This window comes from Hoylesella oralis ATCC 33269 (genome assembly GCF_000185145.2).
GTDB classification, from domain to species: Bacteria; Bacteroidota; Bacteroidia; order Bacteroidales; family Bacteroidaceae; genus Prevotella; species Prevotella phocaeensis.
The window spans coordinates 173,015-230,685 of the sequence record NZ_GL833118.1; the positions used below are offsets into that span (position 1 = coordinate 173,015).

General features: G+C 47.7%; 36 protein-coding genes, 1 tRNA gene and 1 pseudogene (2 of these 38 running past the window's edge). 20 read left to right on the forward strand and 18 right to left on the reverse strand.

The features are described from left to right. The 5 genes from HMPREF0663_RS02350 to HMPREF0663_RS02370 form a co-directional block, all read left to right on the forward strand. Positions 1 to 97 carry the end of a TonB-dependent receptor gene (locus HMPREF0663_RS02350; RefSeq protein ID WP_004368508.1) on the forward strand. It extends 2,186 nt beyond the left edge of the window, so the window shows 97 of its 2,283 coding nt (coding positions 2,187–2,283); its start codon lies beyond the left edge, outside the window; its stop codon occupies positions 95 to 97. 6 nt (positions 98 to 103) lie between these two features. Beyond that, the gene (gene pnuC, locus HMPREF0663_RS02355) at positions 104 to 706 is read left to right on the forward strand and encodes a nicotinamide riboside transporter PnuC (protein WP_004368509.1); all 603 of its coding nucleotides are present in this window, start codon (positions 104 to 106) and stop codon (positions 704 to 706) included. Continuing rightward, positions 707 to 1,357, forward strand: a complete 651-nt coding sequence (locus tag HMPREF0663_RS02360; protein ID WP_004368510.1) for a thiamine diphosphokinase — start codon at positions 707 to 709, stop codon at positions 1,355 to 1,357. It abuts the gene before it with no gap. A gap of 170 nt (positions 1,358 to 1,527) precedes the next feature. Then, positions 1,528 to 2,433: a DMT family transporter gene (locus tag HMPREF0663_RS02365; RefSeq protein WP_231375181.1), complete on the forward strand. Its 906-nt coding sequence runs from the start codon at positions 1,528 to 1,530 to the stop codon at positions 2,431 to 2,433. Then, positions 2,434 to 3,417 carry an acyltransferase family protein gene (locus tag HMPREF0663_RS02370; protein ID WP_004368513.1) on the forward strand — a complete coding sequence of 328 codons (984 nt, stop codon included), beginning with the start codon at positions 2,434 to 2,436 and terminating at the stop codon, positions 3,415 to 3,417. 101 nt (positions 3,418 to 3,518) lie between these two features. Here the strand turns inward: HMPREF0663_RS02370 and HMPREF0663_RS02375 are convergent, their stop codons facing one another. The 7 genes from HMPREF0663_RS02375 to HMPREF0663_RS02405 form a co-directional block, all read right to left on the reverse strand. Next, positions 3,519 to 4,172, reverse strand: coding sequence for a carbohydrate-binding family 9-like protein (locus HMPREF0663_RS02375; RefSeq protein ID WP_004368515.1), 654 nt, complete (start codon positions 4,170 to 4,172; stop codon positions 3,519 to 3,521). 6 nt (positions 4,173 to 4,178) lie between these two features. Beyond that, the gene (locus HMPREF0663_RS02380) at positions 4,179 to 5,267 is read right to left on the reverse strand and encodes a phosphotransferase enzyme family protein (protein ID WP_004368517.1); all 1,089 of its coding nucleotides are present in this window, start codon (positions 5,265 to 5,267) and stop codon (positions 4,179 to 4,181) included. Positions 5,268 to 5,270: 3 nt separating this feature from the next. After that, positions 5,271 to 7,262 (reverse strand): glucosamine-6-phosphate deaminase, encoded by a 1,992-nt coding sequence (locus HMPREF0663_RS02385; RefSeq protein WP_004368518.1) that lies wholly within the window; start codon positions 7,260 to 7,262, stop codon positions 5,271 to 5,273. Positions 7,263 to 7,305: 43 nt separating this feature from the next. Then, positions 7,306 to 8,304 carry a glycoside hydrolase family 130 protein gene (locus HMPREF0663_RS02390; RefSeq protein WP_004368520.1) on the reverse strand — a complete coding sequence of 333 codons (999 nt, stop codon included), beginning with the start codon at positions 8,302 to 8,304 and terminating at the stop codon, positions 7,306 to 7,308. A gap of 11 nt (positions 8,305 to 8,315) precedes the next feature. Beyond that, a complete protein-coding gene (locus HMPREF0663_RS02395; RefSeq protein WP_004368522.1) occupies positions 8,316 to 9,593 on the reverse strand; it encodes an MFS transporter in 1,278 nt (425 codons plus the stop codon). A 96-nt stretch (positions 9,594 to 9,689) separates the two neighbouring features. Then, entirely contained in the window at positions 9,690 to 10,481 is a 792-nt protein-coding gene (nagB, locus tag HMPREF0663_RS02400; protein ID WP_016665539.1) for a glucosamine-6-phosphate deaminase, read from the reverse strand. Between the two features lie 34 nt (positions 10,482 to 10,515). Continuing rightward, positions 10,516 to 12,144 carry a beta-N-acetylhexosaminidase gene (locus tag HMPREF0663_RS02405; RefSeq protein WP_004368526.1) on the reverse strand — a complete coding sequence of 543 codons (1,629 nt, stop codon included), beginning with the start codon at positions 12,142 to 12,144 and terminating at the stop codon, positions 10,516 to 10,518. Positions 12,145 to 12,594: 450 nt separating this feature from the next. Here HMPREF0663_RS02405 and hflX point away from each other — a divergent pair, with 450 nt between their 5' ends. From hflX to HMPREF0663_RS02425, 4 genes are read left to right on the forward strand one after another with little or no spacing between them, the layout of a single operon-like run. Continuing rightward, positions 12,595 to 13,839, forward strand: a complete 1,245-nt coding sequence (gene hflX / locus HMPREF0663_RS02410; RefSeq protein WP_004368527.1) for a GTPase HflX — start codon at positions 12,595 to 12,597, stop codon at positions 13,837 to 13,839. 29 nt (positions 13,840 to 13,868) lie between these two features. Continuing rightward, positions 13,869 to 15,722 (forward strand): DUF4954 family protein, encoded by a 1,854-nt coding sequence (locus tag HMPREF0663_RS02415; RefSeq protein ID WP_004368528.1) that lies wholly within the window; start codon positions 13,869 to 13,871, stop codon positions 15,720 to 15,722. A gap of 11 nt (positions 15,723 to 15,733) precedes the next feature. Beyond that, the gene (locus tag HMPREF0663_RS02420) at positions 15,734 to 18,637 is read left to right on the forward strand and encodes a M16 family metallopeptidase (protein WP_016665540.1); all 2,904 of its coding nucleotides are present in this window, start codon (positions 15,734 to 15,736) and stop codon (positions 18,635 to 18,637) included. Positions 18,638 to 18,681: 44 nt separating this feature from the next. Further along, positions 18,682 to 20,334, forward strand: a complete 1,653-nt coding sequence (locus HMPREF0663_RS02425; RefSeq protein WP_004368530.1) for a fumarate hydratase — start codon at positions 18,682 to 18,684, stop codon at positions 20,332 to 20,334. Positions 20,335 to 20,433: 99 nt separating this feature from the next. On the opposite strand, the gene HMPREF0663_RS02430 is transcribed toward HMPREF0663_RS02425, so the two are convergent. Further along, positions 20,434 to 21,747, reverse strand: a complete 1,314-nt coding sequence (locus HMPREF0663_RS02430) for an XAC2610-related protein (protein WP_004368531.1) — start codon at positions 21,745 to 21,747, stop codon at positions 20,434 to 20,436. A 605-nt stretch (positions 21,748 to 22,352) separates the two neighbouring features. On the opposite strand from HMPREF0663_RS02430, the gene HMPREF0663_RS02435 reads away from it, so the two are divergent. From HMPREF0663_RS02435 to HMPREF0663_RS02450, 4 genes are all read left to right on the forward strand, one after another. Further along, on the forward strand, positions 22,353 to 23,075 hold the full coding sequence (locus HMPREF0663_RS02435; protein ID WP_016665541.1) for a porin family protein: 723 nt from the start codon (positions 22,353 to 22,355) through the stop codon (positions 23,073 to 23,075). Between the two features lie 358 nt (positions 23,076 to 23,433). Beyond that, entirely contained in the window at positions 23,434 to 26,133 is a 2,700-nt protein-coding gene (locus HMPREF0663_RS02440) for a 3'-5' exonuclease (protein ID WP_004368534.1), read from the forward strand. A 117-nt stretch (positions 26,134 to 26,250) separates the two neighbouring features. Then, positions 26,251 to 28,239: an OPT family oligopeptide transporter gene (locus HMPREF0663_RS02445; protein ID WP_004368535.1), complete on the forward strand. Its 1,989-nt coding sequence runs from the start codon at positions 26,251 to 26,253 to the stop codon at positions 28,237 to 28,239. Between the two features lie 102 nt (positions 28,240 to 28,341). After that, positions 28,342 to 30,531, forward strand: a complete 2,190-nt coding sequence (locus HMPREF0663_RS02450) for a M6 family metalloprotease domain-containing protein (RefSeq protein WP_004368536.1) — start codon at positions 28,342 to 28,344, stop codon at positions 30,529 to 30,531. 100 nt (positions 30,532 to 30,631) lie between these two features. Here HMPREF0663_RS02450 and clpB read toward each other — a convergent pair whose 3' ends face one another. Further along, a complete protein-coding gene (gene clpB / locus HMPREF0663_RS02455) occupies positions 30,632 to 33,223 on the reverse strand; it encodes an ATP-dependent chaperone ClpB (protein WP_004368537.1) in 2,592 nt (863 codons plus the stop codon). A 268-nt stretch (positions 33,224 to 33,491) separates the two neighbouring features. On the opposite strand from clpB, the gene HMPREF0663_RS02460 reads away from it, so the two are divergent. Next, positions 33,492 to 34,997, forward strand: coding sequence for a glutamine synthetase family protein (locus tag HMPREF0663_RS02460; RefSeq protein ID WP_004368539.1), 1,506 nt, complete (start codon positions 33,492 to 33,494; stop codon positions 34,995 to 34,997). A 55-nt stretch (positions 34,998 to 35,052) separates the two neighbouring features. Here HMPREF0663_RS02460 and HMPREF0663_RS02465 read toward each other — a convergent pair whose 3' ends face one another. Both HMPREF0663_RS02465 and HMPREF0663_RS02470 read right to left on the reverse strand, forming a co-directional pair. Further along, entirely contained in the window at positions 35,053 to 37,116 is a 2,064-nt protein-coding gene (locus tag HMPREF0663_RS02465) for an acetate--CoA ligase family protein (protein ID WP_004368540.1), read from the reverse strand. A 381-nt stretch (positions 37,117 to 37,497) separates the two neighbouring features. Beyond that, positions 37,498 to 38,682 carry a nitroreductase family protein gene (locus HMPREF0663_RS02470; protein WP_004368542.1) on the reverse strand — a complete coding sequence of 395 codons (1,185 nt, stop codon included), beginning with the start codon at positions 38,680 to 38,682 and terminating at the stop codon, positions 37,498 to 37,500. Between the two features lie 281 nt (positions 38,683 to 38,963). Here HMPREF0663_RS02470 and HMPREF0663_RS02475 point away from each other — a divergent pair, with 281 nt between their 5' ends. The 4 genes and pseudogenes from HMPREF0663_RS02475 to msrA all read left to right on the forward strand — a co-directional run. Continuing rightward, complete coding sequence (locus tag HMPREF0663_RS02475; protein WP_004368544.1) at positions 38,964 to 44,441, forward strand: alpha-2-macroglobulin family protein; 5,478 nt, start codon at positions 38,964 to 38,966, stop codon at positions 44,439 to 44,441. A 33-nt stretch (positions 44,442 to 44,474) separates the two neighbouring features. Further along, positions 44,475 to 45,539, forward strand: coding sequence for a DUF1573 domain-containing protein (locus HMPREF0663_RS02480; RefSeq protein ID WP_004368545.1), 1,065 nt, complete (start codon positions 44,475 to 44,477; stop codon positions 45,537 to 45,539). Next, a complete protein-coding gene (locus HMPREF0663_RS02485) occupies positions 45,536 to 46,456 on the forward strand; it encodes a 4-hydroxy-3-methylbut-2-enyl diphosphate reductase (protein WP_004368546.1) in 921 nt (306 codons plus the stop codon). Before HMPREF0663_RS02480 ends, HMPREF0663_RS02485 begins: the two co-directional genes overlap by 4 nt. Before the next feature lie 931 nt (positions 46,457 to 47,387). Further along, a pseudogene (msrA, locus tag HMPREF0663_RS02490) lies at positions 47,388 to 47,933 on the forward strand (peptide-methionine (S)-S-oxide reductase MsrA); the annotation flags it as partial. A 14-nt stretch (positions 47,934 to 47,947) separates the two neighbouring features. Here the strand turns inward: msrA and porE are convergent. From porE to HMPREF0663_RS02505, 3 genes are all read right to left on the reverse strand, one after another. Next, positions 47,948 to 50,014: a PorE family type IX secretion system protein gene (porE, locus tag HMPREF0663_RS02495; RefSeq protein ID WP_004368550.1), complete on the reverse strand. Its 2,067-nt coding sequence runs from the start codon at positions 50,012 to 50,014 to the stop codon at positions 47,948 to 47,950. Positions 50,015 to 50,132: 118 nt separating this feature from the next. Next, a complete protein-coding gene (locus HMPREF0663_RS02500) occupies positions 50,133 to 51,206 on the reverse strand; it encodes an acyltransferase (RefSeq protein ID WP_004368551.1) in 1,074 nt (357 codons plus the stop codon). Between the two features lie 27 nt (positions 51,207 to 51,233). Further along, positions 51,234 to 53,279 carry a DNA topoisomerase 3 gene (locus HMPREF0663_RS02505; RefSeq protein ID WP_004368552.1) on the reverse strand — a complete coding sequence of 682 codons (2,046 nt, stop codon included), beginning with the start codon at positions 53,277 to 53,279 and terminating at the stop codon, positions 51,234 to 51,236. Positions 53,280 to 53,505: 226 nt separating this feature from the next. On the opposite strand from HMPREF0663_RS02505, the gene mutY reads away from it, so the two are divergent. Together mutY and HMPREF0663_RS02515 are read left to right on the forward strand one after the other, a co-directional pair. Continuing rightward, positions 53,506 to 54,549 (forward strand): A/G-specific adenine glycosylase, encoded by a 1,044-nt coding sequence (gene mutY / locus HMPREF0663_RS02510; RefSeq protein ID WP_004368553.1) that lies wholly within the window; start codon positions 53,506 to 53,508, stop codon positions 54,547 to 54,549. A gap of 32 nt (positions 54,550 to 54,581) precedes the next feature. Continuing rightward, a complete protein-coding gene (locus HMPREF0663_RS02515; protein ID WP_004368554.1) occupies positions 54,582 to 54,839 on the forward strand; it encodes a hypothetical protein in 258 nt (85 codons plus the stop codon). 433 nt (positions 54,840 to 55,272) lie between these two features. On the opposite strand, the gene HMPREF0663_RS02520 is transcribed toward HMPREF0663_RS02515, so the two are convergent. From HMPREF0663_RS02520 to HMPREF0663_RS02535, 4 genes are all read right to left on the reverse strand, one after another. Further along, a tRNA-Ser gene (locus tag HMPREF0663_RS02520) sits at positions 55,273 to 55,360 on the reverse strand. A 116-nt stretch (positions 55,361 to 55,476) separates the two neighbouring features. After that, positions 55,477 to 56,334 carry a TatD family hydrolase gene (locus tag HMPREF0663_RS02525; protein ID WP_004368555.1) on the reverse strand — a complete coding sequence of 286 codons (858 nt, stop codon included), beginning with the start codon at positions 56,332 to 56,334 and terminating at the stop codon, positions 55,477 to 55,479. Beyond that, positions 56,315 to 57,013, reverse strand: coding sequence for a hypothetical protein (locus HMPREF0663_RS02530; protein WP_004368556.1), 699 nt, complete (start codon positions 57,011 to 57,013; stop codon positions 56,315 to 56,317). The genes HMPREF0663_RS02525 and HMPREF0663_RS02530 overlap by 20 nt, the downstream gene beginning before the upstream one ends. A gap of 90 nt (positions 57,014 to 57,103) precedes the next feature. Then, positions 57,104 to 57,671 carry the 3' portion of a polyprenyl synthetase family protein gene (locus tag HMPREF0663_RS02535; protein WP_187115902.1) on the reverse strand. It continues 407 nt past the right edge of the window, so the window shows 568 of its 975 coding nt (coding positions 408–975); the start codon falls outside the window, past its right edge; it ends in the stop codon at positions 57,104 to 57,106.

The window sequence follows — 57,671 nt, forward strand, 5'->3', positions numbered from 1 at the left end:
CAATAAGATAGTTGCATATAACGCAGGTTGGGCATGGACCACCTATTCGGCACAGGCCCCGACGCATCTGATGGCGCACCTGTCGATTAACTTCTGATCGCCTATGGCCGATATACAGACATTTCTTGCCGAGCATTGGCTCGATATGTTGAGTACAGTGCTCGGCATTATCTATATTATCCTCGAGTACAAAGCCCACATAGCCTTATGGCTTGTGGGTATCGTTATGCCTGCCATCGACATTTATCTGTTCTGGTCGGTGGGGCTCTATGCCGACTTCGGCATGGCCATTTACTATACCTTTGCCGCCCTTTACGGCTATGCAGTCTGGAAATTCGGGCGGAAGAAGAACCAAAAAGCCAACGAACAACTGCCCATAACACACTTTAAACAAAGTCTTATCTTGCCCTCTGTTCTCGTTTTCTTGGCTGCTTGGTTGGGTATTTACGAAATTCTGATCCACTTCACCAACTCTGATGTCCCCGTTACAGATAGCTTTATCAACGCGTTGAGCTTCATCGGACTGTGGGCACTTGCACGGAAATACCTCGAACAATGGGCTGTCTGGATCGTGGTGGATGCCGTAAGTGCAGCGTTATATGCCTATAAGGGCATCCCTTTCAAGGCCGGTCTTTACGCTCTTTACGTAGTAATAGCGGTGATGGGGTACTGCAAATGGCGAAAAATGATGACGGAGAACCGCTGAATGAACTATCCTCTGCTTACGCCCGATGCGTCGTTCGACACCGTTATCCTCGGCAACGGCTACTTTCCGAAACATGCTCTTGCCCTGCAATTGCTGGCACATACGCCGTATATCTGCTGCTGCGACGGCGCCGCCACGCATGCCATAGAACAGGGATATATGCCCCATGCCATCGTTGGCGACGGCGACTCGCTGCCACAGGAGCTTAAAATAAAATACCGAGATATACTTCATATCGTCAGCGAACAGAGCGACAACGACCTTACCAAGGCCACGCGCCACTGCAGTGCCTTGGGTATGCGCCGCATACTCTACCTTGGCGTTACGGGTAAGCGCGAGGATCACACGCTGGCCAACGTCTCTCTGATGGTGCATTATCATCGCGACATGGGCATTGTGCCCCTGCTCTTGACCGATTACGGTTACTTTGTAACGGCAGAAGGCAGCCATACGTTCGGCTCGTTCTGCCGACAACAGGTAAGTATCTTTAACTTCGGATGCACACAGATGGCAGGTTCGGGCCTGAAATGGGCACCTGTTACGCCCGAAAGTTGGTGGGAAGGAACACTCAACGAGGCCGTCGGAGACAGTTTCACCCTCCGAGGAAACGGCCTGTATATGGTGTTCCGCACCCTCGAACCCAAGAAGTAAGAAAGCCGTTCGTTAGGTGTTTCTTGGCAATATATATTGTCTATCGCCGATAGGCAGTACAGGTATGTTCGTTAACAAATACATCTGTTTGAAATATACAATAAACCTACGACGTTTGCAAGTATTGCAATAAAGTGCTATCTTTGCAGGCGGTTTTTCATTTCTATATCATGCACAATCATAAGATACAGGCCCATGCGGCCATACTCTCGGCAAACATCATCTTCGGACTGGGCGTACCGGTTACCAAGATGCTGCTCGATCAGTGGGTATCGCCCATGGCTTACATGGCTACACGCTGCATCGGGGCGGCATTGATATTCTGGCTGATAGGGCTGTTTCTCCCTCGAGAGAGGGTAGAGCGTAAAGATTTACTCGTTATCATGGCTGGCGGACTGTGCGGTTTCGTAGTTTCTCAAACGCTTACGGCATGGGCTTTAACCTATACCACGCCCGTTTACTTTTCGCTCATTGCCACACTAACGCCGGTAGCCACCATGCTCATGGCGGTTGTATTCTTGAATGAAGGTATCAGCCGTATGAAGACAATCGGCGTGTTTGTGGGCGTTGCGGGCGCTATAATCATGGTTATTGCGAGCTGGCAGGGCGGTGCGGGGCGGAATGATGTGCTGGGTATTGCGCTCACCTTGCTCAGTTTGCTCACGTGGGTGGTATATCTTATCATCACGCGCAAGGTATCGCAGAAGTATAGCGCCGTAACGCAGATGAAATGGGTGTTCCTCGTATCGACCGTGGCTGTGCTTCCTTTCGCGTGGAAAGAGTTGCCCTTGCAGCCTCTCTACATGGGTAATTACGGGGCAGAAGGCCTTTCGGGCGTGTTGGGCATGGCTTTTATCGTGGTATTTGCTACGGTGTTGGGCTATTTCACCATTCCTTTTGCCATGAAATATCTGCGTGCCACAACCGTGAGCGTATATACCAATCTGCAGCCGGTAGTGGCTTCGGTGGTGGCTTTTGCCGTAGGTCAGGATGCTCTTACGTGGGACAAACCCGTGGCAGCGGTGCTTGTATTGCTGAGTGCCTATATGGTTACCAAGTCTGCCGATGGCGGATAAATGTTTTTATTGTCTGGAACGATGGTAGTGCAAGAGGCAGAAAAGACCGGAAGAGTGGCCGAAATAGACTTCGTGAAGTGTGTGCTGATCGTATTGATGATAGCCTTTCACTTGGTTTTCATCGGCGACAGCTATCCTTATGCCAAGCAAGTGGTTTACACGTTTCATATGCCCGGCTTTCTTGTTATATCGGGGTATCTGCTCAATGTGGGCAAACCGTGGCGCAAGTTTCTGCGCACTATGCTGTGGATATTTGTTCCCTATGCCGTGATGGAGAGCGGTTATACGGCGATGGCAGCGGTGTTGCCCATTCGTGAACATATCGATTCGCTCACCTTTTCTTTATATATAAATAAAGTATTGCTTCATCCTTTGGGGCCGTATTGGTATTTGCATACGCTTTTGTTGTGCAGCACGGTCTATTATGGTGTAGCGCGTTGCGGGCATATCGGGCCGCTCGGGCGCCTTGTGGCGGTGGCTCTGTTGTATGGTCTGTTATGGTATATCGGAATTGTCTCGTTGCCCTGTGCGCTGTATTTCCTCGGCGGAGCGGCGGTAAGGTTGCGGGGTGTGCGGTTTACGCGTTTCTTCCGACCGTCGTTGTGGGCGCTTTTGCCCATGGCGATACTGGCATTTTTCCCCGTTAATATGGATAAAGGTTCAATCGGTGGCGTACTTTTTGTTTACCTGTCTGTGTGCTTTATCCTCGGTATTTACCGTGTTTTGCAGCAATGGGGCGCACGACTGTTGCCGACAATGCTCTTTGTCGGACGGAACACCCTGCTGTTGCTGCTCTTTTCGCCCGTGTTTACAGCCTTGGCAAAGCTATGGCAACCTATGCTTGTTGGTATCGACCGTTCTGGCATGGTGTTTCTTGTAGTGTCGGTAACTGTAGCTGTTGCGGGCAGCATAGCGATAGGGTGGGTGCTGGACAAACTGCATCTGTCGCGTTTCATCTTTGGGAAAAGACGGGTTGTGGGCTGATGCTGTAGCCTGTAAACAACAATGCCGATGCCCCGAAACATATTATCAGGGAGCATCGGCATCATGGTGTTACCGGAACAAGCGGAATTTCTTCGTCTGTTTTATTCGAAGTCCAGTTCGCCGAAGAAGTCGGGGCGGTGGAAATCGGGCTTGGGTATGTTGATGGCATTCCATGAAAGGAAGTGCGGTGTTTGCAGCTTGTCGCCGCATTTGTAGAAGTTTCCGCGCATGCTATGTCCGCTAAACGTGGACAGCCGATGGCGGAAGAAGGCCGAAAGGGGTACTATCAATGCCAGTTGCCAAGCATGTCTGCCCGTTTTTTCCTCGAAAGGCGTGCGTCCTAAAGAAGCCCAGCGATCTACCTGCGAAAGCACTTCGGCGGGTGCCAAAGTCCGTCCTTCGCGCGTAGGGCCGCAGCCTATGAGCAACGTTCCCGCACAGTTGCACTCGATGTTGTAATAGATATCGTCGCCGGCCGGCCGAGAAAAGAACTCGCAACATGCGTCTTCCCATACATGACCGTTATCATGAGGTGCCACGGCACGCACACTGTTTTCCTTAACACTGTATTCTATGAGGATCGTGTCGCCCGTATGAGCTATGCGGAAGTTTGCTTCGGGTGCGTAAGGATAGGCTTCCGCCCAGTTCACTTGGTCGATGGCATGGCGCTCGATGCCTGCTTTATCGAACAAAGCAGGGATATCTGCCGCCGATGCAGGGTGCTCCTGCAGGCGTTTTACACAAAGTTTTTTCATTATTCTTTATAGTTTTCGGATGATTGAGTGCATCTCCTCGGTGTGGCGCAGTACATCGTTGAAGAGGCAAAGTTGGTTCTTCGCCCGCACGAGGTTGTGCTCCTTATACTTGATTTTATAGTACACATCGCCGTTCAGGTAGTCGGTCAGGAAGCGCACGCACTGCATATACGGGAATAAGGCCGCCGCATAAGGCAGGTTATCGCGTTCGACCGACGTAAGAAAACTGTGCGAACCTTCGACATAGCCACGCGTGAAAGCGGTGAAAATCTGCATGTCGAACGATACTTTCTGCAAGTCCTGTTCGTCTTCGGCAGCCGTGTTGGCGCCCGTACGCAGGAAGTCTCCGTAGTCTGAAAACACGAAAGAGGGCATCACGGTGTCCAAATCGATTACGCAAAGCACACGACCTTCCTTGTCGAACATCATATTGTTGACCTTCGTGTCGCAATGACAAATGCGCTTGGGCAGTATGCCTTCGCGGTACATTCGCTCGGCCTTGCACATTTCGTAGGCATGTTTCTGCAGCTCGTCTATCATGCTTTGTACCTCTTTCACGCGCCCTGCGGCATCGGTATCGATGGCATCTTGGAACTGCAGGTTACGCAACTCCATGTTGTGGAAGTCGGGTATGGTCTCGCCGATTGTGTCGGGTATGTCGACAAGCAGTGCCTCGAAATTGGCGAAAGACTTGCCTGCATGGTAAGAATACTCCGGGGTTACGGCCTCATAGGTAACCGCATCGGGGATGAAGACGGCTATTCTCCAATAGTTATCGGCCTCGTCTTTCCAATACGTTTTGCCGTTTTCAGCAGGGATAAAACGCAGCACTTTGCGTTCTATATCGGTCTCTTTGCGCTCTTCCAACTTGTGTCTGATGTGGTTTGTCACTGCCTCTATGTTGTGTTGAAGCAGGTCTACGTCGCAGAACACCTTATTGTTGATGCGCTGAAGCACATAGTCCGGACTACCTGTTTCCTTCGTTTTAATTTTGAAGGTATCGTTGATAAGTCCGTTACCAAGTGCGGAAATGGTGTCTGCACTTCCCTTTATCGAGAAGTGAGACACCACCTTGCGCAGTTGTTCCGTATTCATATGTTAGAGAGGCTTATATTCTTTGAATGCTTCCATAGCCTCGTAGCAGGCCAATCCTAAGCGGTCGTAAAGCGCAGCCGTTGCATGATTGCGGTCTTCGGCACGTTGCCAGAACAGACGTTCGTCGCTTCCGAGGAAGGGAGCACTCTCCATTTGTGACTGATGTTTGAGGATACTGTTGCGCTTAGCACGCAGTTCTTCCGGACTCATCGGTACGCACATTTCGATATTTTCGATCTCCCATTCGGCCCAAGCCCCGCGGTACATCCAAATTCTACAGTCTTTCAACCATGCCTCACCAGCCTCTTTTTCGAGATCGATCGCGGCAAGTACCGCATCCGTACACTTGCGGTGTGTGCCGTGGGGATCGGCGAGATCGCCGGCAACATATATCTGATGGGGCTTTACTTTTCGAAGTAACGCCCTTACAATGTTGACATCTTTCTCCGTCATGGGCAGTTTTTCGATGGTACCCGACTCGTAGAAGGGCAGATCAAGGAAGTGCACGCGATCTAAGGGGATATTGTTAAAGGTGCAAGCCGTGCGTGCTTCGCCGCGTCGGATGAGGCCTTTAATAGTCAGGATGTCGCGTGTATCGAGGTCGTCTTCTTTCTTTTTCATGAGAAATTGCTTGATCTCTTTGTACTTCTTGCGTATGGTTTCGTCTTTATCGTTATCGAAAAGCTGGTTGAAACCGTTGATAAAGTGCATGAAGCGCGTTACTTCTTCATCGCCGACAGCTATGTTTCCGCTGGTTTCGTAGGCTACGTGTACTTCGTGACCTTGCTGTACGAGGCGGCGGAGCGTGCCGCCCATCGAGATTACATCGTCGTCGGGATGGGGCGAGAATACGATGACACGCTTGGGATATGGCGTGGCTCTCTCCGGTCTATAGGTATCATCGGCGTTCGGTTTGCCCCCCGGCCAACCGGTAATGGTATGCTGTAGGTCGTTAAAAATCTTGATATTGGCGTTATAGGCCGAACCGTAAAGGGCCAAAAGTTCACTCAATCCGTTCTCATTATAGTCCTTGTTGGTGAGCTTCAAGATAGGTTTGCCGGTAATCTGGCAGAGCCATACCAAAGCTGAGCGTACCAGCTTGTCGGTCCATTCGCACGATTTAACGAGCCAAGGATGAACAATTCGGGTGAGTTGACTTGCTGCAGACAGGTCGATGATTACATGGGCATCGTTGTGAGTTTGCAGGAATGAGGCCGGAATGGCATCGGTTATCTTGCCTTCGATGGTCTTCTGAATGATTTCGGCCTTTTCTTCTCCCCATGCTACAAGGTATATCTTGCGTGAACGGAGAATGGTGGAAATGCCCATAGTTATCGAACAAGGAGGCACAGGTTCACTGGTTCCGAAGCTCATAGTCATCTCCTGTCGCGACACTTGGTCAAGAAGAATAATCCTTGAAGTAGAAGTTAATCCCGATCCGGGCTCGTTCGTAGCGATATTCCCGATACGTCCGATACCGAGGAGCATAATGTCTATTCCACCGAAACTCTCGATACGTTGCTCGTAAAGGCGGCAATGCTCCTGCACTTTATCCTGTGCAACGCTGCCATCCGGTGTGAATATGTTCTGCGGATTGATATCTATGTGGTTTAGAAAGCGCTCGCGTAGCTGGTTGATGGCGCTATTGCGGGTGTCTTTGGACAGTTGAAAGTACTCATAAGCATTGAATACCACCACATTATGGAAACTTAACTTCTTTACTTTGTGGCGATGAATCAGCTCTTCGTATACTGGAGAGAGCGAAAGACCGGTGCCTAAGCCGAGTACACAGAACTTACCTTCGTGTTGTTTGGTCTTGATTTCGTTCTCGATAGCATCGGCGATGCTTTTTGCACCGTCTTCAATCTTAGGGAAAATATCGGTAGGAATTTTCTCACAACGTGTGATTTCCGAGCGATCAACGGCTGTTTTGGGGCTATAGATCTCTACAGGAACCTTGTTCAATACAATCTCTGATGTTAGATTCAGTTTCATTTTATTAGTTCCTTTCTTATATTTAAAAATGATATGTTGAAATTTAGATAATGCTATTCTTTTTGGTGAACTCGATAATTTCGGGTATATAGCCGAACGCGATACCCGTTACAGTATCGGCACATCCGTAATATACGGCAACTCTTCCGGTCTCCGGATCGTGTAATTCGGCACATGGGAAACACACGTTCGGTACATCTCCCATGCATTCATAGAGTTTTTGCGGCGATATAAGGTATGGGCCGGAGCGATAGATGGTCTTCCAAGGCCGTTCCAAATCAAGGAGTGCCGAACCGAAACTGTATACATATCCGTTACAGGAGCGCAACACGCCGTGGTAGAACAGCAACCAACCTTCGGAAGTTTCTATGGGTATTGGGCCTGCACCTATCTTCATGCACTGCCAAGCACTCTGTTCAAAGGCGGCAGGAGACATTACATGGCGATGATGTCCCCAATATACCAAGTCTGGAGATTCGCTGTAAAAGATGTCACCGAATGGTGTATGTCCGGTATCGCTTGGACGGCTCAGCATTGCGAAGCGCCCATTGATCTTTTTGGGGAACATTACACCGTTGCGATTGTAGGGAAGGAAAGCGTTTTCAAGTTGGTGGAAGGTCTTGAAGTCCTTAGTCCAAGCGACGCCGATCGTAGGCCCGAAGTAACCGTTACACCATGTTATATAGTAACGGTCTTCTATAAAACAGACGCGAGGATCATATCCATACACCCATGTACCTATTTCCTTGTCGTCGCATTCGAAGCGTAAAGGCTCTTCATTGATATTCCATTTCAGTCCATCTTTACTGAAACCGACGTGCAAGACCATTCGTCTGTTGGTATCGTCACAGCGGAATACGCCTGCGTAACCGTCGCCATAAGGCACGACAGCACTGTTGAAAATGCTGTTGGATGTAGGCAACAGATCGCGAGGAATAATAGGATTTTCGGAATAGCGCCACATAACAGCCTTGCTGTCTGTAGGTCTTTCTTCCCACGGCATGCCGGGCAACGGCTTGCCTTGTATTAGTAATTTGCTCATATTGTTTAAAGTTAATTGTTTTGATCAGAATATGTAAATGGCACAAACCACGTTATAAGCAATGCAGGTATGGCACATACGAGCACAAAGATAAAGAAATTCCGGTATCCGAGTGCCGTGCTAATCTCTCCGCTCATCATTCCGGGGAGCATAACTCCGAGGTTCATAATGCCTGAAGCAAATGCGTAATGCGACATTTTATGCTTGCCGGGAGCGATTTGCTGCATCATAAACAGCGTAAGACCTACGAAACCGAAGCCATAGCCGAAGTATTCGAGGACGATACCTGTACCGATCAGCCAAAGACTTTCGGGCTGATAAACCGCTAAGAGGGTATATGCAACGAAAGGAATGTTGAATATAAGCGCCAAAGAGAATAGACTTTTCTGCAGTCCACGGCGTGCAATGTAGTTGCCTCCGAGTATGGAACCGAGCACAAATGCCGCAGCTCCGAACGTTCCATAGCACAAACCAATCTCTTGTTCAGACATTCCAAGCCCCTGATCTGCACGAGATGCTTTCAGAAAAAGGGGAACTATCTTGATCGCAAAGCCTTCTGCAAAGCGGTAGAGTATAATAAAAGCGATGTAATACCAAATGTGTTTCTTTTTAAAAAACTCTGCAAAAACACCGATGAGATCATGCATAGTCTCGCTGAACGTCTTCTTTTGCTCCGACGCATGGCCGTCGGACGGCAATACAAAGAAATGATAACAGCTGATTATGCACATGATAACGGCGATAATCAGCATGATGAACATCCACGCCTTGGTAACACCGAACTCATCTATGAATACTCCGGCAAGGTAAACCAGTCCGCCTGTCGCTGCAATTTTGGCAACATTGTAGAACGCTCCCTGCCATCCGATCCACTTCGCCTGCTCTTCATTCGACAATACAGCCATGTAAGTGCCGTCTGCTGCAATATCGTGAGTGGCCCCGCTCAGGGCTATTACCGCAAACATAGCAATGGTGATGGCAAAGAAAGAGGGCAGATTCAGGGCGAAAGCTATCAGGGCGAACATTATTCCTGATAGCATCTGGGTGAGCACAACAAAGAATTTCTTGGTCTTATACATCTCGAGGAACGGACTCCAAAGCGGTTTCAATGTCCACGGCAGCATAATAAGAGAAGCCCAAAAGGTAATTTGCGCGTCGGATACCCCCATACCCTTGTACATCAAGGTGCTAACCATGTTGAGCACAACGAATGGCATTCCCATGGCAAAATACAATGTAGGAACCCACAATACGGGATTAACGCGCCGAATATCAGATTTATTTTCCATACTATTTTTATGAGTATAACAACTAAAGAGCTGCGAACTCACCATTAAAAAAACTAAGAATGAGTTAACAGAAGCCAACCCATTCTCGTACTATCTTTACAGATTATCTTTTTCGATGTCCTTGAAGTAGCGGTATGTTCCCACCTTCAGTTCATCCGTGGCAGGCTCATCGCAAACGATAATGCCATGCTCATGCAGCTGTAGAGCACTGATCGTCCACATTTGGGTGATACCTCCTTCTACGGCAGCTCGCAATGCACGGGCTTTATGGTGTCCGTTTACGAGGATCATTACCTCGCGTGCATCCATCACGGTGCCCACTCCAACAGTCAAGGCATGCTTGGGTACCTTATTTATATCGTTACCGAAGAAGCGGCTGTTGGCAATGATAGTATCGGTAGTCAGCGTTTTAACGCGCGTACGCGATGCAAGCGACGAGCACGGTTCGTTGAAAGCGATGTGCCCGTCGGGCCCTATACCGCCGATAAACAGGTCTATGCCGCCCGCTTCACGTATCATCTGTTCGTAGTGTTTGCACTCTTCGGCAAGGTCGGGAGCGTTTCCGTTGAGGATATGCACGTTCTCTTTCGGGCAATCGATGTGGTCGAAAAGATTACGGGCCATAAAGGAATGATAGCTTTCGGGATGCTCTACGGGCAATGCCACGTATTCATCCATGTTGAAGGTTACCACATTTTTAAACGAAACGCGCCCCTCTTTGTAGGCTTTAACCAGCTCTGAGTACATTCCTTCGGGCGAAGAACCGGTGGGAAGTCCCAGAACAAACTTGCGTTCAGCTGTGGGTTTGAATTCGTTGATGCGACGTACGACGTGCTCGGCTGCCCAGTGCGACAGCGCTGCATAGTCGGGTTCTATGATTAATCTCATGATTTTGAAGTTTATATAATTGTATTCTTTATTCTTAATCTGCTGCATTTTCGCGCTCATGACGTTCCGGCCAAAGGTGTTTGGCATAGGTAAGATGATACAGATCGTACATCTCCGTGAAACGTGTAAGGCGGTTCTTGAACGCTTCGAAGTCTTTTTTAGCGTTGCTCCACTGTACTTCTGCCAGTGCAGACATGCGCGGAAGCACCATATATTCGGCGAAATTCTCGTTGCCGATATACTCTGTCCATAGGTTGGCCTGCACACCCAAGATATGTTTCTGCACCTCCGGAGCCACATCATTGGGCAGCGGATCGTAGCTATATACCTTTTCTACGGGCAGAAAACCGCCGATCGACAGAGGTTCTTTCCATGTGTCTTTTACCTGATAGTAATCGAAATAAGCGTAATCTACGGGACTCATGATTACGTCGTGCCCCTTATGAGCCGCCTTGATGCCCGGTTCGAGCCCTCTCCAGCTCATTACCATCGCACTTTGATTAATGTCCCCGTCGAGTATTTCGTCCCATCCGAGTATCCTACGTCCTTTAGAATTAACAAATTTCTCTATGCGATTAGTGAAATATCCCTGCAGTTTTTTTACGTCAATTCCCAATTCAGCCATCTTAGCCTTACACTTCGGGCACTGTTCCCAACGGCGGTGCGGGGCTTCGTCGCCGCCTATGTGGACGATTTTCGAAGGGAATATCTGCATCAGCTCGTCCAGTACGTTCTGACAGAAGGCGTAAGTCTGCTCGTTACCAAGGCAGAGTACCTCGTCTGAAATGCCCCATATGCGGCGCACTTCATACGGTCCGCCCGTGCAACCCAGCTCCGGATAGCATGCAAGAGCGGCCTGCATGTGGCCCGGCATGTCTATTTCGGGTATCACGGTGATATATCTGTCGGCCGCATATTTCACGATTTCGCGTGCTTCGTCTTGCGTATAATAGCCGCCGTAAGGCATGCCGTCGTACACATCCGAGTTGCGTCCCATCACTGTTTCGGTACGTTTCGAGCCGAAGTCGGTAAGTCTTGGATACTTCTTTATCTCAATTCGCCATCCTTGATCTTCTGTCAGATGCCAATGAAAAGTATTCATATTGTGCATAGCAAGCAGATCAATGTACTTCTTAACGAAAGATATCGGGAAAAAGTGGCGCCCGCAATCCAAGTGCATGCCCCTATAGCCGAAGCGCGGAGCGTCTTTGATGACGACAGCAGGAAGCTCTACTTGTGCAATACCATTGCCCACGGGCAGCGATTTGCGCAATGTTTGTATGCCATAGAACACACCTTGCGGCGTACTGCCCGATATGAGTACCTCTTTGGCCGTTACCCTGATGGTGTAACCCTCGGCTTGTGCCGCCTTTTTATCTAAGGCGAGTTTTATTCCGCTCTTGCCTTTTGCGGAGGTAACTTGCAAGTTCAGCCCCGTGTTGTCTTTGATATATCCGGCAAGAAAGTCGGCATTGCGTTGCATATCGGCATTGCCTTCCGGATATACGATGGCCGTAGAAGCGTTTAAAACAAAGGGTGCTTTGGCCGTAAGCGATACCTCTTGCGGTAGAGGAATTACCTGATAGTCAGCGGTAAAGTCGGCAGCTGCCACAAATAGACATTGCATGCCCGTTAGGATTAGCATTAATATTTTTCTCTTCATTGATAGTAATATGTTTTAAGTTTCCTTGCAAAGATACGAAAAAAAATATTTTTTCACTATGTTAAATCTATTTTTCTTTCTCGTTTTGAAAGTTCTATTTTCCTAACAGGTGCACCACCTTGTAAATCTGTTCTTTACAATCGGGTGATACAGAGGGCCTGTCTAAGGTTGGCAGAGTGGCTCTCTATGCCTGTCGGACGGCATGTTTGTCGGTGTTACATGGCAGGCCTATCATGGACAGATATATGGTCTTTCTGTTACGTTTGTTCCGTCTGTCTTTTTCGTGTTGTCTGCCTGTTAACCGTAGATGCTTGTGATAGCTGTCGCCTACAGTGTTTGTAGCACGTCATTTCTGCCCGTTCGCGCCTGTCAAAAAAATCGGATAGGCATGATGATATAACAGAATAATTTTCGTAACTTTGCAACATTATATATATGGAACGTTGAAGGATGAAAGAATTTGTTATATCCGAGGTGAAGGCGGAAACCGCTGTATTGGTGGGACTTATTACCAAAGAGCAAGACGAAGCTAAGACCAAGGAGTATCTCGACGAACTTGAATTTCTGGCAGACACGGCAGGTGCCGTTACTGTAAGGCGCTTCACACAGAAGGTGGGAGGCCCTAATTCGGTAACGTATGTGGGAACCGGCAAGCTCGAAGAGATAAAGCAATATATAAAGGACGAAGAAGAAGCCGAACGACCTGTGGGGATGGTGATCTTCGATGATGAGCTCTCGGCCAAACAGATACGCGTAATAGAGAAGGAACTCGGCGTGAAGATACTCGACCGAACGTCGCTTATTCTCGATATCTTTGCCATGCGTGCCCAGACAGCCAATGCTAAAACGCAGGTAGAGCTGGCGCAATATCGCTATATGTTGCCGCGATTGCAGCGTTTGTGGACGCACCTCGAACGCCAAGGCGGCGGCTCCGGATCGGGTGGAGGCAAGGGATCGGTGGGCTTGAGGGGCCCGGGAGAGACGCAACTCGAAATGGACAGGCGGATTATTCTGCAACGGATGAGTCTGCTGAAGCGCCGCCTTGAAGAAATAGACAAGCAGAAAACCACCCAAAGAAAGAACCGCGGACGCATGATCCGCGTAGCTCTGGTGGGCTACACCAATGTGGGTAAGTCTACAATCATGAACCTTTTGGCCAAGAGCGAGGTGTTTGCAGAGAACAAACTCTTTGCAACGCTCGATACTACAGTGCGCAAAGTGGTGGTGGATAACCTGCCTTTTCTGCTGGCAGACACCGTGGGCTTTATCCGTAAACTGCCGACCGACTTGGTCGATTCGTTCAAATCGACGCTCGATGAGGTACGTGAAGCCGACTTACTCCTACATGTCGTCGACATTTCACACCCCGACTTCGAAGAACAGATTACGGTGGTAGAGAACACACTGAAGGAACTTGGCTGCGCCGAAAAGCCGTCTATGATCGTTTTCAATAAGATAGACAACTATAAATGGGTGGAGAAAGAGGAAGACGACCTTACGCCTATGACCAAAGAAAACGTAACCTTGGACGAATTGAAGCGTACTTGGATGGCACGGCTCAATGAGAATTGCCTGTTTATTTCGGCCCGCGAGCGGCTCAACATAGACGAGTTCCGCGAGATACTTTATAAAAAGGTGCGCGAATTGCACGTGCAGAAATATCCCTACAACGATTTTCTGTATCCTGTGGAATAACTAATCATTACTAATCCCCCGTCCCTATTATGGAATATAGAGCACTGACCGAAGAGGAAATACTGGTCCTCGAGAACCGCAATTGTTGGGCTGAAGCGTGGAACAACGTACATGTTGCCGACGGTTTCGAGCCGAGGTTTCTGCACCATGTGTTGTTTTATGGCAGCGTATATCTTGGTGTTTTCGATAAAAGCATTGAGGTGAGTAAGGGCTTCATGAAGCATTCGGGCATCAATAATGCCACACTTCGCAACGTTACCATCGGCGACAATTGCCTGATAGAGAATATCGGAAACTATATGAACAACTATCGTGTGGGTAACGACTGCTATATCTCGAACGTGTGCACCATCGAGACGACTGAGGGAGCTACCTATGGCGAAGGTAATATGATATCGGTATTGAACGAGGTGGGCGATGGTAATGTGGTGCTGTTTAAGGATCTAAACAGCCAATTTGCTGCGTTTATGGTAAATCATTGCCATGACAAAGAATTGAAGGATGCCATCCGACGGTTGATAAACGAGGAGATTGAGTTCAATACACCGGAATGCGGCACGATTGGAGATAATGTGAAGATCGTGAATACCAAGGAAATAACCAATACGGTGGTGTACAATGAGTGCGAAATCAGTGGTGCCTCGCGCATTAGCGACTGCACTATTCTTAGTTCGCCCAATGCAAGTGTCTATATCGGTACGGGGGTAATCTGCGAGAATACCATCATTTCAGACGGCTCGTCTATCATCAACAGCGTGAAGATACAAGATTGCTTCGTGGGCGAGGCATGCCAACTTGCCAACGGATTTACGGCATCTGCGAGCGTATTCTTTGCCAACAGTTTCATGTCTAACGGCGAGGCGTGTGCGGCGTTCTGCGGGCCTTTCACCGCCAGTCATCACAAGAGTTCGCTGCTCATCGGCGGTATGTTCTCGTTCTACAACGCGGGTTCGGCCACCAACTTCAGCAATCATGCCTACAAGATGGGCCCCATGCACTACGGATTCCTTGAACGTGGCACCAAAACAGCGAGTGGTGCTTACCTGTTGATGCCTGCTCATATCGGCACGTTCTCGGTATGTTTCGGCAAATTGATGCACCATCCGGATACGCGAAACCTACCTTTTTCTTATCTTATAGCGCGTGGTGACACCATGTATCTGTCGCCCGGACGCAACATAACTACCGTAGGTTTGTATCGCGACATACGCAAATGGCCTAAACGGGATGTGCGTCCGCAGGGCTCGCAAAAGAGCATTGTGAACTTTGATTGGTTGAGTCCGTTCTCCGTGGGAGAGATTCTACACGGCAAAAAGATACTGGAAGACCTGCGTAATGCATCGGGCGAGAACGTTTCTTCGTACATCTATCACGAATACGTGATTAGTGCAAACTCGCTAAAAAAAGGTATAAAGTATTATGACATAGCGCTTCGTATCTATATGGGGGCCGTTTTAAAGCGTCGTTTGCGGCTTGATCCGTCGCTGATGCCGCCGTCTAACGATGTCGGGGTAGGCGAGTGGAACGATTTGAGTGGCCTGCTGTTGCCCGAAAGTGAGGAACAGAGGGTTGTCAACGATATTAAGAACGGCGAATTGGAGTCGGTACAAGATGTGATAGGGCGTTTTGTAGAGATCGACAGGCATTACAGGGAATACCAATGGGCGTGGACTTACAGGCTGATACTCGATTACTATGGACTTGATGAAATTACTCCGGAAGATGCTGGTAGGATACGTCTGGATTACATAACGGCCCGTCGCGCGTGGATTGCGGAGATTACCAAGGATGCCGAAAAGGAGTATGCAATGGGAGATGTTGAGGAAGATGTGCTCAGTAACTTTATTGATAGTCTTGAACATGAGATAGATTTTGAAAACTAATTGATATGATTATGAAACTGAAAGTATTGGCAACATGTTTGCTTGTTTCGCTCTTTAGCGGCGTTCAGGCAAAGACTTATGAGTACAAGACGGTGAAGGGAGATCTGATGCACACGCGCATTTACACTCTCGACAACGGCTTGAAGGTTTATCTCTCGGTAAATAAAGAGAAACCGCGTATACAGACTTTCATCGCTGTGCGCACCGGAAGTCGCAACGATCCGGCCGAGACAACCGGACTGGCTCACTATCTCGAGCACCTTATGTTCAAGGGAACAACGCATTTCGGCACATCCGATTTGGCCAAAGAAACACCGTATTTGGATGAAATAACCCGCAGGTATGAGAAATACCGCCTGCTCACAGACTCGGTACAACGCCGGAAAGCCTATCACGAAATAGACAGTATCTCGCAATTGGCAGCCCGTTATAACATCCCGAACGAGTATGATAAGCTCATGACATCTATTGGTTCCGAGGGCACGAATGCCTTTACAAGTACGGATGTTACATGCTATGTAGAGGATATACCGTCGAACGAGGTGGACAATTGGGCTAAAATACAGGCCGAACGCTTTAGGAATATGGTCATCAGAGGCTTTCATACCGAGCTTGAAGCGGTGTATGAAGAGTACAATATAGGCCTTGCAAACGATGGAGAAAAGGAATGGGTTGCGATGAGCAAGAAGCTTTTCCCCACACATCCGTATGGTACGCAGACCACAATCGGTACGCAGGAGCATCTTAAAAATCCCTCCATCGTTAACATTAAGAACTATTTTAACCGCTATTATGTGCCGAACAACATTGCCATTTGTATGGCGGGTGACTTCAATCCCGACGAGGTAGTGGCGACAATCGATAAGTATTTCGGCGATTGGAAGCCAAGCAGCACGCTCAGCAGGCCCGAATACGCCCCACAACCCGACCTTACGGCTCCGGTAGACACCACGGTCATGGGCATTGAAGCCGAGAATGTCATGCTCGGATGGAAGTTTAAAGGTGCGGCAGACATGCAGGCCGATACGCTTAGTGTGATTGCCGATATGCTTTCCAACGGCAAGGCAGGACTCTTCGACCTGAACCTTAACCAGCCTATGAAGGTGCTGTGGACGGGCGCTTTCTATGACGGAATGACGGATTACGGTATGTTTATTCTTGAAGGACAACCCAAACAAGGACAATCTTTGGACGATGTGCGGCAGTTGATGCTTGCAGAAATCGATAATCTGAAGCACGGAAATTTCTCCGACGATTTGCTTCCGTCGGTGGTAAACAACTTCAAACTCTCTTATTTCCAGTCGTTGCAGAACAATCGGGCACGTACTTCTAAAATGATGAATGCATTCATCAACAACGAAAAATGGGAGGATGTGGTAACACGTCTCGACCGCATGTCGAAGATAACCAAGCAACAGATCGTGGCTTTTGCCAACAAATATCTGAACAACAACTACGTTTGTGTGTACAAACGACAGGGAGAAGACAAGACTATCAAGAAGATAGACAAGCCGCAGATTACGGCCATTCCCACGAATAGAGATAAGAGCAGCCAGTATCTCCGCGATATCAAGAACAGCCATGTGACACCCATTCAGCCGCAATTCCTCGATTATAAGCGCGATCTTTCTTTCATCAAAGCGAAAAACAACCTGCCGGTAATCTATAAAAAGAATACGGACGACGGTCTTTTCACGCTTGCCTATTACTTCGATTTCGGCTCTCAGGCCGACAATCGCTATAACTTTGCGGCGGAATACATAAACTATCTCGGTACTAAGAATATGACTGTAGAGAAACTGAAGCAGGAGTTTTACAAGATAGCATGCAATTATAACATCAGCGTAAACGGCGATAATTTGTATATTGTGTTGTCTGGATTGAATGAAAACATGCCGAAAGCCGTTACTTTAATGGAAGACTTGCTGAAGAATGCTAAGGTTGATCGCAAGGCGTGGGATAGTTATGTGGATATTGTTGCCAAGGCCCGTGAAGACAATAAGAAGAACCAAAACGCCAATTTCAGTGCGCTTCGCAATTATGGAATGTACGGACAGTACAACTCTAATCTCAATACGTTGAGCATAGAACAGTTGAAGAAGACCGATCCGCAGACGATGGTAGACCTAATGAAAGGCCTTACGAACTACCAGCATACCGTATTATATTATGGTCCTTCTACCGAACAGCAGCTCCTTCAGATGCTTGCAAAGCAGCACAAGACGGCGAACAAGCTCGCTGCAGTGCCTGTAAACAAGCCCTATATGGAGCAGACGACACCGCGGAATGAAGTCTTGCTGGCTCCATACGATGCAAAGAACATCTATATGACAATGTATCATAACGAGAACAAACCGTGGAATGCAGAGGAAGTTCCGGTGGCTACGCTCTTCAATGAGTATTTCGGCGGCGGCATGAATACCGTTGTGTTCCAAGAACTTCGCGAGAGTCGTGGACTTGCCTATTCCGCTTCGGCTTACTATCAGTGCACTCCACGCAAGCATCATCCCGAATATGCCACCACTTTCATTATCTCTCAAAACGATAAGATGATAGATTGTATCAAGGTGTTTAATGAAATTCTCGACACTATACCGCAAAGCGAGAGCGCTTTCCAGTTGGCTAAACAAGGATTAACCAAGCAACTTGCCAGCGGTAGAACGACACGTTTCGGCGTTATCAACAGCTATCTTCGGGCGAAACGTATGGGTATAGATTACGATATCAACGAACGTATCTACAACGTATTGCCCAAAATAACCCTGAAAGATATCATCGAATTCGAAAAGAAGACCATGGCCGACAAGCCTTACCGATATATCATTCTCGGCGATGAGAAGAATTTAGACGTTAAAGGACTTGAGAAAATCGCCCCTATCAAGCGCGTCAGCACGGAACAGATATTCGGATATTAATCTCTCCTCCCCACGGATAGGGGAGGAATAAAAACAATAACATTATGGCAAAAATACCAGATTTTAAGTACGCTCCTATGTTCCAGACCGGAAAGGACGATACTGAATACTACTTGCTTACCAAAGACGGCGTAAGCGTAGGCGAGTTTGAAGGCAACAAGATTCTAAAAGTAACTCCCGAAGCACTTACTCTTTTATCGCAACAAGCGTTCCATGACGTCAGTTTCTTGCTGCGCAGAACGCATAATGAGCAGGTGGCTAAGATTCTTAAAGATCCCGAAGCGTCGGAGAACGACAAGTATGTGGCACTCACATTCCTGCGTAATGCCGAAGTTGCATGCAAGGGCAAGCTCCCGTTATGTCAGGATACGGGAACGGCGATCATACACGGTGAGAAAGGTCAACAGGTATGGACGGGCTTCAATGATGAGGAAGCATTGTCGAAAGGAGTGTATAACACCTATACGCAAGATAATCTGCGATACTCGCAGAATGCCCCGCTGACGATGTACGACGAGGTGAATACGTGTTGTAACCTGCCTGCACAGATCGATTTGGAGGCCACAGAAGGCATGGAATATCGCTTTCTGTGCGTAACAAAGGGCGGAGGTTCGGCCAACAAGAGCTATCTCTATCAGATGACAAAGGCCATTATTCAGAACCCGGGTACGCTTGTTCCCTTTCTTGTAGAGAAGATGAAGAGCCTCGGAACGGCCGCCTGCCCGCCTTACCACATCGCTTTCGTCATCGGAGGCACATCGGCCGAGAAAACCATGCTCACCGTGAAGCTGGCTTCTACGCACTATTATGATAATCTGCCTACCACGGGCGATGAGACCGGTCGTGCGTTCCGCGATGTCGAGCTCGAGAACCTGTTGCTCCAAGAGGCATACAAGATCGGTCTCGGAGCACAGTTTGGTGGCAAGTACATGGCCCACGACGTGCGCGTAATCCGTCTGCCTCGCCACGGTGCATCGTGCCCCATCGGACTCGGGGTGAGCTGTTCTGCCGACCGGAACATAAAGGCTAAGATCAATAAAGATGGCATCTGGATAGAGAAGATGGACGATAAGCCCTATGAACTCATACCTGAAGAGCTGCGAAATGCAGGAGAAGGCAACGTTGTGAAGATAGACTTAAACCGTCCGATCAAGGAGGTATGCAAGCAACTTTCACAATATCCTGTCTCTACCCGCGTTAGTTTGAACGGCACTATTATCGTTGCACGCGACATAGCCCATGCAAAGTTGAAGGCTCGACTCGATGCCGGAGAGGATTTGCCGCAATACTTTAAAGACCATCCCATACTTTATGCCGGTCCTGCAAAGACACCCGAAGGCATGCCCTGCGGCAGTATGGGCCCGACGACCGCTAACCGTATGGATCCTTATGTAGACGAATTTCAGGATCATGGCGGCAGCCTGATTATGTTGGCTAAGGGAAACCGTACCGATGTAGTTACCGAAGCGTGCAAGAAGCACGGCGGTTTTTATCTGGGAAGCATAGGAGGTCCTGCTGCTGTTCTGTCTATGAATTCCATCAAGAGCATAGAGTGTGTGGAATATCCCGAACTGGGTATGGAAGCTATTTGGAAGATAGAAGTAGAAGACTTCCCTGCTTTTATCCTCGTAGACGATAAGGGCAACGACTTCTTCAAGCAGCTCAAGCCGTGGTCGTCGGGCTGTAATCTCAAGTAATTGCACCTATTTATATATATAAGGGATGGCGATCGGCCATCCCTTATTTGTTTTATATCCCTCCTGTTCCTATGTTTAGGAGAAACCATACCGCCGATATTAGAAAGGTAGAATATCCCATTCGGGGGAGATATCCTCATAGTTATCAGTATTTTTTACCGTAACTTCCTTGCCTTTTTCCATTCTTATTTCCCTGTAGTGCGTACCTTTTTCGCCCGAATGGTCTACATAGAGTGCCGAATGCAATACGAACTCGCCGTTTCGGAATATATACTTTTGCTGCACCTGCTTGTGTTCTGTCAGTTGTTTCCAGCCGTAGATGCTGCGCTTTATTTCATAAGAAGAGGGATTAGGTATTTCGCTATACGACGGAATGCGCACATACTTGCGTTTTCGTTCATCCCATGTGTAGCATTCGTAGTAAGCAGGTGTCGCTCCCGTTCCGTTTTTAGAAATGAGCAAGTCGTTATGTCCGTCGAAAGTAACATCCTCGAACCACCCCTCTCCAAGGTCTTGTTCAGTGGGCGATACCGTATCGATAGGGCAGACGATTGTCTGTACAAGCACTCCGTTACGATACACCTTTATGCCGTAGGTAGAGTCGTTGAGCATATAACGTTTACAACTTTGCCGTACTTCGTCTTTGCCTCGCCACCATTCGCGGCGCTCTTCATCGAGCGCATCGTCCACGGATATCGCCGCCGTATCGACATCTCCCATCGTTGCACAGTAGTTTTCCCAGCCGTTGTGCCTATATTTAGGATTGATATAGAACTCGCCTTCCCCGATATCAAGGGCATTGCTGTCGGGTATTCTGAATAATCCCCAATTGGCATTCTTACTGACTTTCGTCTTAAAAGACGTCCATTTCCCCTCGAACATATTGTTGCAATAGCCGTCAGATACTGTAATGAACAAGTCATCGAAGTGCACCGAATTGTCATACAGATAAAAATCGGTGGTCATATTTCCATAAAATCGGCCGGCTCCTTTCTGCTTGTCGTCCTCCCGCAGGTCGTATATTCCTGTCATACGGTATCTGTTCACCCGTCCGTAACGGTCATCGTTATTCTCTTCAATGTGCTTCAAACGAATTGTACCCGTAAAGTTACACACGTTTTGGCGCACCCTCGAAGCCCCTTTTACGTGGTAAAGAGTGGCGTCGGCCGTGTCTTTTTCCACGTGTTCGAAGTACATGTACAGCCGTTGGAAGTCTCGTCCGATATAACCGATATACCGATATTGATGCTGTCCGAGTATCGGCGAATAGTTGTATTTTGCCAATCGGGCGAGTTCGTTTTTTACCTTCGTTGCCGGCGTGCCGCTTGCATTGTGCGCCGATATGCCGCTGCCGAATGTACCGACAGATGCTGCCAGTAAGCATGTAAGGACAATATTTCGTATCGGTTTCATGTTCCTATGGTTGTTAAAGGAGTAAAATATAGTAATCGATAAGCCGTTTTCGAGTTTTCATAAATTCATTTTATAAGGCATATTCCGATATTTTTTTATAACGAAAGCATATCTGTTTTATTGTAAACCTAAAGGTAAAAAGGTAGAAAAGCAAAACGGTAAAAAGAACAGGGCGCAAAAATATTTGACACAGTCCGATGAACAAAAATCCTTAGAATATCCGTTTAAGGCGTTTAGATTATCTATTTAAATCTCTTGGATATGCCATTTATCGGCTTTAAACCATAGGTTTACCCCGCACATCCCTCAGTTCTGTTCTTTTTACCTCTTTACCCTTTCACCTTTCTACCGCTATTATACGTTTATTTAATATTGTTTAAATTAATTAAAAAAGATATATTGTGAAGTGCTATGTGTATCGGCCGGAGTGAATTATATGTACCTTTACACCCGATTTTTACAGTATCTATGAAAGTATCTCGATAAGAATGTAACCTCGATAGCTATGCTGTTGCGAATATGGTAAGTTGTTCGAGAAGCCATGAATGGCTTTTATTAATGACACGAACTAAAGAAGAGTATTTATTTAATATAATTTAAATCGTATGAAAAAAACACTTTTTGCTACATTACTGTGCCTGTCTTCGATGAACGGAGCGGCTCAAAGTAAGGCCGGAACGTTCTCTATTATTCCTCGTTTGGGTATTAATGTAACCGATATGTCGGGTAAATTGCTGTCTACATCGATAGCTGATAATTCCATTTGGAATAGAAATAATTCCGATAGCCGAGTACGCTTTGCTGGCGGTGTAGATCTGATGTATCAGCTATCCGATATGTTTGCCGTTTCTGCCGGAGCATTCTATTCACAACAGGGATGCCGGTTCAAAGGACTATATGAATATTCTGCGGCCGATAAATCGCTGACTGCGACCGAATTATCCCCTGCCAAACTTGATTATATTAATGTTCCGTTTATGCTGCATGGTTATGTCGTTAAAGGTTTATCCTTGAATGCAGGGGTTCAGGTGGGCTTTCTTACCAAGGTAAAATGGTCGGGAAAGCAAGTTAAAGCATTCCTTAATGAAGAACATGGTACTATTGTACTTTCAGAGCCTTCCCAAATGAGTACAATGAATGAATTTATTATAAAGAATACAGACGCCTTTCATAAGGTGGACATATCCATCCCGTTAGGCGCATCCTATGAGTTTATGAACGTTGTTTTGGATGCCCGTTACAATTTGGGACTTACTAAAGTTTCGAAAGGTGGCAGTTCTAAAAACCGCGTATTCATGGTTACCTTGGGTTATAAGTTCGATCTGTGATTTAAAAAGGTAAAAAAGTAGAGAAGAAAAATAAAGGCAAAGGGGTAGAAGGGTAAAGAGGTAAAAAGAACAGAACTGAGGGATGTGCGGGGTAAACCTATGGTTTAAAGCCGACAAATGGCATATCCAAGAGATTTAAATAGATAATCTAAACGCCTTAAACGGATATTCTAAGGATTTTTGTTCATCGGGCTGTGTCAAATATTTTTGCGCCCTGCTCTTTTTACCGTTTTGCTTTTCTACCTTTTTACCTTTAGGTTTATCCTTTTACCTTTTTCTTTTTTTACCGTTAAAGATATGCGTTAAATTTGCTGTTCTCACGATATTCCTTTATTTTTGCGAAGATAAAATCGTGACCATGATTACAAATAACGATAGAACTTGGACGCCCGATGCCTGTCAGTTAGAAGTAATACGGGCGCAAGGCGGCTATCATTTGGTGCTTGCACCGCCCGGATGCGGCAAGACGCAGATACTTACAGAACGCATACGCACGGCCCACGACGCCGGAACAGATTATGCCGATATGCTTTGCCTGACGTTTACAAACAGGGCGGCACGCGGAATGAAAGAGCGCATTCGCACCCATCTCGGCGACCGAAGCGTAGAAGAAGTGTACGTAGGCAATGTACATCGTTTCTGTTCAAAGTTTCTTTATGATAACGGCATCATACCTGCAGAGAGTTCGGTGATAGACGATGACGATGCTATCAGCATACTCGCGCGCTATTTGGATGAAGATGAATATGCCGTAAGTGCCAATTTCACGCGCCGCCGCCAGTATGCCGAAGTCATACAACTGGCGGGTTTCATGCACCAGATTGCCTGCAATCATCCTCGCAGTCTGCGCATGCATCCCGAATGTATTACACAAAACGACGTAACGGCCATGCGCCGTATTTGCGCTGTACAACGTATGCCGTTCGATGCGAAGGCCATGACAGATATCTTCGAGCATACGGATGTCTACTTCGAGACAGCCAAATCGGATGCTTACGACTTCGGTACGCAGCAGATCATCGGCGTGCTTTTGCGCAAAATGTCGTTGGCCTGTCACTACAAAAGCTACAAACAAAGCAATAAACTACTCGATTTCGAAGACTTACTCATGCTGTCTTACGATGCTTTACGGGCCGATTTGGCAGCACAGTATAAGCGTTATTCGTGGATACAGGTAGACGAGGTGCAGGATTTGAACCCGTTGCAGTTGGCCATTGTCGATGCCCTGACGGCGACAGAGGGCGTAACTACTGTTTATCTGGGCGACGAACAGCAGGCCATTTTCTCGTTTATGGGCGCTAAAACCGATACGCTTGGGGTGCTGAAAGAGCGTTGCAACGGCAATATACACCACCTTAACGTGAACCATCGGTCGCCCGCATATTTATTGGAAGTATTCAACGATTATGCCGAGCAAGTGCTCCGTATCGACAAGGCGCTGCTGCCAGTGACTACGTATGCCCCGTGCAGACTGGGTGACGAGTTGCGATTGGTAGATTGCAACGTTGTGGAAACGGAATTGCACGAGGTGGCCGACATTGTCGGTCGCCTCTTCTTGAACGACGATACCGAAACTACAGCCATCATAGTTAATTCGAACAGCGATGCCGATGCTATGAGCGAAGTGTTGCGTAAGCAACGTATGCCGCATTTTAAGGTATCGGGCGCCGATCTTTTTTCTTCGTCCGAAGTGAAACAGCTCTTCGCCCATCTCAACATACTTGCCAACGAAAACAATTTTATTGCGTGGGCCCGCATGCTGAAAGGGTTGCACGTGTTCGAGTCGAATGCCGCATCGCGCAACTTCATGCGTGCGCTCTTAGACCGCGCCATGTTGCCTACAGATTTCCTGCTCTACGAGAATAGTACTTATGTGCAGGATTTCTACGAAGAATACGAGAACCGAGAGATTGTGATATTCGATACCGAAACCACCGGTTTGAGCGTGTTCGAAGACGACATTCTGCAGATTGCGGCCGTGACGATATGCCGTGGCGAGGTGGTTAGAGGTTCCGAATTTAAGGTGTTTATCGCCACAGAGCGAGAGATACCTCGCAAATTAGGCGACATAGACAACCCGATTATCGAGGAGATGAAGCACAACCGTCTGCTCGGGCATGCCGAGGCGTTGCAACTGTTCATGAACTATGTGGGCGATAGAACGCTTCTTGGGCACAATGCAGATTACGACTATCATATCCTCGACTATAATCTAAGGCGCTATCTGCCGCAGGTCAGCCTTGCCGAACGGTGCCCCAAATACTTCGATTCGCTGAAGTTGATCCGCTTACTCGAACCCGATTTACGCGAATATAAGCTGAAATATCTGCTTTCTGTGTTGCACCTTGAGGGTGAAAACTCCCATTTGGCCGATGCAGACGTGCATGCTACGTGTAACGTTGTGGCCCATTGTTATCGTAAGGCTGCAGATATAATCGGCAGTCAGCGGCAGTTTATCGTGCAAAAACGGGTGCAGGAACGGGCCGAAGTACTGCGTAAAAGGTATGTCCAACAGTACCTGCAGGCACGCCGCACTCTCTATCTGCGCCCCACAGAGGGGCAGCCTGCCATGGTCGGGGTGCTTGTCGGTTTCTATCGGTATATGCTTTCGGAACGGCTGATGGAACCGGTCGACAACCTTAACCGCATTGTGAGTTATCTTTGTGCCGACATGATAGATGTATCGGCTGCACCCTCTTTGGCCGAGCAGTTGAGTGCCTATAGCATGCAACTCAACACGCTGAAAGAGGCAGACTTATGCGGCAGCAGCGCTATAGACGACCGTATCTTCGTTACAACGGTACATAAAGCCAAGGGACTTGAGTTCGATAACGTTGTTATATTTGATGCTGTCGAGGGTAGGTATCCCAACTATTTCAACAAAGACAACCCTATAATGGTGGCGGAAGACGCTCGTAAATTCTACGTAGCCATGTCGCGTGCCAAGAAACGGTTATATGTAGCCTACTCGTCTGTCCGCATCGACTATCATAACCGTCCGCAACCGCGACAATTGACACGCTTTATGCAGCCCATAGCAAAATATTTTACTACATAGAAGGTGGCAAAATAAGGGGGCTTCCTCTGCCTTTACCGTCTTCTATTTCTATCCATTTATTTTGCCGTTTACCTATTTTAATTTATCTTTGCAAGCACAATACAAATAAAAAACACGATGGAAAAGAAAGAAAAAGAGACGGTGCAGCTGCCCGAAAACGCATTCCGAGAGTTGAAAGACGGTGAAGAATACACTCCTGTGATGAGTCCTCAGCAGAACTATCCGGAGGTAACGGGGTGGTCGGTTACATGGGGTATCCTCATGGCAATGCTCTTCTCGGCCGCTGCGGCATACCTCGGACTGAAGGTAGGACAAGTGTTTGAGGCTGCCATACCGATAGCTATCATCGCTGTAGGGCTATCCTCGGCGTCACATCGTAGCAAGGTATTGGGCGAAAATGTCATTATACAGAGCATAGGTGCCTGCTCCGGCGCCGTTGTAGCGGGCGCCATCTTCACGTTGCCGGCCATTTATATCCTGCAAGCCAAGTATCCTGAGATGAGTGCATCGTTCCTCAAAATATTCATTTCGTCGCTTCTTGGAGGCGTCATCGGTATACTTTTTCTTATTCCGTTCCGCAAATACTTCGTGAGCGATATGCATGGAAAATATCCGTTCCCCGAGGCTACCGCCACTACACAGGTGCTTGTGTCGGGCGAAAAGGGCGGAAGTCAGGCCAAGCCCTTACTTCTTGCAGGCTTAGTAGGCGGACTTTACGACTTTATAGTGGCCACCTTGGGGTGGTGGAACGAAAACTTTACGTCGCGAGTTGTTGATTTCGGCGCTGCTATCGCCGATAAATTAAAGCTCGTGTTCAAGGTAAATACAGGCGCAGCCGTATTGGGTTTGGGGTATATCATCGGCTTTCGTTATTCGTTGATTATCACTCTGGGTTCGTTGGCTGTGTGGTGGCTCATTGTTCCGGGTATGGCTTTCCTCTTTCACGACCACGTGTTAAGTGCATGGGACCCGTCGATTACGGCGACTGTAGGTGCCATGTCGCCCGAACAGATATTCACTTCGTACGGCAAAAGCATCGGTATAGGGGGCATAGCCATGGCAGGTATCATCGGTATCATCAAGTCGTGGGGCATCATTAAGGGTGCCGTATCGCTCGCAGCCGGCGAAATGAAAGGCAAAGACGATACACAGAAGACCGTTAAACGTACGCAACGCGACATTTCTTTCAAGGTGATAGCCATCGGTTCCGCTATTACGATCCTCATTACTTTCTTGTTCTTTTGGTTCGGAGTGATGGACGGGAACCTGCTCTTTGCCGTGGTCGGCATACTATTGGTTACCATTATAGCTTTCTTATTTACCACAGTTGCCGCCAATGCCATCGCTATTGTAGGCTCCAATCCCGTATCGGGAATGACGCTGATGACACTCATTCTCGCCTCTGTTGTGATGGTGGCGGTAGGATTGAAGGGCACTGCAGGCATGCTGGCCGCACTGATTATGGGCGGTGTAGTATGTACGGCGCTGTCGATGGCGGGCTCTTTTGTAACCGATTTAAAGATAGGTTACTGGCTTGGAACTACGCCCAAGAAGCAAGAGGCATGGAAATTTCTCGGTACGCTCGTAAGTGCCGCTACCGTTGGAGGCGTAATGATGCTGCTCAATGAGACCTACGGATTTACGACAGGTCAGCTGGCTGCGCCTCAAGCAAATGCTATGGCTGCGGTGATAGATCCGCTGATGAATGGCGTAGGCGCCCCGTGGATTCTTTATGCCATCGGTGCCTGTATCGCCATAGTGCTTACGCTGTGTCGCATACCGGCATTGCCTTTTGCCCTCGGAATGTTCATTCCGATACAACTCAACATACCTCTGCTTGTGGGAGGTGCCGTGAATTGGTTCGTTACATCGCGCTCGAAGGATGCCGAAACCAATAAGCAACGCGGCGAAAAGGGCACGTTGCTCGCCAGCGGATTTATAGCCGGAGGCGCGTTGATGGGTGTTGTAAGTGCGCTGCTTCGCTTTGGAGGCGTCGAATTAATTAGCGATAATTGGCTTGCAAATCCGCTTTCGGAGCTATGCTCGCTGGTTGCATACGTGTTGCTGATAGGATATTTCGTTAGAGCAACGAGGGAAAGTAAATGAAAGAAGAGGGATAAATGGTGAAGGGAGTGCCCTCCTTCCGGCTTTTCCCATAGGGAGGAGGCAACCTCGCATTATCGAATTAAGGAAATATAAATAATGTGTATGAAGAGAATAGTACTTGCTTTATGGCTTTGTATGCTTACACTCGGCATGATGGGGGTGCCGGCTAAGCGAGGAATTTGGCAGACCATCCGACTGAAAGACGGTACGACGGTGCGCGTAATGCTATGCGGTGATGAGCGTATGCATTTCTGGCGTTCGGCCGAGGGTGTACGTTATGTGGAAGATGAAGATACTCCTAATTTCTATAAAGTGTTGAATGAAGAGGTGTTCCGTAAGAATTTATCGGCGCGAAATAAGAGATTTCTTTCTGTCAGAAAGGCAAGACGCCGCGTTATTCAGAACACCCAGCCGACGACAGTCTACACCGGTAAGAAGAAAGGACTTATCATTTTGGTGCAGTTCAACGACTCTACGTTTAAGAAAGGTCATGATAAGAATTATTATAATAAGGTGGCGAATGGGGAGAATTTTACATCGGATGAAGGCTTTAGAGGTAGCATCTCTGATTATTTCAAGGCGCAAAGTGGAGGATTGTTCGAACTGAATTTCGATGTCGTAGGGCCTGTCAAACTGCCAAATCCGGCCTCTTATTACGGCGGAAATGGCCGTACGGGCCAAGATTTAAGGCCGGGTACCATGGTTGCACAGGCCTGTCAGGCTGTACAGGATAGTGTGGATTTTGCGCAATACGATTGGGATGGCGACGGTGAAGTAGATCAGGTGCTGGTGATTTATGCTGGTATGGGAGAGGCAGACGGTGGGGCGTCGGCTTCTATATGGCCGCATGAATGGGCTTTGAGTGCTTCGGAATATGGGACAACCCTGAAGATCGATAACGTAATAGTGGATACCTATGCCTGCGGAAACGAGATGCAAGCGGGTGGAGTCGTGAATGGTATTGGCACTATCTGCCATGAGTTTTCACATTGTTTGGGCTTTCCCGATACTTATGACATCGGGTATAAAGGTAATTACGGTATGGGCAGTTGGGATTTGATGTGTGCCGGAAATTATAACGGCAATACCTTTTGCCCTGCCGGATATACTGTTTATGAAAAGATGATATGCGGTTGGCTCACTCCGGAAGAACTGACTACCGATAAAGAGATAAGAGAATTGAGGCCTTTGAGCGAGGGTGGAGGCGCCTACATTATATATAATGATAGTAATAGGAACGAATATTATCTGCTTGCTAACCGCCAACAAACGGAATGGGATGCCCGTTTGGCTGCATCAGGTTTACTGATTACGCACGTCGATTACGATGAAAATTGCTGGAATAATAATGTGGTGAATACCTTGGGCAGTTTCCGTCAGAGCGATGGATATAGTGACGATTTCGCCAATGACCATCAACGACTTACCATCTTTCATGCCGATAACGATGACGACAGTGCCTATTGGGATGGCGATTTGATGCAATATACAAGGATGACCGAGGCAGGTGATACCTATCCGTACCGTGCTAACGACAGTTTGACTAACAATTCGATACCGAAAGCCATTTTGTATAATGCCAATAAAAGTAAATCGTTGCTGATGAACAAGGCAGTAAAAGGCATTACGCAATTTGATGATGGCACGATCGGTTTTAATTTCTATGTCGTTCCGGAGAGTAATTTGAATGCGGATAGGATAGTAAAAGGCGATACTGTTTTTTATGAATCGTTCGATCAATGTGCCGGTTCTGGTGGTAATGACCGTAAATGGAATGGTCGTATAGCCAATGGAGGCTTCTCTCCGGATAACCAAGGATGGGAGGGAAAATACGAATATGGTGCCGACAGATGTGCCAGATTCGGGACGGTAAAGATTGACGGAGTGGTGACGACACCATCGTTTAATGTCGTTGGAACGGCGATTTTGACTTTTAAAATAGCTGCTTGGAATAGCGCAAATGATGGAACTACGGTCGATCTCCGCGTAACCGATGGCTTCTCGATCGCTCCTTCGGTGTTGAAGATCAATAAAGGATCGTGGACAGAATGTACAGCTATCATTACTGGAACGGGAAATGTCAGGGTTACATTTATGCCCAAGAAACGTTTTTTCCTCGATGAAGTTTTGGTAAGAAAATCGGGTACTACCGATATCCGCCATGTCAATCGGGAACAGACGGCCATCCGAGAGGTTCGAATATATAATATTCAGGGCCAATACCTCGGTTCTAATCTCGACGCTCTGCCTAAAGGTCTTTATATAGTGAATGGCAAGAAGGTGGTAAAATAGTAGGATAGGTTATTTGATACAAAAAAGGAGCAAGGATAAACCGCATGTGCAGCATTCCTTGCTCCTTTGTTTTTTATAGAAATTATATCTCTATGGGCGATTAATTCCTAAATATTAAATGTCCTTCTTTTACATCAATGATGATTGGTTTATCGCGTAAAACGTTGTCGGAAAGTAGAGATTTCGACAGATCATTGAGCACATACCGCTGGATGGCACGCTTTACAGGACGGGCACCGAACTCGGGATCGAAGCCTACATCGGCAAGATAGTCGATGGCATCAGGTGTCCAATTCAGCGTAAAGCCTTGTGCGAGCAGCATCTTTTGCACGTTTTTCATCTGTAAAATTACCACCTTGGCGATTTCATCCTTTGTAAGTGGCATGAACATAATGGTTTCATCGATACGGTTGAGGAACTCCGGACGGATGGTACGCTTTAGCATTTCCATCACTTCGCGTTTGGTCTCGGCGATCTTTTCCTCACGGTTGGTATCGTTCATCTGTTCGAATTGCTGTTGAATATATTGGCTGCCGAGGTTCGAGGTCATGATGATGATCGTGTTCTTGAAGTTCACCGTGCGCCCTTTGTTATCGGTCAGTCGGCCGTCATCAAGCACTTGAAGCAGGATATTGAATACATCCGGATGCGCTTTCTCTATCTCGTCGAATAGCAATACGCTATAGGGTTTGCGTCTAACTGCCTCGGTTAGCTGTCCTCCCTCGTCATATCCGACGTATCCGGGAGGCGCTCCAATGAGACGAGACACACTGAATTTCTCCTGATATTCGCTCATATCGATGCGTGTCATCATCGTTTCGTCGTTAAAGAGGTACTCTGCAAGAGCCTTAGCAAGTTCGGTTTTGCCTACTCCTGTGGTACCCAAGAAGATGAAAGAGGCTATTGGACGCTTAGGATCTTGCAATCCGGCGCGGCTTCTCCTTACGGCATCGGCTACTGCAGTGATGGCCTCGTCTTGTCCGATAACGCGTTTGTGAAGTTCTTCTTCGAGGTGTAACAGTTTATCGCGCTCGCTCTGCATCATACGGGTGACGGGGATACCAGTCCAACGGCTAACTACTTCAGCTATATCATCGGCCGTTACCTCCTCGCGAACCATAGCCTCACCGCCCTGAGTTGCCTTAAGTTGCAGCTGTATATTGTCTATATCGTCCTGCAAACTCTTCAGTTTGCCGTAACGTATCTCGGCTACACGCTCGTAATTCCCCTCGCGTTCCTGTCGTTCAGCTTCGTATTTAAGGTGCTCCATCTCCTGTTTGTCTTGCTGAATTTTATTGACCAAGCTCCTTTCACCTTCCCATTTGGCGCGGAATTGATGCTCCTGATCTTTCAAATCTGCAATCTCTTTGTCCAACAGAGTGATCTTCTCCTTGTCGTTCTCGCGCTTGATAGCCTCGCGTTCTATCTCCAATTGCTTCAGTTTACGTGTAATCTCGTCCAATTCTTCGGGCACTGAATCGCGCTCCATTCGCAATTTAGCAGCGGCTTCATCCATCAAATCTATCGCTTTATCGGGCAAGAAGCGGTCGGAGATGTACCGTTCAGAGAGCTTAACTGCCGCTATGCAGGCATCATCCTGTATGCGCACCTTATGATGGTTCTCGTAACGTTCCTTCAATCCGCGCAGAATAGATATGGCATCCACCTCGTCGGGCTCGTCTACCATTACCGTCTGGAAACGACGTTCCAATGCCTTGTCTTTCTCGAAGTATTTCTGATACTCGTTTAGAGTAGTGGCCCCGATGGCACGGAGCTCACCTCTGGCCAAAGCAGGTTTCAATATATTGGCCGCATCCATGGCACCTTCGCCGCCTCCACCGGCACCCACGAGGGTATGTATCTCATCTATAAACAAGATAATATTGCCGTTCGAGCCCGTTACTTCCTTAATTACCGCTTTCAAACGTTCTTCGAATTCGCCTTTGTACTTGGCTCCGGCAACCAATGCACCCATATCCAAGGAGAAAAGTTGCTTGTCTTTCAGGTTCTCGGGCACATCTCCACGCACGATACGTTCGGCAAGTCCTTCCACTATAGCGGTCTTTCCCGTTCCCGGTTCGCCTATCAGAATAGGGTTATTCTTGGTACGTCTCGACAGTATCTGCAGCACCCGTCTGATCTCTTCGTCGCGTCCGATCACGGGATCGAGCTTGCCCGACCGTGCATCTTCTACCAGATTACGGGCGTATTTACTCAACGATTGATAGTTTTCATCACCGCTTTGCGATTGTACATGCTGCCCCTGTCGCAATTCCATGATAGCCTTACGCATGTTGTCCTCCGTACATCCCGCGTCTTTCAGTATGCGACTCGCCGTCGAGTTCACGCTCAACAGCGCCAAGAGCATGGGTTCGAGCGAAACGAATTCATCGCCCAGTTTCTGCGACAAGTCCAAAGTGGCCTGCAAAACCCTGTTGGCGTCGTTGCTGAAATAAGGTTCTCCGCCCGATACTTTCGGCAGATGCGCTATTTCCGACTGCAACAAAGTCTCCACCTGCTGGCTGTTTACGCCGAGTTTTTGGAAGATATAGTTGGTCACGTCTCTGCCTTTATTCATGATACCTTGCAGCAGATGTATCGGTTCTATAGTCTGCTGTCCGGCTTGTTGCGCAATGTTAAGAGCCTCTTGTACGGCCTCTTGCGCTTTAATAGTAAACTTATCGAATGTCATGTTTTATCTCCTTTCTTATTTATTTTTCTATACTGTTTCCATCAAATTATATGCCTGATCCGCACGCAATGCCAAACTGTCGCTATAGAATGCCAATCTGTCTTAAATAGATATGCTTCCTATCGGCCGTACACCTGTTGTCTGTCTGCGGTAGAGATATGGTTTGTTTGTCGTGCTTGTTCCGAAAAATCCCTGCCGAATGCTTGCTTACCTTATATTTATTCTGTATATTTGTGGGCAGAACCGTAAATAAAAATATTATAAGTCTATGAACAGCGATAAGTTGAGCATGAATGCAAACAAGGTAGTTGCCTTTCTACAGAAGTTACCCCATGAGTTTACCAAGAACGATATCATCGAATATATCCGCCGGAACGACATCCGTATGGTTAATTTTATGTATCCGGGCGGCGATGGCAAGCTAAAGACGTTGAATTTTGTTATCAATGATCTCGATTATCTTAATACTATACTCTCGACAGGCGAGCGTGTAGACGGCTCAAGTCTATTCTCTTTCATCGAAGCAGGTAGCAGCGATCTCTACGTGTTGCCCCGTTTTTCAACGGCATTCGTAGATCCTTTTGCCGAAATACCTACACTCTGTCTGCTTTGCAGCTTCTTCGATAAGGACGGGAATGCCCTTGAAAGCGCGCCGGAACATACGCTTGTCAAAGCTATGCGGGCATTCGAAGAGGTCACGGGCATGGAATTTCATGCCATGGGAGAGTTGGAATACTACGTTATCCGTCCTGCAGAAGAAGTTTATCCTGCGGTAGATCAGCACGGATACCATGAGTCTATGCCTTACGCAAAGACAAACGACTTCCGTACATTGTGCATGCAATACATTTCGCAGGCCGGCGGACAGATTAAATACGGACACTCTGAGGTCGGTAACTTTACACACGACGGGCTTACATACGAGCAGAACGAAATAGAGTTCTTACCTGTATTGGCCACAGATGCCGCCGATCAGCTCATGATAGCCAAGTGGATTATCCGCAATCTTGCCTATCGGGAGGGATTGAATGTTACGTTCGCCCCGAAAATAACTACCGGAAAGGCCGGTTCCGGACTGCATATACACATGCGAATGATGAAAGACGGGCATAACAGGATGATAGAAAACGGGACTTTGAGCAACGATGCACGGCGCATGATTGCGGGAATGATCGACCTCGCACCGAGCATTACAGCCTTCGGGAATAAGAACCCGACGTCGTATTTCCGCCTTGTACCGCACCAAGAGGCACCTACCAACGTATGTTGGGGCGACCGCAATCGTTCCGTTCTTATACGTGTACCGCTGGGATGGACGGCAGATATCGACATGAGTTGCCGCATCAATCCGCTCGAAAAGGCCATCCATCGGGATAATTCCTTAAAACAAACGGTGGAAATTCGCTCTTCAGACGGCTCAGCCGATATATATCAGCTTCTTGCAGGGCTTTGTGTGGCATGCAGGCATGGCTTCGAAATGCCGAATGCCTTGGAGGTAGCGGAGAAAACCTATGTAAACGTGAACATTCACGACGCCGAACATGCCGACCGCCTTGCTGCTTTGGCGCAGCTGCCCGACAGTTGCTGGGCGAGCGCAGAGTGCTTGGAACGCCAGCGTAAGGCTTTTGAAGAGCATCATGTGTTCAGTCCGGCGATGATAGATGGCATTATTGAGCAGCTCAAGTCGTACAACGACCGCACTTTGCGTAAGGATATAGCGGGCAAGAACGAAGAAATAGCCGCATTGGTAGCACGCTATTTCCACTGCGGATAGGCAGGGCATCGCGAAGAGGAACTTCTCTCAGCTCTTCTGAAGGAGGTTCCTTTCTTTATTCTTTGCGTATCAGAATGCGGGCATCCACGGCAGTTACCTCGTTTTCATCGGCCAGAAGCGGGTTGATATCCATCTCTTTAATCTCGGTAGCGAAGCGCAGCAAGGTAGACAGGCGCTGAATGATTTCGGCGTATTTCTGCTCGTTGATGCCTTTCTGTCCACGGGGTCCTTTCAATATCTTGTAGCCCCGCAGCGAACGGATCATCGATATAGCCTCGCTATTGCTCAATGGAGCGAGCCCGCTCGATACGTCTTTCAGCACTTCAACGAATATGCCGCCCAGTCCGCAGAGCACTACATGACCGAAACGCGGTTCGTATTTCGCCCCTATGAATAGCTCCGTGCCCTTGATCATCTTCTGTATCATCACGCTGGTTGCACCATCTATCTTCATCATTCGCTCATATTCCAGTTCTAAATGTTTGGAACTCCGTATGTCGAGAGCCACCCCGCCTACATCGCTTTTATGGATCGGGCCCACTACCTTGGCTACAACGGGATAACCGATGCGGTTTGCAAAGTCGATAAGTTGCGTTTTGTCGGCGCTAACTTTTTCGGGTACCATCGGTATGCCGGCACAGTTGAGCAGACGGTGCACCGTTTCGGGCGGCACGTAACCATCTTCTTCGATGCTTGCAATAATCTCCCGTATCTTCGGAACGTCCACTCCGAGGAGCTCAATCTCGGGAGATGCCGGCTTTGGAGTTTTCATTATCTGCGTTAAGGCAGTGGCAAGAGTTACCTCATCGCTGAAGTTTACGTGTCCTTTACGCAAGAACTCGGCCACTTCGGGGCCTGCCGTGTTCAGGCAAGGCAGTATGGGGAAGATGGGTTTACGGCACTCCTTGATTTTCTTGTCGAGCGTGTCGTAGGTCTCATACAGCTTCACTAAGCCCGGTGAACCGAAGATTACGAAGATTGCATCTATATTGTCGAACCGCCGTTCGCAGTAATCGATAGCGATACCGAGTTGTTCCGGCGTGCCTGTAGCAAGGATGTCGATAGGATTGGTGACGGCAGAACCCGGCATAAGTTGTGCCTTTAATTCTTCTACAGCGCCACCTTCGAGCTTCGGAACGTTCAGTCCGCCCTTCGAAAGGGCATCTGTAAGCATCACGCCCGGCCCGCCTGCATGGGTTACGATAGCGAAGTTGCGCCCTGTGAGCGGCGGAAGAGTGAAGATACAGCCCACGGTTGTGAGTTCTTCGCGCGAGAAGCAGCGCACGATACCGGCCTTTCTGAACAAGGCTTCCACGGCAGAATCGCTGCTTGCAATGGCCCCTGTGTGCGACGAGGCAGCCCGTGAACCGCTCTCACTTGTACCGGCTTTGATGGCTGCAATGCGGCAACCTTTGCGGATAAGGGAACTTGCATGAAAGAGAAGTCTATCGGGATTTGCTATATTTTCTATGTACAACAGCTTCACTTTGCTGTCTCTGTCGGCGTCGAAGTTTTCGTCCATGTGCTGCAGAACGTCCTCTATGCCTATCTGTTTGCCGTTCCCGATGCTCCAAACCGAATTGAATTGCAGCCCTTTAATTACCGCCGACTCCAAGATGAATACAGCTGTAGCGCCGCTACCCGATATGAAATCTGCGCCTGAAGGGCTGAGATGGGGGATTGGCTTGGTAAAAACGCCGTGATACCAATTGTTCAGAACACCGATACAGTTGGGACCAATCAGCGCCGCACCATACTTCTCGCACGTCTGCAAGATGCGTTTTTCCATCTCGCCTCCCTCCGGTGTTTCCTCTCCGAAGCCTGCCGAAATGATGATGAATGCCCTGACGTCTTTCTCGGAAGCCAGAACTTCCACGTATTCAGGGCAGAAACGTGCTGCCACAACGAGTATTGCAAGGTCGGTAGGAGGCAGTTCTTTCACGTCGTGAAAGGCTTTTATGCCCTGTATCTCGTCTTCTTTCGGGTTGACGATGCGCAGTGTACCTTGATACTTCCCGTTGATAAGGTTGCGTACAATGGCGCCTCCGGGCTTGTGCACATTGTTGGAACCACCGATAACCACGATGCTTTCGGGGTGAAGAAGTTGCCTGTTGATCATATTTCAATACATTTTGTTGCTTGGAAAACGGCGTTCTGAAGCCGATAAATAATGCTGCAAATTTAAGAAAACTTCCGGTATGTTCAAAGCAAAAGGCAAAAATATCGGGAAGAAAGGATAAGGCTCATAAGAAGAATACCGAATATCGTTTCTTCCTAATCCTTTTTCTCTAATCCCTAATCCTTTCTCCTGCTTTTCTCTATTTCCGTCTTTTTTATATATACTGTCTGAACTCCTTACATTGTCTATTTAACCGTCTTAGATAGACAATGCAAGAGAGTTGTTTGTAATATGTTTGCAGCCGATAGGCTATAAGTATGTTTTTTAGATAGTAACTCCCCTCTTTTTAGAAGAGTAGGAAAGGGGCGTTCGAATCTGTCTCTATTCTCCTTTCTTCATGGCTTTTACCACCTCGCCTATATAGAATGTGTGTATTCCGTCGGGGAAACGGGCATAGAAATCTTTGGGTGTATCGTTGCGAAAAGCCTTTTTATTAAAGTTATCCGCATACATTGTTTCGCATTCTATTACCATATCGGCCTCTTCGAAATAAGGTGTACCGTTCTCGGTGTACTTAACATGCAGACCTAAAACCTTGGCCTTGTCGGCGTTGCGACCGCTCACAGTGCCCATATACTCGAGTATTTTCTCGTCTTTAAAGTGCATAATGGTGAAATACTTGTTCTTTTCCATAAACTCGCGTGTATAGCGTTTCTGGGCTACATATACCGTTACGACCGGACGCGGGTGCCCCCAAAGCGTGCCGAGAGTGCCCCATCCGATGGTCATTTCGTTGAAGTGTCCCTCGCTGCCGGCCGCAAGAAGCAGACCATGCCCTGCAAAGAATGTAAACGGATTGACATCGAAGTCGGTTAGAACATCGAAGTTCTTGAAATCTTCGCTACTTCCGGCGGTGTCAGGTGTGGCAGGTTCGGCTCCTCCAAAGGTGTTGTAAGAGATGTTGGCAGCATCGAATTTATCTTTAGGCATGTTGCCCGACTCCGGATAACCGATAACTATCGTGTTCAGAGGTACGATATGTTCGGGTAAATTCAGTACTTTAGACACGGCAGCACAACGCTCTTTCGACGGATAAGTGCCCGTCCACACGGCCCCCAAGCCCATTCCGTTGGCGGCAAGCAGTATGTTTTCTGAGGCTGCCGAAGCATCCTGTACCCAGAATTCGCGGCCTCCGCCGGTCAAAGCCTTATTCATATCGCCGCATACAACGATGGCCAAAGGTGCTTCGGCAGCCATTCCGGCGTTGGGATTTGCCTCGGATAACGCTTTCAGAACAGTCTTGTCGGTTACTACAATGAAGTGCCAAGGACGCTTGTCTACGGCAGATGGCGCTGCCATAGCCGCACGAAGCAGGTTGTCGATCTTGCTTTTTTCAACGCTGCGTGCTTGATATGTGCGTACACTTGTACGCGTCAAGATGTTGTTCATCACTGTTTTTTGTTGATTATTACCATCGTTTCGGTCGGCTGCGAGCATGTTTTGCGGGTGACAGGCAAGCATTGCAGCCATGCATGCCATAACAAAGAATTTTGTTTTTTGTACCATATTCGTTTACGCTTTTATGTTTAAATCTGCACCAAAGTTAGCATTTTCCGTTTTTAAAGGTATTATGTACATAGTTTTTTATAAGGAACTTTAGCTAATATTCACATGCCCTGACGACTTTCCCTGCGGTGCTAAAAATAATAAAATCGTTTTGCTGCGTGTAATAAATGATGTATCTTTGCATAAGATAGGCTGCACTCGGCAATCTGAAAGCAAGCTTTCATTGCGCTCGCTTGCACTACCTTTGCATAAGATAGCTATTGAACATAAATCATTCTTTTATGAAGAAAATATCGATAATACTCGCTTTATTGCTGATACTGCCGCTCACCGTGGCGGCCGATACGTTCGCTTCGCTGTGGAAAAAATACGATGCAGCGCAGCAAAAAGACCTGCCTAAGACTCAAATTGCCGTGCTCCGACAGATACAGGAGAAGGCGCTGAAGACGATGGACTACGGACAATTGCTCAAAGCAGAGCTCATGGAAGTGTCGTTGAGGAGCGCTATTGCACCCGATTCTCTACAGGTCGACGTTGCCAGACTGAAACAGAAAGAGCAGCAGGCATTGGAAACGAATGCGGTACTTGCCGCGGTTTACGAGTCTGCACTCGGCAAAATATACAAGGAGAACGCCGATTTAGACGAACAGGCAGCAGCTTTAAGCAAAGAATATTACCGTAAATCCATGCTTCATCCGGAGCTCTTGGCAAAACATACTGCCACGGAATACAAGCCGCTCCTGATAGATGGGGCCGACAGCCGTATCTTCTACAACGATCTTTTGCATGTGATAGGGCTGGAAGCCGGCGATTTTGCAGCGTTACACCGTTATTATAAAGAGCACGGAAACCGTGCCGCAGCATGCATATGCGCATTTATGATGACGCAGAAAGACCGTCTTGACGATGTAAACAAGGTGAAGAAGTCGAAATATCTGCAAACGCTCGACTCGCTGATCAATGAATATAAAGACCTTACAGAGGCCGGAGAGATAGCCATTGAGCGCTATAATTTTATGGATAAAGCCGAAGATACTTCTGCTGAAGATCAGATCAAATACATCAATTATGCCCTCCTGCATTGGGGAGCATGGCCTCGTATGAACATTCTTCGCAATGCCATGACGCGGCTCACATTGCCTTCGTTTCAGGTAGACTTGGGTAGCAGGGTGCTGATACCGCATGCTAAGCGCGATATACCTATACTCTCGCTCTGCAATATACAAGAACTTACGATGACGGTAACGAGGGTTAACCTCGACGGAGATACGGACTTGAACCCGCAGGAGGCCGTCGACTACGCCAAGATAAGGAAAAGAATGGCCAAAGAACCTGCGTTTTCGCTCACCAAGCGCTACGTAGGGCTGCCCAATTACCAAGTGGTACGCGACACAATGACGATGGATGGGTTGCCTATAGGTACGTATCTCGTGGAGTTTACCACCAATAATGCAGCCGTACAACCCGAAAGAGCGCTGCTTAGTGTAAGCGATTTATTCGTTATAAACGAGACTTTACCCGGCAATAATGTACGTTTTGCCGTGGTAAGCGCCACCTCCGGACAGCCTGTCCCGTATGCCAAAATCAGGCTGAAGTCGTATTCGTATGCGACAGATAAATATGCTACCGAGACTATCAGTTGCAATGAGCAGGGCGAGGCACAGTATAATTACCTGAGAAACGAACCTGATAAACTATACGTAACGACCGATAACGACCGTTATGCGCCCGAGATGTCGTTTCAAGGATCATATTCTTTCTACGACAACAAGCGAACTACCGAGCTTATTTCGCTGTTTACGGACCGACGGATATACCGCCCGGGGCAGATAGTCCATGTGGCTGCCGTTGCTTTCAGTAACATCAATCACGAACAAAACAAGGTCTTGGCGGGCAAAACGCTCACTCTAACGCTGCGAGATGCCAACTATAAGACCGTCGGAGAGCAGAAAGTAACGACCGACAGCTATGGTACGGCGTCGGCAGATTTCGTTTTACCGGCATCGGGCCTTACGGGTATGTTTACTATACGTACCGAACAATCGGGCACGCACTTCTATGTCGAGGAGTATAAACGGCCTACCTTCCAAGTGGAGTTCGATAAAGTAAAGACCAAATATCAGGCAGGCGACACGGTTATTGTACGCGGAACGGCAAAGAGTTTTGCCGGTGTACCGGTGCAAGGTGCAAAGGTTAAGTACGTTATAAGGCGCCGCCCGCAGCTTTTGTACCTATGGAGAGGCCACACAAACAGAGATCTGGGCGTGGAAGAAAGAACGGATTCCACCGTTACGGATAATGAAGGAGGTTTCCGTGTGAAGGTGTTGATGAACATGCCCGAACATGATAAGTTCGATCATACGCGCTATTATGCCTTCGATATAGATGCTCAAGTAACGGATGGCAGCGGGGAGAGCCGCGACGGAAGTACCTCCTTGCCCTTGAGTGATAAGCCTACAGCGTTCTCGTGTGGACTTCCGTCGCGCATAGAGCGTGACAGTTTGAAGGCTATCACCTTTTATTATATGAACAATGCCGGTGAAAATATTGCTGCAGAGGTGCGCTATACCATCGACGGAGCGAATGCCCGTACGGCGAAGGCGAACGAGGCAGCGGCGATAGATGTCCGAACGCTCGCATCGGGAAGGCATGTTGTCGAGGCTGTATGCGGCAACGATACGCTGAAACAGGAGTTTGTAATCTTCACGATTGCCGATAAGAAGCCGGCCGTTACTACCGATGACTGGTTCTATCAATCGGATGAAACGTTCAAAGAGGGGCGTCCTGTCTATGTTCAGATGGGTGCCTCTTACGAAGGTCAGCACGTTGTATATACGATAGTTTCGGGCAACAGGCTGCTCGAAAGCGGCACCTTTGACCAAAGCAATGCCATTACGACGCGCGAGTTTACCTATAAGACGGAATACGGAGACGGTATCTTGCTTACCTGTGCATGGGTGAAAAACGGAAAACTTTATGAACATCGCGCAAATATACGTCGTCTTTTGCCCAGCGACAAACTGAATGTAGAGTGGAAAACCTTTAGGGATAGGCTCGTTCCCGGGCAGAAAGAAGAGTGGAGTTTGCGCATTACAAAGCCCGATGGTACGCCGGCCGACGCACAGACGATGGCGGTGTTGTACGATAAGTCGCTCGATATGTTGCGCCCGCATGTATGGTCTTTCAACGGTAACCGGTATCTCAATCAGCCGTACACGCGCTGGTACGCCGGCAATTCCGGTAAAATGTCGCTCTATGGAGAGATGTCTATTAAGTATTTGAATGAGAAACAGCTCGTTTTCACCTGCTTCGACGAGGCCGTATTCGATATGTTTGCGGAAAACAGGAACATGTTGTTGGGCGACCAGATGATGACAAGAGCTGCATCGCATATAATGTTTGAAACCAAAGCAAAAGAGATGTCGGCAGCCAAGAAGAGTGTGGCATCAGTTCAAGAGGCTCCGGATGTTGCTCTTGGAGAAACGTTGAAGATAGAGCATGAAGAGGCTGCAACGAAGAAATCCGAGAGCTCCGTCCAACTTAGAGAGAACCTCAACGAAACCGCTTTCTTCTATCCATCGCTGTTAACCGATAGGGACGGGCGCGTTGAATTGCGGTTTACCTTGCCTGAAAGTATCACCACGTGGCGCTTTATGGCCTTTTCGCACGACAAGGATATGAATAACGGCTCGATAACCGCCGAGGCCGTGGCCAAGAAAACGGTCATGATACAGCCCAATATGCCGCGTTTTGTGCGCACAGGCGATAAGGGTTTGATCGCTGCCCGCCTGTTCAACACGTCGAATAAGGCCGTTACAGGCACGGCAAAGCTCGAACTTATCGATCCCGAAACCGATAAAACGGTCTATTCGCAGCACCGTAAATATACGATAGAGCCCAACGGCACCACAAACGTATCGTTCGATTTCGACGCCTCTTCGTACCCCTCGCTGCTCATTGCCCGTACCACTGCTGTGGGTAAAGGCTACTCCGACGGCGAACAGCACTACCTCCCGATCCTCTCAGACAGCGAACTGGTGACCACAACCGTACCGTTTACGCAGAACGAACCGGGCACGAAAACCATCGATCTTACCCATCTATTCCCTGTAAACAACGATACGAACCGCTTAACTGTGGAATATACCAACAATCCTTCGTGGCTTATGGTGCAGACTTTGCCGTCTGTAGCTACGACATATACCAACAATGCCATCAGTCTGGCGGTGGCCTATTATGCCAACAGCATAGCCGACAACCTGCTGCATCGGTTGCCTGTTATCAAGACAACCATCGAACGATGGAAACAGGAGACGGGAAAAGAGACATCATTGATGAGCAATTTGCAGAAAAACGAGGACGTAAAGACGATGCTCCTTACCGAAACACCGTGGGTAATCGATGCAGAAACAGAAGCCAATCAGAAGCAACAACTCATCAGTTTCTTCGATGAATCGCTGATAGCTTATCGGCTTAACGACAATATTTCTAAGCTCAATGCACTGCAACATGCCGACGGTTCGTTCAGTTGGTGGTGCGATATGCCGGGCAATGTGTACATGACGGCGGCCGTAACCAAACTGCTTGTACGCCTTAACAGCATGATAGGCGAGCGCAAGGATACGAAAGCAATCATCAAAAAGGCATTCCTTTTTATGGATAAATACGCGGCCAAACAGGTGAAGGAGTTAAAAGAAGCCGAGAAAAAAGGCGAAAAGAACCTCGTTCCGAGCGACGTGTTGTGCGATTATCTCTATACGAATGCGCTCGCCGGCAGGACGTCTACGCCGGATATCAAATACTTGATAGGCCTTTTGGCCAAGTCTCCAACGCAGTTAACCATCTATGGTAAGGCGAACACAGCCGTGATTTTGGCAAAATATGGCGAGCAGACACGTGCGAAAGAATATCTGCAAAGCCTTATCGAATATACGGTTTATACAGAAGAGATGGGCCGTTACTTCGACACGCCCAAGGCACATTATTCGTGGTTCGACTACAAAATACCCACACAGGTGGCATGTATAGAGGCGATAGACCTATTGGATAAGGGCGATAGGCATACTGTTCAGGAATTACAGAAGTGGCTTCTACAGGCGAAACGTACACAAAGTTGGGACACTCCTATTAATACCGCGAACGCCGTCTTTGCATTTATGAACGGGCAAAACGGTAACTTTACTCCCGATACAGCAGATAAAACGGTGCTCAAGGTGAACGGGAAAGCGCTCGAACAGCCACGGGCTACTGCCGGATTGGGTTATGTAAAGGTGTCGAAAACGGGCAAAAATTTGAAAACGTTTACGGCAGACAAGACTTCTGAAGGTACAAGTTGGGGCGCTGTTTATGCACAATTCGTGCAGAAAGCGGCCGATATATCAGACGCATCTGCAGGACTTACCGTAAGAAGAGAGATACTTAACGGCGGAAAGATGCTCAAAACGGGCGACAAAGTAAAGGTAAGAATAACGATAGAAGCTGCTCGCGATTACGATTTCGTGCAGGTGCAAGACAAACGGGCGGCCTGTCTTGAACCCGTAAACCAGTTGAGCGGTTATCATTGGGGCTACTATTGTGCGCCCAAGGATAACGTTACGAATTATTATTTCGACCGTTTGAGCAAAGGCAAACACGTAATCGAGACCGAATATTACATAGATCGTGAAGGAACATACCAGACGGGTACGTGTACCGTTCAGTGCGCCTATGCACCTGAATACAGCGGAAGAGCGGCAGCAAAGGTTTTGGATATACGATAAAAAGAATGCGAGAAAAAACGACGGAATACATATATGAATAAAAAACTGATCATGCTTGCGCTGCTTGCCATGCCTCCCTTGTTGGCATCGGCACAGCGCATAGCGGCGATAAACCAAGTGATTGACTGCGGACAAGTGCTGTTTCGTACGCCTGTAACGGTAGAATACGAACTGAAGAACGACAGTAGAAACAGCATAAAGATAACCGATGTGCGTGCTGATTGCGGTTGTACTACCGCTTCTTTCCCCAAAGATGATATCGAAGCCGGTGCCTCTTTTACCGTAAGAGCTACCTACGATGCCCGACAGATGGGGCATTTCGAGAAACAAATCAGTGTGTATAACGATAAAGAAAGTAAGCCTCTTGTGCTAACTGTCAGGGGGATTGTGGTAGACGAAATAGTGAACTTTGCCGGCGATTACCCATTTATACTCGGCACAATCAATGCAGATCGCGACGATATAGAGTTCGATGATGTTAATCGTGGCGAACGCCCGTCGCAGAAAATCCACCTGATGAATGCTACCAGCAGTACTGTGCAACCCGTGGTGATGCACCTTCCGAACTACTTGAAAGCAGAGGTTTCGCCCTCTAAACTGGCTCCCGGGCAGTCGGGAGTGGCCACTATAACGCTCGAATCTCGTGCATTACGCAACTTAGGACTTACCCAAACGACGGTTTACATGGGTGCTTTTCTGGGCGATAAAGTGGCAGAAAGCAAGGCTATAAATATCTCTGCAGTGCTCTTACCCGACTTTGCACACCTTACAGAGGTACAAAAAACGCAGCTTCCGAGCCTGCAACTCTCAGCCGAAACGCTCGATTTAGGCTCGTTCGACGGCAAGGCCAAGAAGAAAGGAGAGATTATATTGAAGAACGTGGGCAAGGGTGTACTCGACATACGCAGCCAGCAAATCTTTACTATAGGTATACAGATGTCGCTCAATAAGATACATCTAAAGCCCGGAGAAGAGGCTAAACTGAAGATAACTGCTATAGCTAAAGACATCAGGAGGGCCCGCAGTAAGCCACGTGTGCTCATGATAACCAACGATCCGGAGCATGCCAAGGTGATTATAAATATACAAGTGAAATGACGAAAAAGGCGTCTGGGCACGGCAGATATGCCGTGCAGCATACGAAGACGGAGCTTCAGATAGAAATAGACACGGGCAGCGGGTTCTGTTTCGGTGTAACCACGGCCATTAAGAAGGCCGAGGAAGAACTGGCAGATGGTAAAACTCTTTATTGTTTAGGTGATATAGTGCACAACGGAATGGAGGTTGAAAGGCTGCATGCCAACGGACTTGTGACCATTAACCACGACGACTTGCGCCGGTTGCACAACGTAAAAGTACTGTTAAGAGCACATGGCGAGCCGCCTGAAACATACGAAATAGCCCGTCGGAACGACATTCAGATCATCGATGCAACATGTCCGGTGGTGCTGGCATTGCAGAGTAGAATTAAAAGGCAGTTCGTCAATAACCCCGAGGCACAGATTGTAATCTTTGGAAAGAACGGGCATGCCGAGGTTTTAGGGTTGGTAGGACAGACACGGAGCGAGGCTATTGTGATAGAAAAGGTGGATGATGTGAAGCGTCTCGACTTCGATCGTGACATTTATCTGTACTCTCAAACCACGAAAAGCCTTGATGAATTTCACCGTGTAATAGACTATATCCAGTCGCATATATCGCCTCAAGCAACTTTCCGTAGCTTTGATACCATCTGCAGACAGGTGGCCAATCGCATGCCCAACATAGCTTCGTTTGCCGCAAAGCACGACCTTATTCTTTTTGTGAGCGGCAGGAAAAGCTCTAATGGCAAAGTGCTGTTCAACGAATGTTGCAGTATTAATCCCAACAGTCACCAGATAGAGAAGGCCGAGGAAATAGATATGGATTGGATAAATGGTGTGCATACCATCGGTATATGTGGTGCCACAAGCACTCCGAAGTGGCTTATGGAAGAGTGCAGAGACTATATTTTGAGTCATGTGAAGGGGAAGTAGGGTTGAGAGAATAGGGATTAAAGAGGAGTGATTAGCGGTTATGCTACAGAGATTTGGCTTGCCTGAATCTCTTTTTTATCAGAAAGTCGACTTTTAAAGAGCCTCTCTTTTCTTGAGATACGGATGGAATGCCGTTGCTTTATCTCTTGGAAAGGAGAGACAAAGATAAGTCCGATTTGTTTTATTTGCCTTGTACGGCTTTCTTGTTGTTTCTCTTTGTAAAACAGAGGAACATGTTCTTAGTTCTTTACTTATAATTCGCAGGCTACGAATGTATTGCCATTGTTTTTCTTAGAGTGGCCGTATAATATCTTTAGACAGGTATTTTAAGGAGCTTAGGTGGCATATTTGTTTATAATAGATTGCAGCCCCTTTATAAACATCTCATGAAAACGGTATTGAAATATCTGTCGGTTATTTTCGATGTTCTGTTCTTTCGCCCCGAACAGCGGCGGTTTTTGTTATCGACAGCATATACTCCGGCAAGTCGAATTCTTGCGGTATAGCTATTATTCATTCCTCCTTAATCCCTATTCTCTCATCTATCCGAGAGAGGACAGAAGCAGGTGTATTGCCTCTATGCATAAAAAAGAGGAACCCCTCCTCACGAAGACGTTCCCCCCACATAAACAGTAATTAACTCAAAATTTATAATCTATTTACCACTAATTATTTTGTGTACCTATTTCTTTCTTACTTTCTAATCCCTTTAACTTTTCTCTTTACCTTAAATATTGTAAGATCTGAAACGTTTTAAATACCTTTTTGTTCACGATGCAAATATAGACATAATAATGATTACTTCCAAATTTATTAAGTGAAACAATATCTAATTTCAGCCAAAAACTGATAAAATACCATGAATATGCGATTTATATTGTAAATTTGTAACATGAAAAAGATCATTTTAGTTATTTGTTGCATGCTGCTTGGATTACAGGCACATGCTAAGAACAATAGAAGTATGAAAGAGATATATTTTGCAGGCGGTTGCTTTTGGGGTGTAGAACATTTCTTCAAGCAGGTGCATGGAGTGACGGAAACCGAGGCGGGTTTTGCCAATGGAAACAGCAAATTGAAGAACCCTTCGTACGAACTTGTTTCCACAGACCGTACGGGCTACGTCGAAACAGTACGTGTGAAGTACGATCCTGAAGTAGCTGATTTGGGCTTATTGCTCGATCTGTACTTCAAAGCCATAGATCCTACCTCGCTTAACAAGCAGGGTAATGACCGCGGAACGCGCTATCGCACGGGTATATATTATACGGATAAGGCCGATCTTCCCGCCATCGACAAGCGCTATAAGGAAGAACAGAAGAAATATAATAGGCCTTTAGTGGTGGAAATTGGGCCGTTGAGCAACTTTTATGCTGCCGAAGAGTATCATCAGAACTATCTCGACAAGCATCCGCAGGGCTATTGTCATCTGCCTCAGTCGCTGTTCGATTTCGCTAAAAAGGCCCGAAAGAAATAACTTCTCGGGCATTCTTAGTTCAGGAGAATATCGATGTCGTCGTCGTTGTTCTCCTTTTTATTTGTCGTTTTCGGCTTGGGCGGTTGTTTCAGGTTGCCTTTCTCGTCGAACAACCCGTAGGTGGTACGCAGCACGATGAACTCGGTTCGACGGTTCAGTTGGTTACACAGTTCCTGCTTTTTATCGTCTAATTTCTTGATATAGGCTTCGGTCAGCACATCTCCCTCTTTCATCCAATCGTATTTCTCGGTCAGTTTCTTGCGGATAGTCTTCGGCTTTTCCTTGCCGTAACCTACGGGGGTGAGGCGGTCTTTGGCTATTCCTTTATCGATAAGATATGCCACTACGGCGTTTGCACGTTGCTGCGAGAGCCGTTTGTTATATTCGTCGGAGCCCTTGTAGTCGCAGTGTGCGCTCAGTTCTATTGTAACGTTGGGGTTCTCGTTGAGTAGCTTAACCAGTTCGTCGAGTGCTTTTGTCGACTCCGGACGCAGTGTGGCTTTGTCGAAATCGTAGAAAATATTATCGATAAGCACCGGTGCGGTGATCGATGCGAGCGGGAACTGGAGTACGTATTCTTTCGACTCTTCGGTCTTATCTGCACGCAATTCCTCCTTATGATTTAGGAAACCTTTGCACGAGGCCAATAAAAGATAATCCACATTTGGTTTGATTACGTAAGTAAAAGAGCCGTCTCCCTTTACGTTCAGCGTCTCGTTAGTGCCGTCGTTGCCTACAACTCTCACCTGTGCAGCGGGCAGTTCGTAGCCGTCTATCTCATAAACCCAGCCCTTAATTGTTTGCACTATCTCCGGATTTTCAAAGCTGTAGATGTGATCCCACCCGCGCCCGTCGTTTCTGTTCGATGCGAAAAAGCCTCGATTATAGGGCCCCTCGAAGGTCATTCCGAAGTCATCACCTTGCGAATTCAGCGGGTATCCCGGGTGAAAAAGGCGGTACTTGCCGTGCTCGTCTACCATGGCAATGTAGATATCCAGTCCGCCCATGCCCGGATGACCGTCGGAAGAGAAGTAGAAATCGCCGTTAGGACGGAACGTAGGAAACTCCTCATTGCCCGGCGTATTGATGGGTTCGCCGAGGTTTTCCACGCCTCCGAGTCCGTGACTTGTTATTCTTACGCGCCATATATCGAGTCCTCCCAGCCCTCCGGGCATATCCGAAGTGAAATAAAGCCACTCTCCATCGGGCGAAATTGCCGGATGTGCATAACTCGAAAGCGTATCCTTGGTGATTTGCAAGGCGTTCGACTTGCCCCATGCGGCATCTGTACGGTCGGAAGTTGCTATTTGTGCATAGCGCGGATAGGCCGCATCGGTAGTACATTGGGTAAGATACATGGTTCTTTGATCGGGAGATAAGGCACACGCACCTTCGTCGTATGGCGTGTTAAGACCGCCGGTAACGGGCTCAGGTTTCGACCATTTGCCCTTATCATCCCTTTCTGATACGAATATATCGGCAGCCTTGGTGCCTGTGATGCCGCTTAGTTCGTCGCCGTTTGCCTCGTTTCGGGTAGATGTGAAGTAGAGTTGATCGAATTGATCGCCGCTGAGAACGGGCGAATAGTCATCGCGTCGGGAGTTAAAAATATCCATCCGTTTCACGGTGTAGCGGCTTCCGTTCTTTTTCCACAGTGGGGCTTTCTCGGCTGAAAGCAATCCGTTGCGGGCCAAGATGTTATCGGGAAGCGAGTCGAGCACGGTTTTGAAAATCTCTTGAGCGGCTTTGTAGTCGCCGTTTTTAAGTAATTGACGGCCGTATTGCAGCACATCTTCTGTAGATGCCTGATGGTAACGAATGGCATTGCGGTAGGCAGCGATGGCCTTAGGCGTGGCGTTGAGCTTCTCATAACAGCGTGCCAATTTCAACGAAACGGCTCCCCGTCGGGCTCGTTCCTTAGCCGGAAGTTTGGAATAAGCTTGCTTGAATTGGCCGGCAGCATCGTAGTATTCGCCCAAGGCAAGGTGTTTATCACCCCTTTTCAGGTTCTTTTCCACCCCACAAGAGGCGATACATGCCGATAAAATAATAACTATAATTACCGCGTAACGTGTATGCATTCTTCTTTTTTGTTATAAGAACGCGCGTTCCATGCTTTTATTGTAGTGAAAAGGACGGCAATGTGTGGAGGTTGGATGCCTTCATCGCCCATCTTTCATCATTCATCTAAGAACTATATCAGTCGGTGCCGAGCCAGTATTTCGATTTGGGTAAGTACGACAGACCTTTTACTACGAGATAGGTGGTGATAAATGTACAGAGGGCAATTGCCGGAACTGCCTCCAATACGTTGGGCAGGCGGTCGACCAAAAGGTCGTGCCAAGCATTGAGAAGCATAATGTGTGCCAAGTACATGCCGTAGCTGCAAAGCGATATGTCGGTAATGATGGCTGTGATTTTAGTATCCTTTTTTACTTTTACCCGACTGATGAGCGAGAAGAAGCCCCACGTCATAAGGGCCACGTTTGCACAACAGAAGTCCCATCCGAGTTCTGCCTCGGCGGCCGAATCGGTAAGCGGAACCATCGTGTTGAAGGCATATACCGACACTGCATAGCCCACGATGATCATTAAAACCGATGAAATAACGGAGGGAACTCCATACTTTTTGGCATAAAAACCTAAGACCAAATAGCCCCAAAAGCCCGTAAAATAGTACAAGGAGGGCGATACATTCCACGTACATTCACCCCATACGGCCGGAAAAACCAAGTGAATGTAGGGCAGAAAGGTGGTGATAAGCCAGATACCGAGGTAGAATTGCAGTTCACGTTTGGTACATCTTTCGAGCCAAGGCGATAGGACGGGCACGAGCAGATACATGCCGATGAGCATGTAGATATACCAAAGATGCCCCACTTCGGTACCGAAATTCAGCGGAATGTGGGCGATGTTAGTCAGGCAGGCAGCGAGGCTGTCGCCGCGATAAAATACGTAATACACCGCAAAAGCCACGCACCAGAACAAGAAAGGGTAAAGGATACGGGTGAAACGTTTCTTGAAGAATGTGCCCGTAGGTACCTTCATCGGCAGCAAGAAGTAACCTGAAATCATGACAAATAGCGGAACGCAGATCCTATCGAAGCTGGTTAAGAAGCCTATCGTATAGGTACTGTCGGCATGTACGATGGTGACGTTCTCGCCGATGTAGTAATATTCGCTCGCATGTTGCCATATAACGAGCAGACAGGCCAGTACCCTAAGCAAGTCTAATGCAAAGTTTCTTTTTCGTTTCTGTTGGTTTTGTTCCATTTTTATTCGGGTTTTTAGGTTTATATATTATTTGAACGGCAGCCTGAAAGCGCATCCGTTGCGCCAATTGCTGCACCCGTAAGCGGTCTTACCTTTAATGATCGTGCCCGTTCCGCATAGCGGACAAGGCTGTCCGATGGCGCTATCGTCGGCTTCTATGGTTTGTGTACCGGCGACAGGAGGCATTTCTTTCGTCGTTTCCTTTATCTTTTCGGCCTTCTTCCTCGGCGTACTTTGTTTCTTAGGTGTTTTCTTTTTCAGGTCTTCATCCGTGGTCACGGTCACACGTCTGTTGCTGTTATCGCGCAAAACATCATCGACTATCTGCGCTATTTGGACTTTTAGCTCGTCTATAAACTGCGTTGCGCTGTATTGTTTATGCTCTATATCGCGTAATTTCTTTTCCCATATGCCCGTTAGTTCGCAACTTGTCAGCAGTTTCTCGTGTATAGTGTCGATGAGTTCTATACCTGTAGGGGTGGCAAACAGGTTCTTTCGCTCCCGTCGGATATAGTGGCGTTTGAACAAGGTCTCTATGATACCGGCGCGAGATGATGGACGTCCGATGCCATTTTCCTTTAAAATGGAGCGCAATTCCTCATCTTCAACGAACTTGCCTGCTGTTTCCATGGCACGCAGGAGCGTGGCCTCGGTGTAATACTTGGGCGGTGTAGTCCACTTCTCCGTAAGGGTTGGCGTGTGTAAACCGCTTTCTCCCACCGTAAAAGCGGGCAACGATCGCTCCTCTTCATCGTGTTTGGCGTCGTCGTCTCCTTGCTTTTGTTCCTCCTTATTATATATAATGCGCCATCCGAGGGATAATATTTCCTTGCCGTTTGCCTTAAATTCCACCTCTTCAACCTTGCCCAATACGGTCGTGGTAGAGAACTTACAGTCGGGATAGAATACGCTTATGAAGCGTTTAGCTATCAAGTCGTACACATTCCGCTCCATATCAGTAAGGTTAGATGCAGGAACTCCCGTCGGTATAATGGCATGGTGATCGGTCACTTTGGCCGTATCGAACACCTTTTTGCTCTTGATGAGCTGCTTACCTGCAAGAGGTTGCGTAAATTGTTCGTAGCCCCGCAGGCCCGAAAGTATGCTTGCACACTTGGGATAAATATCGTCTGACAGGTATTGAGTGTCTACACGCGGGTAGGTGGTGAACTTCTTTTCGTAGAGACTTTGTACGATATTCAGCGACATTTCCGCCGAATAGCTGAATTTCTTGTTGCAATCGACCTGCAAAGAGGTTAGGTCGTACAGATGCAGAGGGGCTTCGGAGCCCTTTTTCTTCTGCACATCAGTGATGACAAACGGCTTTCCGGCGATGGTAGCAAAGGCTTGCTCGCCCTCTTCTTTGGTGGTGTATCGCCCTTGGGTGGCCGTGAAAACGGTGTCGCGGTATATTGTTGCCAGCACCCAATAGGCTTCCGGCGTAAATTGGTCTATCTCTTTCTGGCGGTTCACGATAAGGGCAAGGGTAGGAGTCTGTACACGTCCGATCGATAGAACCTGCCTATTCTTGCCGTATTTCAACGTATAGAGGCGCGTGGCATTCATTCCAAGGATCCAATCTCCTATGGCTCGGCTCAATCCGGCAAGGTAAAGAGGCTGATAGGCATTCTGATCTTTCAGCTCGTTGAAGCCTTGTCGGATGGCTTCATCGGTCATCGACGATATCCAGAGGCGCTTCACAGGACAGCGAGCTTGTGCCTTTTGCATCACCCAACGCTGTATCAATTCGCCTTCCTGCCCCGCATCGCCGCAGTTAATGATACCGTCTGCCGCCTGCATAAGGCGCTCTATTACGGCGAATTGCTTCTTTATACCATCGTTTTCTATTAGTTTTATGCCGAATTTATGGGGTATCATGGGCAGCGCGGCGAGGCTCCAATGCTTCCAATTCTCATGGTAATCATTGGGTTCTTTTAGGCAACAGAGGTGTCCGAACGTCCATGTAACCTGATAACCGTTGCCCTCCATGTAGCCTTCTTTTGAGCTATGGGCCCCGATAATGCGGGCTATATCTTTGGCAACGCTTGGCTTTTCGGCAATGCAAACTATCATCTTGTTTCTTTATTTACAAGGATACAAAAGTACGAAAAATGTTTCAATACCCCAAATATTGCTTGTTCGTCATCTCTATATGGCGTGCTGAGCGTTGCAAAACGTGTGATTTTCTACCGATGGCTATGCGATGGAAACCCGATAGAGTGCGAAAAACGCGCGATTATAGGGCATTTATTTTCAAAAGGTAGTATCTTTGCATGCGTATCAGACGGTACAAGTAATAATGCAAAATACGGCGAACAACAGTTTTACCCCCACGTTGCTGCGTTGGTTCAAAGAGAATAAACGCGACTTGCCTTGGCGAGATACCGCCGATGCTTATGCCATTTGGTTGAGCGAGGTGATACTCCAACAAACACGAATACAGCAAGGTAAGGCCTATTGGGAGCGTTTTATGAAGCGTTTCCCGCGGGTGGAAGACCTTGCAGAGGCCGATGAAGACGAGGTGTTGCGGCTGTGGCAGGGGCTCGGATACTACAGTCGTGCCCGCAATTTGCACCATGCAGCGCAACAAATTGTTGCGAATAAGGGCTTTCCAAGGACTTACGACGGCATCAGAAGGCTGAAAGGAGTGGGCGATTATACCGCTGCAGCAGTTGCATCCATAGCTTTCGGGCTGCCTGTAGCTGCTGTCGACGGTAACGTTTACCGCGTGCTGTCGCGCGTTTTCGGCATAGATACTCCTATCAACAGTACCGAAGGCAAGAAAACTTTCGCTGCTTTGGCGCAGTCGCTTCTGCCGTCTGACGCCCCTTCAGCGTTCAATCAAGCGCTGATGGACTTCGGTGCAATACAATGCACTCCACAGTCTCCCCGCTGTGTACTGTGCCCCTTTACCGAAAGTTGTGAGGCTCTTCGCAACGGAAAAATAGGGAATTTGCCCGTTAAGCGAAAGACCTTGAAAATACAAACGCGGCGGATGGATTATATCTATATAAGGTGTAACGGCTTTACGGCATTGCGTCGCAGGTCCGAGGGCGACATCTGGCAAGGGTTGTGGGAGCCTCTGTTGATAGAAAATAGTCTGCTGCCCGCTTTCGATGGGCATTTGTTGCTGCTACGAAAGCAGGTAAAACATGTGCTTACCCATCGTATTATCCTTTCTGATTTCTATCTTTTGCAGACCGATGAACGCCCGCTGTTGCCCGAAGGTTATATGTGGATGCCCGAAAAAGAGGTACAGAACTACGCTCTTCCGCGGCTGATAGAACTGTTATTAAAGGCAGTTGAAGCAGCAATTCCTGATGGATTAAACAATACGGAATAACATTTGCAGATGCCATTTGCCACAGATATATAATGAAGAAGTTCCTTTTAGCACTTAAACAGTGCCTTTCTAAGCTGTCGTTTCGCACGGGCGTCATTGTTCTGTCGATGTGTATTCCCTTTTACATATTGTCGTTTGCACAGATGCTATTGCCCCTTAGCGTAGAAATGAAGGGGATGTTGTGGGTGATATTCTTCGGTTTGGCCAAAGCATTTCAATATGGCGGACTCACTATTTTGGGGGTTGAGGGATGGAAGCGACTGCGTGCAGCGCTGCGAAAAGGAGGGTAAATTTTATTTAAAAGAAAGGAGGAGAGCCCTCTCACAGCTCCTCTGAAAGCGGGGAGTGCCATGTGGAAGACGGGTAAATGGGAGATGGAAAGACTTCTGTCAATACCTTTGGAAGAAGAGAAGCTGCGCTGTTCGTGTTTAATTTATAATTGGTTGATTATAAATTTGTTATGAATGTTATTGGTAAATGGTGCTTTTATCTGTCTTAGACAGATATTCCGGCGGACATAAATAGCGTATCTAATAAAAGTATTTTGTAGGTGTATGCGTTTCAGGTTGTTTTCTCTTTCCTTTTGGAAGGGTTGAAGAATATCGCTATTCTTATTTATCAGGTTGCCCGTCCCCTATCTTAAAGAACGTAAGAAGTGCGGATGAAGACTTTTGTTCTGTGGAAAATCGATCGAAAAACCCTTTGTGTAAGGGCCATAGGAAGCGGAAAGAGGGGGATTCGAACCCCCGAATCGGTTTCGCCGATTACACGCTTTCCAGGCGTGCCTCTTCAGCCACTCGAGCATCTTTCCTATAAATAAGCGGTGCAAAAGTATCGTTTTTTTACGGAATACGGGGTATGGGCGTCCGTAATTTATATTTCTTTAAGGATATACATTGCGAAATAAGGGGGCTCCGATGCGATGTTTTAGGCATCGATGTGGAAGATGCGTTTCACGTTGGCATTGGTTCTGCAAGCCACTTCTTCTTCGCTTACGCCGTAACTTTGGGCAATCTGTTTCAGCACTTCCGCCACAAAAGCGCTCTCGTTCCGTTCGCCTCGGTGAGGTATGGGAGCCATGTATGGACTGTCGGTTTCGAGAACAATGCGATCTAAAGATACGTTTTTGGGAAGCGTTTCGCGCATATGACTGCTCTTGAAAGTAAACACGCCGCCGATGCCGAGCGCGAATTTATGGAACGAAAGCAGCTCTTCGGCTTCTTTTTCGTTGCCCGTAAAGCAATGAAACACGCCGCCCGTTAGGTCTTTCTCGTATTTCCGGAGCACCTTTACCATTTCGTTTTGCGCCTTTCTGCAGTGTATCATCAACGGTAAATGGTATTCTACGGCCCATTTTATCTGCTCTTCGAAAGCCTCGAGTTGCTCGTTTTCAAACTCTCGAGACCAGTAGTAATCGAGTCCGATCTCGCCGATAGCGATGGGAGAGGGGGTGTATTTCTGCTTTGTTTTCTCCGTAAAAGAACAAGTTTCATTAGAGGTGTCGGAGTCGGTCGCCATACTTATCGCCAATATCCGCTTCATTTCGGCCAACACTTCGTGCCGGTCGGCTCTTACTTCTTCGGGGTGCAGGCCGATCATGGGGTAGGCAAAATGGGGGAAACGACGGCATACAGCATACACAGAATCGATGCTTTTCAGGTCGATAGCCGGTATAAATGCCTTGCTGACACCCGCTTTACGGGCGCGGGCCACCACGTCTTCGATGTCTTGACGGAACTCCTCTCCGTCGAGATGTGCATGTGTATCAATAAAGATGTGGCTCATTTCTGCGGTAATAATATATAATTCCGAACTTTCTGCACTCGTTGTATCGCACTTCGGGCGGCTCTTTTTGGAAATGATTTTCTATCTGATTCCACAGTTCAAGTAATACCTTGTCTACATCAGGGCGTAAACTTTGTATGCTATCCAATGCCTGTTGAGTTCGTGCAGTGAATGTTTTCTGTTGCATATAAGCATCTCTGAAAATGTCGTAATGGGTAGACACCATGCCGATAGTGGGGTTATAAATGGGGCGCCCGCCCTTCTTGATACGCGCTTTTTCGCCCTCTATGACTTTTGTTCCCCATTCCATCAGGCCTTCTGCCAGCTTGATGTTGGGTAAAGCGGTGGCTTCTGTATCTAATCCGTATAGCGTAAGCATGCTTTTCTTGATCTCTCCACGTTCTACAGACATAAAAAGTACCTGTAGAAAATGGCTGACGTACATCATCGATTTGCGCTGAAGTTTATCGATCTTCGGTGTGTTTCGCGTTTGTGCCCGTAGGTTTATGCGGTATTGTTCGCACGCGGTAAGCAGTTTATCGTAAAGCGGTTGCGCCTGATTGAGCGTCTTCCAGTCGATAAATCTGTTGCGCACGACGTACACATCGTTATTGTCTAACAGCGTTTTGAGGGCTCTTAATCGGGCCGCATCGGTCTTTGGTAATCTTCTGTAAGGCATTCTTTGTAGAAGTATGTATCGTTTTCAGGCCGGCAAAAGACAGTTTCTGCAAATGAAAAACGGGCGAAACGGCAGTGCCGGCGGTACTTGTTAGTATTTACGTTTCATCATTCTTTGTGCGTAGGCCATAAGCTCTTGCTTACGTTCTTCGGGCACCTGCACGGCTCGGATGTATTTCTTGCTTTGTTCGAAGTAGTAAGCTATCTTTTCTTCAGCCAGCTTATCGATGCCGATGGCATTATATAAAGCAGTTACGGCAGCTATTTTTTCCGCCGGTACATAGTCTTCGGCATCGAACCATCTTTGCAGTTCGGCGCGCTGATTTCTATCGGCTTTGTTGAATGCATTGATAAGCATGTAGGTCTTTTTGTTGCATAGAATGTCGCCACCTATAGCTTTTCCGAACACTTTAGTATCCCCATAAACGTCGAGAAAGTCGTCTTGAAGCTGGAAAGCCAGCCCTATTTGCTCGCCGAAACGGTAGAGATAATCGGCGTCTTCGGCCGAAGAGCCGGCCAAGATGGCCCCTATTTTAAGGGAACATGCAAGGAGTACGCTCGTTTTAAGGCGTATCATTTCGATGTATTCGGCTTCGGTAACATCGTTACGCGTCTCGAAATCCATGTCTAATTGCTGTCCCTCGCCTATTTCGAGTGCC

Excerpts from the sequence above, each read along its gene's own strand:
- porE (WP_004368550.1), bottom strand. The coding sequence starts at position 50,014 with ATGCATACACGTTACGCGGTAATTATAGTTATTATTTTATCGGCATGT.
- HMPREF0663_RS02420 (WP_016665540.1), top strand. The coding sequence starts at position 15,734 with ATGAAACTGAAAGTATTGGCAACATGTTTGCTTGTTTCGCTCTTTAGC.
- HMPREF0663_RS02475 (WP_004368544.1), top strand. The coding sequence starts at position 38,964 with ATGAAGAAAATATCGATAATACTCGCTTTATTGCTGATACTGCCGCTC.
- HMPREF0663_RS02505 (WP_004368552.1), bottom strand. The coding sequence starts at position 53,279 with ATGATAGTTTGCATTGCCGAAAAGCCAAGCGTTGCCAAAGATATAGCC.
- HMPREF0663_RS02405 (WP_004368526.1), bottom strand. The coding sequence starts at position 12,144 with ATGAAGAGAAAAATATTAATGCTAATCCTAACGGGCATGCAATGTCTA.
- clpB (WP_004368537.1), bottom strand. The coding sequence starts at position 33,223 with ATGACATTCGATAAGTTTACTATTAAAGCGCAAGAGGCCGTACAAGAG.
- HMPREF0663_RS02365 (WP_231375181.1), top strand. The coding sequence starts at position 1,528 with ATGCACAATCATAAGATACAGGCCCATGCGGCCATACTCTCGGCAAAC.
- HMPREF0663_RS02435 (WP_016665541.1), top strand. The coding sequence starts at position 22,353 with ATGAAAAAAACACTTTTTGCTACATTACTGTGCCTGTCTTCGATGAAC.
- HMPREF0663_RS02470 (WP_004368542.1), bottom strand. The coding sequence starts at position 38,682 with ATGGTACAAAAAACAAAATTCTTTGTTATGGCATGCATGGCTGCAATG.
- HMPREF0663_RS02390 (WP_004368520.1), bottom strand. The coding sequence starts at position 8,304 with ATGAGCAAATTACTAATACAAGGCAAGCCGTTGCCCGGCATGCCGTGG.
- HMPREF0663_RS02525 (WP_004368555.1), bottom strand. The coding sequence starts at position 56,334 with ATGAGCCACATCTTTATTGATACACATGCACATCTCGACGGAGAGGAG.
- HMPREF0663_RS02360 (WP_004368510.1), top strand. The coding sequence starts at position 707 with ATGAACTATCCTCTGCTTACGCCCGATGCGTCGTTCGACACCGTTATC.
- hflX (WP_004368527.1), top strand. The coding sequence starts at position 12,595 with ATGAAAGAATTTGTTATATCCGAGGTGAAGGCGGAAACCGCTGTATTG.
- HMPREF0663_RS02515 (WP_004368554.1), top strand. The coding sequence starts at position 54,582 with ATGAAGAAGTTCCTTTTAGCACTTAAACAGTGCCTTTCTAAGCTGTCG.
- HMPREF0663_RS02375 (WP_004368515.1), bottom strand. The coding sequence starts at position 4,172 with ATGAAAAAACTTTGTGTAAAACGCCTGCAGGAGCACCCTGCATCGGCG.
- HMPREF0663_RS02380 (WP_004368517.1), bottom strand. The coding sequence starts at position 5,267 with ATGAATACGGAACAACTGCGCAAGGTGGTGTCTCACTTCTCGATAAAG.
- HMPREF0663_RS02480 (WP_004368545.1), top strand. The coding sequence starts at position 44,475 with ATGAATAAAAAACTGATCATGCTTGCGCTGCTTGCCATGCCTCCCTTG.
- HMPREF0663_RS02425 (WP_004368530.1), top strand. The coding sequence starts at position 18,682 with ATGGCAAAAATACCAGATTTTAAGTACGCTCCTATGTTCCAGACCGGA.
- HMPREF0663_RS02415 (WP_004368528.1), top strand. The coding sequence starts at position 13,869 with ATGGAATATAGAGCACTGACCGAAGAGGAAATACTGGTCCTCGAGAAC.
- HMPREF0663_RS02485 (WP_004368546.1), top strand. The coding sequence starts at position 45,536 with ATGACGAAAAAGGCGTCTGGGCACGGCAGATATGCCGTGCAGCATACG.
- HMPREF0663_RS02440 (WP_004368534.1), top strand. The coding sequence starts at position 23,434 with ATGATTACAAATAACGATAGAACTTGGACGCCCGATGCCTGTCAGTTA.
- HMPREF0663_RS02430 (WP_004368531.1), bottom strand. The coding sequence starts at position 21,747 with ATGAAACCGATACGAAATATTGTCCTTACATGCTTACTGGCAGCATCT.
- HMPREF0663_RS02460 (WP_004368539.1), top strand. The coding sequence starts at position 33,492 with ATGAACAGCGATAAGTTGAGCATGAATGCAAACAAGGTAGTTGCCTTT.
- HMPREF0663_RS02530 (WP_004368556.1), bottom strand. The coding sequence starts at position 57,013 with ATGCCTTACAGAAGATTACCAAAGACCGATGCGGCCCGATTAAGAGCC.
- pnuC (WP_004368509.1), top strand. The coding sequence starts at position 104 with ATGGCCGATATACAGACATTTCTTGCCGAGCATTGGCTCGATATGTTG.
- HMPREF0663_RS02385 (WP_004368518.1), bottom strand. The coding sequence starts at position 7,262 with ATGAAACTGAATCTAACATCAGAGATTGTATTGAACAAGGTTCCTGTA.
- mutY (WP_004368553.1), top strand. The coding sequence starts at position 53,506 with ATGCAAAATACGGCGAACAACAGTTTTACCCCCACGTTGCTGCGTTGG.
- HMPREF0663_RS02500 (WP_004368551.1), bottom strand. The coding sequence starts at position 51,206 with ATGGAACAAAACCAACAGAAACGAAAAAGAAACTTTGCATTAGACTTG.
- HMPREF0663_RS02370 (WP_004368513.1), top strand. The coding sequence starts at position 2,434 with ATGTTTTTATTGTCTGGAACGATGGTAGTGCAAGAGGCAGAAAAGACC.
- HMPREF0663_RS02450 (WP_004368536.1), top strand. The coding sequence starts at position 28,342 with ATGAAGAGAATAGTACTTGCTTTATGGCTTTGTATGCTTACACTCGGC.
- HMPREF0663_RS02465 (WP_004368540.1), bottom strand. The coding sequence starts at position 37,116 with ATGATCAACAGGCAACTTCTTCACCCCGAAAGCATCGTGGTTATCGGT.
- HMPREF0663_RS02445 (WP_004368535.1), top strand. The coding sequence starts at position 26,251 with ATGGAAAAGAAAGAAAAAGAGACGGTGCAGCTGCCCGAAAACGCATTC.
- nagB (WP_016665539.1), bottom strand. The coding sequence starts at position 10,481 with ATGAGATTAATCATAGAACCCGACTATGCAGCGCTGTCGCACTGGGCA.
- HMPREF0663_RS02395 (WP_004368522.1), bottom strand. The coding sequence starts at position 9,593 with ATGGAAAATAAATCTGATATTCGGCGCGTTAATCCCGTATTGTGGGTT.